The organism is Psychromonas algicola (assembly GCF_004378355.1).
GTDB lineage: Bacteria > Pseudomonadota > Gammaproteobacteria > Enterobacterales > Psychromonadaceae > Psychromonas.
Window position 1 is genome coordinate 1 of record NZ_SNUB01000030.1, and the last position, 42,089, is coordinate 42,089.

Sequence of the window (42,089 nt, forward strand, 5' to 3'; positions counted from 1 at the left end):
TGATGTGCGAGCGAGTGCTTCTGAAAGTTCCATAAAAAAATCCCATGACCTTTTGAGTCATAGGATTTTGATCTTCTTACGTTAAAAATCAACTAATTTTTCTTAACTGATCGGCATTACCATTATAGGTGATATATTACTCACACCACCTTTTACTCGCTTGGTGTTCTATCTTTAAATGATCCATGACACGTGCCACCATAAAGTCATGTAATTCATCGATACTCGTTGGTTTATGATAAAAACCAGGGGCCAATGGCATAACAGTGGCACCCAGTTCGGATAAGGTCAGCATATTCTTTAAATGTAATGTAGAAAATGGTGTCTCTCTTGGCATTACGATTAATTGCCCTCTTTCTTTAAAAACGACATCAGCAGCACGCTCAATTAAATTATTAGATAAACCTTGAGCAATTGAAGCTAACGTTCCACAACTACATGGACATACAACCATTTTTTTAGGAGCAGAAGATCCTGAAGCAACAGGCGAAAACCAATCTTTAGCTGTTAAGGCAATGACTTGATCTTTTTTAGTATTAAAGCGAGAGACTAAAAATTCATTTAATGCGTTAATTTCTGTTGGCCAATCTTCGTCAACTTCCGTTTTAAGCACTATTTGTGCAGCCTCTGATAAAATTAAATAAACTTTAACGTTCGCATTTACCATGCTTTGCAATAAACGTAAAAAATATCCACTACCAGATGCGCCGGTTACGCCTAATGTTACTGTATCGTTAAATTGCATTTACACTCTCTAATTTATTTAGTAATTTTTGGTGGATATTTCCAAAGCCACCGTTGCTCATAATAAGAATATGATCATTAGGTTTTGCTTGTTTTACCAGTTTATCGACTAAATCATCGATCTGGGTTTCAACATTCACACTCTTACCTTGTTCGCTAAATAACTCTTTCATCGACCATTGAATATTTTCATCTTCGAAACAATAAACGATATCAGCAGCAGATAATGAATTCACCAATGCTTCTTTATGAACGCCTAATTTCATGGTGTTGGAACGAGGCTCTAAAACAGCAATAATTTTTTCATTACCAACCTTCGCACGTAAACCCGCTAATGTCGTTTTCACTGCCGTTGGATGGTGAGCAAAATCATCATAAACAGTAATATTGTTAATTTTCCCTTTTACTTCCATGCGACGCTTAATACTCTTAAATTCAGCTAACGCTTCGATCGCGATTTCAGGGGTGACGCCAACATGTCTTGCTGCGGCAATAGCGGCTAATGCATTATCGACATTATGATCTCCCATTAATTGCCACGCCACTTGCCCTTGATGTTTCCCATTGAGTGACACATCAAACACGGTACCATCTTCTTTAATTTTATTGCTCGACCAATCTTGCCCTAGATATTCTACTTCACTCCAGCACCCCATATGCTTAACAGACATTAATGCTTCATCTTTATTAGGAATTAAAACTCGTCCAGTACTAGGTACAGTACGCATCAAATGATGAAATTGTTTTTTGATCGCATTTAAATCTTCAAAAATATCGGCATGATCAAATTCCAAGTTATTTAAAACGAGTGTTCTTGGATGGTAATGAACAAACTTAGAACGCTTATCAAAAAAGGCACTATCGTATTCATCAGCTTCTATTACAAAAAATGGTGTTTCACCTAAGCGAGCTGATAAACCAAAGTTTTCAGGTACACCACCAATTAAAAATCCTGGCTCCATTTTTGCGTATTCTAATACCCAAGCAAGCATACTAGATGTTGATGTTTTTCCATGCGTCCCCGCAACCGCTAGCACCCAACGATCTTTTAAAACATGCTCTAATAACCATTGTGGCCCAGAAATATAAGGTATTTGCTTATCTAAAACGGCTTCTACACATGGATTCCCACGACTCATTGCATTCCCAATTACAACTAGGTCAGGCTGACTATCTAATTGGCTTGGATCAAAACCTTGGATAAGCTCAATTCCTTGCTCTTCAAGTTGTGTGCTCATTGGCGGATAAACATTTTTGTCCGACCCCGTAACTTTATAACCTAATGATTTAGCAAGAATTGCAACACCGCCCATAAACGTGCCGCAAATACCAAGTATGTGAATATGCATGGAACCTCAATACAGATAAAAATAGAAAGTTAAGTTATACCGAAAATAGTTAAAGCATGCCAATAAAAAAGGCAAGACTCATAACGAGACTCGCCTTTTATTTGCAGTAATCAATTACGTTTACGATTAAAAGTAATACGCTAAATAATGATTAACCTTCGAACGCAGCTTGTAAGAATGGAATAATTTGTTTTTTACGACTTACCACTCCTGGTAACTCAAACATAGAATCATTGACTGTGCTATTTAATGATTTAGCCACTTTATCCGCATCTTTAGAAACGATTAATGCCGTTGTATCTAATTTATTAATATCAGTTAATAAAACGATTGTTGAATGAAAACCTTTCGCTGCTTGCAGTTTTTTCATTTCAGCCAGCATTGCTTCTTTTTTAGAAAATGCAGTTTCTAACGAAGTTAATTCAAGTTGACCAATTGCTAGCTTTTCGCCCGCCATTTCGAATACTTTTTGATCTCGTAGTATTAATTCTTCTGCTGAAACTAATTTAATATCAGATTTTGCATCAAATTGTGCTTTGGCAAATGCCTGAATATCTTCAACGCCTGCAATTTCAGCTAATTCGTTAGCTGCAACAATATCGATATCTGTTGTTGTAGGGCCTTGGAAGTTAACAGTATCTGAGATGATGGCACCCATCATCATTTTAGCAACTGGAGCATCTGGGACTTGGTTATTAAATTTATACATGTTGTAAACAATCGTTGCACTACAACCAACAGGCCAAATCCAACATTCAAGCGGTGTAGATGTCGTAATATCACCTAGTTTATGATGATCAACAATCCCTAAAATAGTTGCTTTCTTCATATCAGCCGTACCTTGGCCCCAATCAGAGTAATCAACAATAAAGATTTCTTCGCCAGCAACTTCAGTGCGAATTTCTGGTTGTGGTAAACCAGATTGCTCTAATAAAAATAATGCTTCAGGATTTGGCTCACCTTGTAAGGCAGGCGTTGCAGTTTTACCCATTTTGTTAAATAAGCTAGCAAGGCCGATAGCGCTACATAAACTATCGCAATCTGGGTTTTGGTGTCCTAATACAATCATTGAAATATCCACTGTGTTGTTAAATTAATTTGCTGAAGAATACCTGATTCCACTAAATATTTTAAGTGTAAATTTAATCTTATTTAACTTCTGATTTACATTTTGATTCAAGCTCAAGCTTAGTATAAAAACAAAAAACATTTATCTTCTCTCAAATAAGTTGTTTATAACCAAAATAAACAGGCACTTAAAATTGTCGCTGAAATCATACTCTGACATAACATGGTACAGTAAATCATTTGCTTACATCATATATAAAAGTAAACTTTGACATAAAATACAACCATACACTGACAAATTAAAAAAATTAATATTCAAGCCATTTTCAATATGTAATTAAATTACAAATAATTATTCAACTATTTAGGTATATAAAGACCCTATACTCTCTTTATATAAAACTGCCTGTTCGGCAGAAATTGTTTAACATATACATCAAAGCGATTTTTTTTATTATCAGCTGCCTATTCGGCAGGACACCCATCTTTCATCCATGCTTCAATTTTATTTTCATTCTCAGCTGCCTGTTCGGCAGGACACTATTAAAAATCAAACCATTCATTTTATAAATCAAAACGTTAGAGTCTGAACCTCATTTTAACCAAAATTTAAGTTAAAAAAAAGAATGGTATTAAATCAACAAGTTAGTTTAGCATTAAAAATAAAGGTTATAATTTCATTACTAAATGAGATAAATCGGGGACACTCCCATCAAACTTTTCATTAGAAGAAAAACCATAGTTACTAAATGTAGACCCAACTTTAGTCCCCCCCTTCTGCTTTTGGATATGAAGTATGTAGTCATTTTGATTACTATTGCTACTTATGGCAATGCGATGAAACACATCAAACTCCCTTGAAACTACACATTTTTGTGGATTAAAGGTTTCGCCTCTAGATAATGCCCTTTTCTCTAAACGTTTTAAACGTCTTCTACTTTCACCTGTAAATATTTTTGCAATTGCTTGGTTACGTTTAAAATAAACTTCTTCACAATTATCAGGCACTGCAGTAACAGAAGTTAGTTCAAAAAAACCACAGTTCTGCATATCTTCAAAATAAGACTGCTCTTTCAGCATTTGCAAAACTTTCTTGTCGGAATGGACAAAAGCAATGACATTACCAATTGATAAATCAGACCAAGCAGGCAATGTTACACCTACACCTTGAATATCTCGCTTTAAAATAAAACCATGCATGATAGAAATACAACGACCTGTCAATAAAGCTAGATTTGCTTCTTTAGGCAAAAAATGAATCATAAAATAATATCTTTTCATAAATTATCCTTTTTTACTTTCTGCTTTTTTTTGGAACATTCCACCTTTAATTAATACAGAAAAAAGATAATAGATATTTGGATTAACGACCTCACCGTTATTAGCATTAAATTTATTCAGTTCGCTCAAATACCTTTCAGCGCTTTTTAATATATGATAAAAATTATGTTCAGAATGAGGAGGGCGACGAGTCGTTCCTATTTCTTTATCTACACCAAACTCATGTACTCGTAGTCGTTTACTTGCCCCATCATCCCACCAATCATCAATAGATTGTAAGGCAGCACCTATTTTTACTGAATTAAAGCTAACGGCATAACGCCCATCACTAAATTTGGATTTTACAAATTGCTTTGAAGCTTCACTTTGTGAAACTTTATCGGTAAGTATTTGGCTAGGGTAAACCTCCTGACAAAATACACTTTCTATTTTTGCAGTTATATCAGCGCTCCAAAATACATTAGGGTCGATCAGCGCATTTTGAATTTCATTACTTAAATCTTCTAACGTTTTTAACTCTTCATCAGACCATTTACTTTCCCATGCAACTTTACGAGTATTATTGATTAAATAGTCATTGCCAGAGCTGGTTTTAATTTTAATTTCCGTATTACCTGTATTTTGATTACGCCATAACCATGTGCCCAATAAAATATTGCGGCAATACCGAACGGCCAACTCTTTATAACCTCCACGCTCTTTGAATACCTCTGCAAACTCTTTAAGTAAGGAGAATACTTCAGGATCACTACAACCAGAAGGAGCTAGTGAATTAGCTTGTACTCGTAAAGAAAAACGACAATATAGATGATCAACATTCGGAGGCACGTAACATTCTTCCAATGTTAATATATTATTATGTGTTAAATCTTGAGTGGATAGATTTTTGGGTAAAAATTGCGGTGTAAATGCCTCAGTGAAACCAGACTTAGGCCCTCGAATACGGCATATATCTGCTTCAAGAGGAACAAAGTCGGAATCATCTGTTTTATAAAAAAACACAGCCTTACTAGGATAAAGGGAGCGATCATATTTTAATATATTACATAGTTCCATAAAGCACCTTCTGTTTAAATTTTTTTCATTAGCATAAACTTTTCTTGTGCATCTAACATCCAAAAAGCCTTATGGAAGTAATTTCTTTTACCTTTTAACCTAATATTAATTGCCGGTGAGTATTCAACGACCCCAATAACAGGTTCTGCATAGCAATGCATTTTTTCTAGTGATCCAGGTCTAGGCTCTGGCTTATTTAATAACATATAACCCATCATGGAAGGACTCAATTTTGAATCATTATTTAAAATTGCAAATAATGATTCGAAGTCATGTACCTTGTATTCAGTAGGTATCACCCAGCAACCAGATAATGGTAATCGTCGAATTTTTTCAAATAGAAATTTTTCCTTATGATATAAACGACACCAATCAATATTGGAATCTAATTCAGGTTGATGCATCACACCACCCGCAAAGTTTGATGGAAAGTGAGCTTTCAACAATTCAGGCTCATCATCCAATTTCAATAATTCATCCTGATAACCATCAATATGAACCACTAAATCAAATGTTAAATCACAATATTGATTGTCTATAATTCCAGGTCGCTTTACATCGTTCGGTTTAGTGCCATGTAAATTTATTTCAGGAAGTTTTTTTCCCGGAATCAAAGAGTAATCCCTAATAAACCATGAAAAAGAAGTAAAGCGAACACCAAGACCAAGGGCCTGATTAAGCTCCCTCTGATAATGATGCAACATCCCCCAAACAGCGGTTAACGATGGTATACCCGAGCAATAAGGATTCGATAGAGCTTGCGCATCAAAGACCCGAACACCACTTAAGTGTAAATACCTAAAAGGCAAGTCATCGTCTTTTATGGCAACATCACTTTCATTCCCGATGTTACTTAGCAGCCATTTTAAAGCAAACTTCAAAGGCTCCATTAACTTAGGGTGAAAAGCATATTTTTGCATCATCGGTATATTAGCAAGCATACTATTTAGCGAACCAAATAAGGGAATAACCAATGACGGTAATTTATCGTCAGAAGTTGATACTAATTTATATTCTAATTGATCATTAATACTTTCAAAGTCAATTAGGTTAACTCTGTTTTCAATGATATCTAAACGCCACTCTAGAATAGGTGCGAACCATTCTGAAAGTGTATTTCTTAATTCTTTAATACTTTTAACTCTTAACTGCCGACGTTGCTTTAGTGCTAGTGCACTATGGTTAAAGATTATCCCTTCTAGTGCTCCGATAAACTGCGGCTTTAATAACACGTTTCCATTAAATATTTGCTTTCCATTTTGTATTTGAAACAATCGAGACTGACTTAAACCATGATGGCTTATACCTACGTCAGGAGGATAACTCAATGCATTAACAAACCCGCCGATAGAAGCTACTAGCTCACTAACCGCAGCTGTACGCGTAAATTCGACTTTAGTAAATGAACCTTTCTTTTGAATTGCAGCTTGTTGTATTTTAGATTGTATAGAATGACTAATGACAGGTGTAATGGCAGTGTAACCATCGTGATAAGGCATTCTAATTTGACGACAATAACGATCTACAAAACTTGGAATAACCTCTTCCGGCAAAACACTTGAAACTCTGCCACATAAATTTAAAAGCACCTTAACTTTCATTCCCAATGAAGTGAATGCAGCTTTCCAATCATCAGGCAGAGATACTAGAATTTGTGCAAGACAATAGCTATCATCTTGCCATTTAAAATAGCTAAGAAATAACTTAACCACATTTACTTTGGCTGAATCATGTGACCAACCAAAGATTTTATCATAATTAGCACTACTCAAAACATGAGGATGTAATGGAGGTGGATTTACTGCTAACGTTTGTTTACTTACTCTAATATCGGGATATTTCAAATTATGAGTATGAAACCATTCGACTTCATTAATACATTTACCAATGTAATCCTCATTATTTAGCGTTTTTTTTGCTAATACCTTATCAAGTAAGTCCTCCACTTGGTTTCTACGATAAGTTAAATTTAATAGAATAATAAGCGCAAACTCTTCACAGCCGGTTATATCAATGGTTTCAGTATAAGCGCTAAAAGCACGCCTCAATAGTTTATTTCGCTCAGTAATATCTTGAATTTCTAGTAACTCTTTTAAATGCATACTATTCACCATGCCGATACGTACATTCTATTTTTATCATTTCCAAAACTTGCTTTGTACTCTATGACTTGCCTTAAAAAGAATACGCCTTTATTAGGATTAATTCGCTGATTCAGCTTAAGTCTGAATGCAGTTTGAAAAATACCATCTTGATATAATCTATAAACTTGATCTATGGATGTACCAAGCAGCAAAGCAGTTTCTGAAACACTCACCAATAAATCGCCGATATTCGCTTTCTTTGATTTAGGGTTTTCTTCTATTAATGCCGCTAAATAATCTAATAAGGTAATAAGAATAAAATGAGGCTTCTCTAATATTTGAGTGTTAGGAGAGGATAAGATCAGATCTTCAAAAATAAACCTAAACTCAGTCTTATTGAACAAATCAATGAGTTTCATTTCTGCATTATTAGTTAAGCCATTTAGCTCTTTATAAAAACTTGCTGGCCACTCACTAAAATATTCTACGGCTTCATCTAAGCAAAACACATTTTTATGGGAATACCTTTTATGAAACCAGAGAAGAGCTGCAAAACGGTCACTTGAAGTCGTAAAATTAAACAAAGGATTACTACCAGAGCATATATTTGAATCCAACAATGCATGTAAATATTTAATACTTTTTTCTTTTACCGGCAGACTATCTGCAGAGGCTAATTCAAAGCCGCATGAACAATGAGTAATAGACTCATTTTCGATATAATTAATTGGTAAATTACATTCAGGACAATTATGAATGAGAGTACATTGATGTTTAACACAGATATTTACCCATTCGATGTGCCAACTTTGCTTTATATAAGCTTCCTCTCGTAAGCAATGCGGACAAATAGGAATAGAATAGGCTTTCCTATTACCTTGATAACGAATAAATTTCTGAGGAATATCTACCCCATTTCTGTATAAAGCAGCCGAAGAATTAAAGGTTACATCTGATTTTAGTAAAGCAATTTTTTGCAGTTCAAAGCGAGGAAGATCTAACAGGGCTTCGAGTAAACCTAGCGCCCTTATTCTGAAATGACTATTATGTTTCGCGTGATAAACATTCAATCTTTTTAAGTCGATAGGAAAAGCCCCATGAGCTTCAAAATCAAGTTCATGTAACTCCTCTCTAATTGCGAGGCTAAGCTCTTCATAAGAATCAAAGAAATTTTCAGAAACAATACGTAATAAGTAACTCTCTAATGATTCATCAGAAAATGGAGTTGCCTTTGGAGAAAATAAAAAAGCCATAAAGACCTCTGAACTTAGGAATACTAAGCCAAAAGATAAAGTATCTAATTTAAATTACAAGAGATAATGTTCGAAATATAGCGAATGAATTAAAAGTTGAGAACCATGGGCCTTCACGCTCAGGAAAATTTCGTATGATCTTACTTCACATATACTAGGCCTTTATTCATCAATATAAGATAAGACTACATTTATTTAGACTCTTTATAAATGCTTTTTGACAAAACTATCTTAAATCAAAAAAACAAAAGACATAGCGACTGTCCAATGATTTTTGTATACATTCCGAACAAATAAGTCCTCCTCCTGCGACACTAATTTTAAAAGATCTTTATCACTTATTTTCATATCAAAAAACACCAATAAAAACGCTCCATTAAAATACTGCAAAAAACAGCTTGATATTTGGTTGTAAACGCGCCACTATAATCAACATTAAATAAAGCAAAGATATTCAACAATAAGAGTATCTATATTACAAATAGTCATATGACTAAGGTTGTAAAACTCATGAATAACAAAGTTTGTAATATGCCTAACGACATAAAACTTTACGATATTGCAGATATCCATTCAGGCCACCCATTTAGGGGCAGCATAGAGCCAGATATAAATGGTGATGTGCATGTTGTGCAGGTGCGAAACACAAAAGCCACTGGAGAGATAGTTCAGGATGAAGTAATCACAACCACGCTAACAAGTAAAAAACAGCCCGACTGGTTAAAGTCGGGAGATATACTCTTTGTGGCAAAAGGAGCCAAACATTATTCCGCATTGGTTGAAAATTTACCAAAGCAAACGGTGTGCTCACCACATTTCTTTTTAGTACGAATAAAACCAGCATTTAAAGAGTTGGTAACGCCAGAATTTGTATGCTGGCAATTAAATCAATTACCTGCACAGCGCTATTTTCAAACAACGGCAGAAGGTTCCCTTTATTTAAGTGTGCGTAGGCAAATATTAGAATATGTACCCATTACAATGCTGCCGATAGAAAAACAGAAACAATTAACGGCAATGCACCACTGCGCAGTAAAAGAACAAAAAATATTACAACAACTCATTGAAAACAGACAACAACAACTTGATGCGATTGCACATAAAGCATTAACAACGTAATGAATCAGCAAGTTGATAAAAATAATCTACTAAATAAACGAATTAACAGAAAAACAAGGAATAAAACAAATGCCAAACAGCCAAATCAATCAGGACGATATCAACAAAGCCGTATGGGCGGCTTGCGACACCTTTAGAGGGGTTATCAACGCAGATACCTACAAAGACTTCGTGTTGACCATGCTGTTCTTAAAATACATCTCAGATGTATATAAAGACGACTACAAGAAGCTCGTTGAACAACATGGTGATAATCCACAATTAATCACTGCCATGATGTCAAAGCAGCGTTTTGTATTACCTGAAGGTGCTAGCTTTTGGGATTTATACGAACAACGTCACCAAGCAGGTAACGGGCAACGTATTGACCAAGCGCTACACGCATTAGAAGAAGCCAACGGCACTAAGCTTAAAAATGTATTCCAAGACATCAGCTTTAATACCGACAAACTAGGCCAAGAAAAACAAAAAAACGATTTACTGCGCCACTTATTAGAAGATTTTGGTAAAGACATTCTTAACCTAAGTTCAGAGCGTGTTGGTAGTTTAGATGTTATTGGTAATGCCTACGAATTCCTCATTAAACACTTTGCCGCAGGCAGCGGTGCCACCGCAGGTGAATACTATACTCCGCCAGAAGTTTCCGACTTACTCGCCACCATTTTAGAGCCAGTTGAAGGTGACCAAATATGTGATCCTGCCTGTGGTTCTGGCTCGTTGTTACTTAAATGTGGCGCCATGGTACGTAAAAATTCTGGCTCAAAAAAATATGCTTTATTCGGTCAAGAAGCCATTGGTGCAACGTGGGCACTCGCCAAAATGAACATGTTCCTACACGGTGAAGACAACCACCGCATTGAATGGGGTGACACGATTCGTAATCCCCTTTTATTGGAAAAAGAAGGAACAGGCTTATTACACTTTGACATCGTCACAGCCAATCCACCGTTCAGTCTAGATAAGTGGGGGCATGAAGATGCTAGCAGCGACCCATATGGTCGCTTTAGACGAGGCGTTCCACCGAAAACTAAAGGTGATTATGCGTTCATCAGTCACATGATTGAAACCCTTAAGCCAGAAACAGGTCGCATGGGTGTTGTTGTGCCTCATGGCGTATTATTTAGAGCATCTTCAGAGGGTAAAATTCGTCAACAGTTAATAGAAGAAAACCTACTTGATACTGTTATTGGCTTACCCGAAAAACTATTCTTTGGTACAGGTATCCCCGCCGCCATTTTGCTATTTAAAAAACAAAAAACGGATAAAAACGTGCTGTTTATTGATGCCAGCCGAGAGTTTAAGTCAGGCAAAAATCAGAACCAATTAACACCAGAGAATATTCAAAAAATAATCGATACCTACAAAGCCCGCGAGAGTGTTGATAAATACGCTTATCTAGCAACATTTGATGAGATTAAAGAAAACGACTTTAACCTTAACATTCCTCGTTATGTTGACACCTTTGAGGAAGAAGCTGAGATTGACTTAGTTGTAGTGCGCACTGAACGTGTTCAATTACAAAAGCAATTACAGACTTTGGAAATACAAATGGAAGGCTACCTAAAGGAATTAGGTTATGGAAAATAATAATTTCATCAAACATCTACATCTAGGGAACATCCCCTCTGATTGGGAAGTTGTTGATGCAATAAGTGTATGTACAAAAATTACAGATGGAACGCATGACACTCCTGCTACAACCATAAACGGTATGCCATATATCAAATCTGTTCATATTAAAAAAGGTACTATAACTTTTGACAAGTGCTTATTCTTGCGCAAAGACGATCATAATATTATTTACAAGCGTTGCAACCCTGAAAAGGGAGACTTATTGATAGTTAATATTGGAGCAGGCAACATCGGTGATTGTGCTTATGTAAATGTTGATTTCGAATTTAGTATGAAAAATATAGCCTTGCTAAAGCCAGATCCAAAATTATTGGATGGTATGTTCCTCTATCAATATTATAAGTCTAGACAGCAAAAAATCACCCAGAGTGCTAAATCAGGAGGAGCACAACCGTTTCTATCTATAAGTAATCTAAAGAAGCTTAAAGTAGTTATGCCTCCTCTTTTAGAACAGCAAAAAATCGCCAAAATCCTAACCAGATGGGATAAAGCGATTAGCACCACCGAGCGCCTAATCGACAACAGCAAGCAACAGAAAAAAGCCCTAATGCAACAACTGCTGACAGGTAAAAAACGACTGCTCGATAATTCAGGTAAACCGTTTGGTGGTGAGTGGCACACTCAAAAACTATCAGATCTATTTACATTTTCTACTTCATCATCAAAAACAAAATTTATTGATAATGATGGTGACAGTTACATCCTTGATATGGGATCTGTTTCAAGAGCAGGCAAGTTAATTCCGACTAAAAAGACAAAAATATCTAAAGATTACCTGTTTAAAGGACAACTTGTGATGCCGAAAGATGATATTGGTGGAGGTCAAATTATTGGTCGAGTTGGTTATGTAGATCAATCTGAGATGTATATTCTCTCTGACCACGTTTATTGTTTAACTCCTAAGTCTGATTGTTCATTGTTTTTAAGCTATCTGATAAATCACCACAAAGTAAATAAAGAGCTAAGACGCAAAGTTAATGGCACGGCACAGCTTGGATTAGGGAAGAAAGATGCTGAAAAACAGCCTGTAAGTATTCCGAAAGATATAGTCGAACAACAAAAAATAGCTACCGTACTTACAAATTCAGACAAAGAAATCGAGCTATTAGAACAACAACTTGCGGATTTAAAAAAAGAGAAAAAAGCGTTAATGCAGCAGTTGTTAACCGGTAAGCGCAGAGTCAAAGTTTAAGGAGAAACATCGTGGCAAGTGAAGTTACTAGATACATCAAAGAAAAAGTAAAAACCGCATTATGGGGAAAATCTGCTGGGCGATGCCAATTTAATGGCTGTAATCGCCCACTTTACCAATCTCCTATAACTTTGGAGGCGGTTAATATTGCAGAGGCGGCACATATTTACTCTTTTTCGAAAGACGGCCCTAGAGGATGGGGGCCATTTGTAGCTAATAAAGCTAAGCTAAATGAAGTCAGCAATCTCATGTTGATGTGCCACGACTGCCATAAAACAATTGATCAAGATACAACAGGCAAGAAATACTCTGCTGATTTATTGCAAAAGTGGAAAAAAGATCACGAGTACCGCGTTTGGACAGTGGCAGGGATTTCACTTTCAAATAAATCTCATGTTGTATTTTATGGCGCAAATATTGGTGAACAGAAATCTCCATTACAATACGACCAAGCTGTAACCGCAATGTTTCCTACTAAATATCCAGTTAGTTCGGTGCCTATTGAATTGTCGATGAAAAGTAGCTTAACGGATAAAGATACAGAATATTGGGCTGCTGAATCAAAACAATTAGAAACCGTTTTTACGCAGCAAATTACTCCTTTGATAAGTTCTGAGCAACAATCACATTTTTCATTGTTCTCATTAGCTCCAATGCCTTTATTAATTAAATTAGGTTGTTTATTCACTGATAAAACTGAAGTAGATACCTATCAGCCTATTCGAGAGCCCAAAACGTGGAGCTGGCAGGTTATGCCAGACAACTTTGACTTTATTGTGGTTGAACCACAATCCAAACAACGCTCCCCTGTTCTTATTTTATCTTTAAGCGCACATATCGATAATAAGCGGATTCATGAAGTTTTAGGGGCTGATGTAGATATTTGGGAAATAAAAACATCACAAGAATTTCAGCACAACGACTTTATTAGATCGCGCGAGCAATTGTCTTTATTTAGGCAAACGATAAGAAAAGTCATCGAGCGCATCTCCATGCATCATGGTTTGGATACTGTATTAAATATATTTCCAGCTATTCCCGTGTCATGTGCTATTGAATTGGGAAGAATTCGTATGCCAAAAGCATCTATGCCATGGTGTATATTCGACCAAAACTATCAAACTAAAGCATTTAGCGAAACAATAACAATACATGGAGGTAAGTAATGGTAAATATAGTTAGTCGTGAGGACGCGCTTCAAGAAGCTGCATCAAAATTAGATATCAGTCCATCAAAATACAAACAAGCAATTGATCGCTTCAATACAATGAAGTCATTTTTGTTAGATGGTGAATACGAGGGAACGATTTCTCCTACTGACGTTTACCTTCAAGGGTCTTTTAAACTGGGCACTGAAATAAGGCCATTTATAGATAGTAAAGACTCAGACTATGATATTGATTTAGTTTGCCGTTTAGGACATATAAAACAGTATAGCCAAGCGAGTAGTATCAAGAAGCAAGTCGGTGACAGATTAAAATCAAACGGTACGTATTCGAGAATGCTTGATGATGAAGGAAAACGCTGCTGGACATTAATTTATGCTGAGGAAGATAAAGTAGGATTCCATATGGATGTGCTTCCTGCTGTAAATGAACAAAGTGGAGTTGGTCAAATACACTCAATTTCAGCTACTAATAAACATCAAGATGGAAGTTATACTTGGACTACAAGTAACCCTAAAGGATTCGCTGAGTGGTTTTATCAGCGTAATGGTGAAGCGTTTCAGCTTGCGAAACTATCGCAGAAACAGCAAATATTTAATAATCAACGTCAGTTATTTAATTCAGTCGATGACGTGCCAAACATTCATGTAAAAACACCGCTACAAAGAACGATACAAATATTAAAAAGACATCGTGATATTAGATTTTCTCAATCTGATATTGAATTATGTAAGCCTATTTCTATGATTATTACTGTATTAGCAGGCTCCTGTTACAGAAACGAAAGTACAATTTTTGATACCTTGAATAATTTAATAACTTTGATGGATCAACAAGCAGCGCAGTTAAATACAGACTTTGTATTTAATGAGAACTTTTCTCGTGCAACATATAACCTTATTACACGTAAAGCTGACGGAAGTTGGCTTATTCTAAATCCAGCTAATCTAGAAGAAAATTTCGCGGACCGTTGGCATGAAGATGATCACGCAAGGGCAAAAGCATTCTTCCAATGGGTTTCTTGGTTGAAAGAAGATTTCATTAATATTAATTCATTCGTTGAAAGAGATCGATTCACTAAAGCTCTAGTTGATGTATACCGTCCATCTAACTTACCCGCTTTGCATTTTAATGTTCAACATAAACAACATGGTGGCTGGCCTTTATCATTAAATCAACAATACAGTGTTGAAATAAAAGGTAGCTATAAAACTAATGTATTTTGGAAAAAATTTGAATCAGGGCAACCTCTATTAAAAGGTAAGGATCTTAAGTTTAAAGTAGATACAAATATTCCTAAGCCATTCGATATTTACTGGCAAGTTGTGAATACAGGACAGGAAGCCGCAAACGCAGGTCAACTCAGAGGTGAAATTTCAGAGCACACAAATACAACTTCTTCCGATATATATAGAACAGAATCAACTTCTTATACTGGTGATCACTGGGTGGAATGTTATGTTATTAAAAATGGAAATTGTGTAGCAAAAAGTGGTGAGTTTATCGTTAGCATAAGGGATAGGTTTTAAGATATGTCTGTAGCCAACTTCACTGAAGAATTCAGCGCTAAGATCCCTGCGCTTACCTTGCTTACTAATTTAGGTTATCAGTTCATTCCGCCTAGTGAGTGTGAAGCCTTACGTGGCAATACACCACTTACGATAAAGAGCGCGGTAGATAAAAAAAGCACCCATCAAGTGGTGTTAATGCCAATCATGCGTGAGTTTTTAGCTAAACAAACCTTTCCCTTTGCAGGTAAGCAACACAAGCTCACTGATGCTACGATTGATAAAGTGATGCATGAGTTAAACCCTGCAATGAACTTAGGACTTAAAGCCGCTAATGAAAAGCTCTATAACGCTATGATGTATGGCGTGAGTGTTACTGAGTTTGTTGATGGTAAAAAAGCCTCACCAACTATTCAGCTCATTGATTGGCATAATATTAAGAATAACCAATTTCATTTTACCGAAGAACTAGTGGTACAAAATACTGAAGGTACAGGTAATCGTATTCCTGATATTGTCTGTTTTGTAAATGGCCTGCCTTTAGTGGTGATTGAGGCAAAACGCCCTGATTCGAATAAAGAAGGTAAATCGACCAATGCGGAAGCAATTTCTCAGCAAATTCGCAACCAGGGCCAGTTAGAAATTCCACACTTATTTGCTTATAGCCAACTGCTTTTATCGGTAAATGGACACGAAGGTTTATATGCTACATGCGGCACACCTGAAAAATTCTGGGCAAAATGGAAAGAAGAGTTAATACCTGAAGCTGAGTTTGCTCGCCTAAAAAATCGCAGCCTTAATGATAAACAGCTTAATAGTTTGTTCAATCATCGCCCCGCTTACGCTAAAGATGACTACTTATCGTTAATTTCCGCAGGTGATTTAACCGTTACCGACCAAGATAGGCTGATCATCAGTTTATTACGCCCTGAGCGTTTACTTGAGATTACCCGCTTGTTTACTTTGTTCGATAAAAAAGCAGGCAAGATTGTCGCCCGTTATCAGCAAGTATTTGGCATTAAAGCGTTAGTGGAACGCATTAATACCTTTGACGCAGCAGGTGCTCGTGAAGGCGGTGTTATTTGGCATACAACGGGTAGTGGTAAGTCTTTTACTATGGTGTTTTTATCCAAAGCCCTTGTTTGGTTGGAAGAACTATCACAAGTTCGTGTGATCATCGTAACTGACCGAGTTGATTTAGAAGATCAGCTTAGCCGTACTTTTGCCTCTGGTGGTGTACTGACTGACCGAGATAAAAAAGACGCGATGGCAACATCTGGCAAACGTTTAGCAGAGCAAATTGGTAAAGGTAATGAACGTGTTATTTTTTCAATTATTAATAAGTTTGGTTCAGCCATTAAGCAAAAGGAATGTTTTAACGATAGTCCCAATATTATTGTATTAGTGGATGAAGGCCATCGTAGCCAAAACGGTGAAAACAATATTCGAATGCAACAAACACTGCCCAAAGCTGCTTTTATTGCGTTCACAGGTACGCCACTATTAAAAGATGATAAGACCGAAAATAAGTTCGGTAAAATTATTCACTCTTACACCATGCAACAAGCCGTTGAAGATAAAACCGTAACACCCTTGTTATACGAAGAGCGCATTCCTGAGCTGAACGTAAATGACAAAGCCATTGATGCTTGGTTTGAGCGCAGCACCAGTAAACTTAGCGAAAAACAACGAACTGATTTAAAGAAAAAGTTTTCACAAAAAGGTCAAATTTACCAAGCTGAAGGTCGAATTGATCTGATTGCTTATGATATTTCTGATCACTTTCAAAACTTTAAACAACAAGGCTTAAAAGGTCAATTAGCCTGTGACTCTAAAGCTTCTGCCATTCGCTATAAGAATGCACTAGATAAAATAGGCTCTGTGACTTCTGTTATCGCCATGTCACCGCCTGATACCCGTGAAGGCCATGATGTTGTTGATCAAGACAGCAAAGACGTCGTTCAAAACTGGTGGAAAGATAACGTAGCGCAAACCTACGGGGGCGATGAAAAAGCTTACACAAAAGCCATTATAGAAGACTTTAGCCGTGACGATGGCCCCGACATCATGATAGTGGTCGATAAGCTACTAACGGGCTTTGACGAGCCAAAAAACACGATACTTTATATCGATAAGCCGCTTAAAGAGCACAACTTGATACAAGCTATTGCTCGCGTAAACCGTTTACATAGTAAAAAGCAGTTTGGTTACTTAATTGATTACCGTGGCATTTTAAAAGAACTTGATACCACCATTGAAAAATACCAAGACTTGGCTGAACGCACCCAAGGTGGCTTTGATATAGACGATCTTAAAGGTTTATATAACCGCATGGATACGGAATATAAAAAGTTACCAGGCTTACATAGTGAGCTGTGGGATATTTTTGCCAATGTTAAAAATAAGCAAGATGGCCCTGCATTAAGGCAAGCATTAGCCCCTAAAGTACAGGATGTAGATGGCAAACTGGTTGATACTAATCTTAAAAAACGTGATGACTTTTACTCTGCCCTTACTGTTTTTTCTAACTGTATTAAGGTCGCTTTACAATCTGCTAGCTACTTTGAAGATAAGTCTTTCGATAGCAAACGTGACTTGTATAAACGTGACTTAAAAGCCTTTGTAGATTTGCGAAAACAAGTACGTGAAGATGCCAACGAAACCGTCAATTACGATGAGTACGCGGAAGATATCCGTAGCTTATTAGATAAACATATTGCAGGTATTGAAGTAAAAGAACCTGATGGTGCTTACTTGGTTGGTAATCTGGGTAAAAATGTCAAGCCGCAAGATTTGAGTGATGATGAAGCACGAAACCAAACGGACAAGATCACGGGCCGCATCACTAAAATGATTGAAGATGACCTTGCTGATGATCCTTATGCACAAGAGTATTTTTCTAATCTGTTAAAAAAAGCGATTGAGAAAACCAAAGAAATGTTTGATGCGCCAGTTAAGCAATACATATTATTTGCTGACTTTGAACAAGAAGTAAAAGATCGTAAAGTTGCCGATATACCAAATGACTTTACCGATGATTCAGGCAAATTAAATAAACATGCTCAAGCCTATTTTGGCTTGTTTAAGCATGTGTTTGGTGCTGACTACTTAATTGAACAATCATTAGATAATGAGAAGTTAGTAGTGCTTGCCTTTAATATTGATGAAGTGGTTAACAATGCAGTAGCAGAATACTCTATCAACCCTGCTGAAATTGAAAACGCTATCAGTATGAAGCTATTACCGATGTTATTTAGCGATATTGGTATTGATAACGCTGAAAAGCTCATTGAGGCAGTGCTTAAAATTACCCGACTTGGCTTATCAAGGGGTTAACGGACATGGTAAATTCATTAACCAACAAGAACTCTCCAATGGCTAATAAAACAAGTCACGAGTATAAGCGGTCCATGTCTGACAATGGTGCTCTTTATTATGGAGATGGCATAATTCATTATGATGTCATCCGTCAAGTGAATAGTACTAATGCTGCATCGCGTAAAATTGTGATAAAAGTTCATCCAGATCAACGAGTAGTGGCTACAGTGCCTCATGATACAACTGATGAAGTTATTCAAGAGGCGATGATTAAGCGGGCCAGATGGATTTGGCAAAATATTGAAGAGTTTGCAAAGCAACAAGATTATGTTTTGCCTAAACGTTATGTTAGCGGAGAAACTCAATTTTATTTAGGTAAACGTTATGTACTCAAGGTTATTATAGACCCTGAGATAACAGCAGATGTTAAGTTATATAGAGGTAAATTAACCGTCACTTTTAAAAAAGATTGTGATGATCGAGCGGTTAAAATTAAAACACTTTTAGATAAATGGTATCAACACAAAGCAAAACTTATTTTTAGAGAACGTTTAGCTAAAATGCTACCTAAAGCTGACTGGGTAACTGATATTCCTTCATTTAGAATTATGTCAATGACAAAGCAATGGGGAAGCTGCTCAACTAAAGGCAACTTAATGCTAAACCCACACCTAATTAAAGCACCTAAAGAATGTATAGATTACGTGATATTACATGAGCTTTGCCATATTGAAGAACATAACCATAGTGAAAAATTTTGGCGTTTGTTAACCCAAGTAATGCCTAATTGGGAAGAAGTTAAATCCAAGCTAGATGGTATGGCGGAAATGTATTTAAATGAGTGATTACGAGTAAGTTAAATATCTAATCTTTTAAACAAAAAGAGCTTACTTGAATCATCACTAAGTTTAACAATCGTGACAATTCCAACTAAACAACGTTTTTTAGTCGCTATTACTAATTACTTAGCTTGGAGTAATTGAATAAGCTTGCGTTTACCATTTTCATCAAGCTTGTCGATTAAGCAGGCTAAAGTTGCGCTTTCTTCTGACTCACAGAAAAAATAGTTAACTGGTACATTGAGCTCTGTTGCCATTTTTTTTAATATCGCAATGTCAGGCATGTGTCGCCCTGTCTCATAATGATTCATTCGACCACTTGCAGAACCAGGATCTATTCCAATCTTAATGCCTAAATCTTTTTGGCTGATTTTCATACTCTGGCGAGCCTGTTTAAGACGCTCTGTAAAAAAAGATTTAACTTGCACTGGTATTTCATCTCAATAACTCTCACATAAAATAGATTGTCTAGTTTTTACATTGATCTGTATACTTAGGAATACTAAGTTTATGTTTATTTACGAGGCAGTGCAATGAGTAAAAAAGTAGATATGAATGTATTTTTACATTTCCTTTTAGTTATCAAACAGATGAATAACTTCACAGTGACAGAAGCTAAAAATACTTTATTGCATGAACAGCCTGAATTTACTGATGAAATTGAAACGAGGAAATTTATTTATCGACAATTGACTCGTAGTGTTGATAAAGGACTACTAAAACGCACTAATAAGTTAGATGGCGGAGTTAAAAAAGTCATTTACTCAAAAACAAATTTATTTTTTACAGTTCAAGTTATTCCTGTAACTAGAGGCCGAAAAGTAAAAGTTACTAAAGAGCATAGTAAAGAAACAGAAAATATTGATTATCAAAAAGAGTTAAAAAAAGAACTACTGGCATATGAAATAGATTTAAATACGCTACTTGAAGAAGCCAAAGAATATAAGCGTCTAATTGCACGCTTCCCTAAGCTTGAAAATAGATTACAACAGCATCATACGCAAGCAAAAGAAAATTCTATAAAATTACTTGGGAAGGTTCGCGCCTTACAAAATTTACTCAGTAATGAAATAACGGATCAATAATCATGTTAAGAAATTGGCAAAAAAAATGTTTACTAGCTGTCGAACAGTATTATGGACAGCAATATAAACACTTTTTTTGCTTAGCGACACCTGGCGCAGGAAAAACAGTATTGGCAGCAGAGGTAGCAGCTTACTTATTTGAATCTAAACAAATAGACTTTGTAATATGCTTTTCACCTTCTACTGAAGTAGCCAATAATATTAAAAAGGCTTTTTCTAAACGATTGAACTGTAATTTTGACGGTGTCATTGGTTCTGTCGGTTGTTCTTATACATATCAAAATATGCGTTTCTTTAATGATGATTACTGGAAGTTATTAAGGAATAATCGAGTATTCGTAGTATTTGATGAAATACATCATTGTGCAGGTTCAACAATAGATGATGCCAATATTTGGGGGCAGGATATTGTTAAAAATATTCAAGAACAAGCCGCATTTACTCTAGCATTAACAGGTACACCTTGGCGATCTGATCTGCTTCCTATTGCATTAGCTACCTATAGTGATCCTGATAATAAAATTCAATGTAACTATACTTACTCACTGCAGCAAGCCGTAAATGATCGTGTTTGTCGTAATCCCAAAATAGTGTTGATTGATAACGAAGAAATTTCAGTTACCACTGAAAAAAAAGAGAGGAAAACCTATAATTCATTAATGGCTCTGCTTAAATCTCCCTCTATTTCATACCATGAATTAATTAAACATGAGATGGTGATAAATTATATTCTTACTCAAGGTGTTAATAAATTAACAGAGATAAGGCATTCAAATCCTGATGCTGCAGGACTGATTGTTGCTTCATCTGTAGAGCATGCAGAGCAAATAAAAATTATATTGCATAAGTATTTTCATCAATCAGCCACACTCGTTACTTACAAAGAAAATAACGCTTCTGAAAAAATTAATCAGTTCAGGTTTAATAATACACAGTGGATAGTAACAGTAGGTATGGTATCCGAAGGAACCGATATTCCAAGGTTACAGGTATGTTGTCATCTAAGCAGAGTAAAAACAGAACTGTATTTCAGACAAGTTTTAGGACGTATCTTAAGAGTAAATCGGTCGCCAAATCAAGAAGCTTGGTTATTCACCTTAGCGGAAGAAAAGTTGAGTAGTTTTGCTAATCGAATTGATAAAGAACTCCCTGATCTGGATATTTTAAATAGAACTAATTTAGCAGCAAATTATTTCACTGATCAACTATTAAAAAATAATAATACAAGTACCCCATTTAATCCTTCACTATATCCAGAAATGGAATTAACAGAAAATGACAAATCGCAAAGAAGTACAAAAACTTCACCGCTCTCGACTCTTCATTCACTGGAATTTTGCAATAACTTTAGGGAAAAATTAATTGAAGTTTTTGTTTAAGTAACAATGAATATGATTCACTTACAAATTTGTTTTATTCAGTTCAATAATTTGAGAGTCTTCAAAAACATTAATGTATGTTTTATCTTATAATCTGGAAAATAATTAAAGCTGAATTCAAGTAAAAACTATTAACTTAATTTACATTTAAGCTGGAGGTCACTTGAGCGTATTTTCTCTTATACCATTTGGTTTCAGAGTATCAGACCAAAAACTCGTTGACGTATCCGAAGTTAAACGAGGAAAGAGATGTGGCTGTATCTGCCCATCATGCAAAACAGAGTTAATAGCAAGACAAGGTGCTATAAATGAATGGTGCTTTGCTCATGTATCTAAAGGCGGTGCTGATAGCGTTAAAAATGAATGTGCGTTTTCATTTTGGGTATCAGTTGTCTTGATGGCAAAACAGATTATTTTGAACGCCAAATCTATTAGAGTCCCTGAATTAAAACTTTATACAAATCAAGCTGAATCCATTCCAATTACATCAGAAAAGACACTATCATTTGATAATGTTGAAGTAGAACAACGACTATTATCGATACACTTTGATGTAATTATAAAACTTGAAAACTATTCAATTGCAATTATTTTCTCTACGCCAGAACGGCAAGCAGATCTGAGCGATTTTAATATATTTAAAAGTAGCACTATTGGCATACTTGAAATTCCTCTATCCAAAACTGACTCGTTATTATCCCAGAGAAATATTGCTGGTAAATATTCTGAAATTTTAAGCGAATATATATTAGGAAATGCTGCTAACAAAAAATGGCTTTATCACCCTCGAAAGTCATTAATAGAAAAAAAGAAAGGTTTACAGTTATTTCTTGAACGACCATATTTTATGGTCTCAGAGCCTACTCCTATTATTGAACAGCCTAAAAGGCAGATATACAATAAACCAAAAGAACCTATCATAAGAGATAGACGTACAATTTATAAAACAACCTATATGCCAAACGCACTACCTGAAATTCAACATTCTGATTATAAAGATGCGGATAATTATAAGTGTATAAAATGTGGTTCAATGTGGTTCGGACCCCATGTTTGCAAGACATGTAATTCACATTTTTATTCTGTCACTTATTCTAAACGTTGAAATATTTTAAGGCACTTTCGCCCCCAAAGCGAGTTAAATAAATTACTACATTAAGTTAATTGCTTTCTACAAAATGATGCAATGGGATCCCAAGTTTAGTTTAAGCACTTTACCCCTTCAATATTACTTTACGTCATCTAGATCAAACTATTGACCTTTCCCTAGGAGCAAGGTTTAGGATAATGATTAATGTTTTAAAATACATTGCTCTGTATTTCACACACAGGTTTAAAATATTAAAATCAAAACACTAAAGTTAATTTTATTAGGGGAGATGATCATGGGATGCTGCAATAAACCACCAAAAGGTGGAAGTGATAATATTGGATTAATGCTCAAAGTATTTTTAGTACTTTTTGCTGTTGTTTTTTTATTCGTGTTTCTATTTGGATAAATAAAATAATCAATTTAATATTTTTCTGAATTAAAAGAGCACTCTTAAGTGCTCCTTATTTAAGCTAAAGTCGCTGGCCCTAAAACATATGAAAGCGTTGCGGTAATAATTAAAATCGTCACTGCAATACACATTTCATTTCTAATTGATTTACCTAGTTTCTGAGAAACTATTTCTCCTTGCTCTACAAGGTGAAATTTATGGTAAGCAGCTAACAGTAAAATAGTCGCTACAAATGTAAGTTTTAATAACATCGCTTGGCCATATTGTGTGGTTAATAACTCAAGTGGGTCAGCAAAAAACAAAAACAGTAATCCAATGCCGCAAGCGATTAACAAGCCAACCATCAACATAGCAACTCTGCCCCATAAACGCATTAACTTAGATAAAGGAAGTGGTTGTAATAACTTACAACTAAACCATAAAGGATATAACGCGCCGATCCACCAAGCCATGGTTACTACATGAAAAGCTACGAGCCATTTTGCGATCCCACCTATATCTGAACTGTGGCCAATAAAAGTAAATGAATATGCAAAGCTAAAGATCGCACATAAATATGAGAGTACAAATGTTACATGTTTCAAAGAAAACTGTTCAGACCTTGCATTAATATCACCCCAACATAATGCAAAAACTAAAAAAACAAACCCGAGTAAACGCCAAAAAACAGAATCGCCAACTGTACTTTCCCAAAGAAAACTAACCATTTCGATATCAAACATCCCTCCAAAACCATCTTCAGATAAAGCACCAACCTGAATAAAAAAGTTTCCGATGACTGCGATTAAACCTACACCACTACTTATAAAAATATAGTTAATAATCGGTTTTCTATTAACTAAAGGGTCTATTAAAGCGACAACAAAGGGGCCACCAATCGCTGCCGCCACTCCGATATATATCAATAATTTAGATATTATATTACTATAATCCCAAAGAGTAAGTTCAATCATAGTCGCCTCAATTAATTATTATTAACATCACTATCAGTTGACGGTTTTTCATCACCAGAGGAAGCTAACGTAAATGTAAAGTCTCCTTTCATCTTATGAGCATCCTTGCCCATTACGACCCATTTAACTTTATAACTACCGCTTTCAAGCATAGGCAATGGAACACTATACGTAAGAGCAAATTTTTTACTTGGTTTAGGTATAAGTTTAATCGTATTTTTAGAGGCCTGTATTAGTTGCAATTTAACCAGTTTGACTGGCATAGAGAATGTTAATGTTACATTTTCAGGAAGTTTATTTAATGTGGAACCATTTTCAGGAACTGAATTTGTTAGTCCAGAATGAGCGTTAGCGAGCGTACTGACTATGAGCAAGCTTAATATCGTTATAATTTTAAATAATTTCATTTTTAACCTTATGTATCTTTGATTAAAACCAGCTAGATACTCTAAACTAGTTGTGTAGTAGGCTTTCCACTTCTGCATATTTACAAATGAGCGAGTAGGTAGAAAACCCCTTTAAAATATTTATTCGGACAGTATTAGTATTCTTTATACAATCCCAATCCATCTTTAGAGAAAGAAATCACTTTGAAGTTTTTGTATTCTTCTCCGACTCTTGCCATACCGGGAGAGTATTTTGGCATGCCTGGTGCCGCAAGCCCCGATATATTGGTAGGACGTTCTTTCAGTAAGCGCGCGATGTCTTCTTCAGGAACATGTCCTTCAATTAAATAACCATCGATTACCGCACTATGACAAGACTGCAACTGCATAGGCATAGCAAACTCTTTTTTGATATCAGACCAATTATTCTGATGGTGAATATTTACTGTATAACCCTTTTCTTTCATTATCGCAGCCCACTCTTTGCAACAGCCACAAGTTGGTGATTTATATAATTCAATATTAGCTTTCGCAAATACAGAAAAACTCGCCATAGTTAACGTCAATGCCAATATTTGGTTTGTTAGTTTCATAATAAAGTTCCTAATTTATATCAATAATAAAATGTTCATTTTCAGCATAAAACGAATAGCGTCCTACTTTTGAAACCCATGTAATTGCTTTTGTGTCATATGCTTCTATTTGATAATCTTTCAGAGAATCAATAGCAGACAAATCAAAACTCAGCGTCTTGAAAGTACTATTAAAGAGTACCAATTGAATGCGTTTACCAGCCTTTGCATTCATTACCGTAGTCGTAGCCGATTCTCCGATGCGCCATTCTAATAACTGCATTTCTGAAAGTGTTGCTAAATAGTCAACCAGACTATTACGTTTATTTTCATCCAATATTTTTGCTAGTAATAGCATTGTAGGTTCGGTTTCAAGCGCATTATCAAGTTGATCCCGAGTTGCACCTCGTATATTACCTCCCACAGAACCACCGCCATGAGCATATTTACCATGGCAAGCGGAACACCCATAACCTCCAGCAGTATTGTAAATTTGTTCAGGAAATGATGGATTTCCTAATACAAAAGTAGGTATAAAAATTAATGATGAACCCAACACTTTTTTATAGTTCATATGCACAACCTTTGAGTTGATAACTAGCAACATGAAGCCAATGCTAGTTATCTATTCTGTCTGATTAACGAAATAACTCGTACTTTTGGATATGCTCTTTGACATCTTCAAGAATGACTTTGATCTCAGCTTTATTTTGTGTTTTAGCAAGCTGTTTGAATGATGCCTGAAGTTTTTCTGTACCTTGCATATAGAGTATGTGCTGATGATGTTGTGCTGAACTCATACCTTCCATGTTTGGCATTGCAGACATATCATGATCAGTGCTCCCCATATTCATTTGCGAATGGTCCATTGCAGACATATCTTTCATATCCATTTTTGAATGGTCCATTGCAGACATATCTTTCATGTCCATTTTTGAATGGTCCATTTCCGGCATATCTTTCATGTTCATTTTTGAATGGTCCATTTTACTTGCATCATGCATCGCATTTATTTTCGCAGGAACTTCCTTAGAAGCTTTGTCTGTGAGTTGTAATAATTTATTAATATGTTGTTGCATCATTGCCGAGTCATCGGCTTTAACACTTTCTACATAGCTGCGTAGTTCATTTTTTATAGATGTCATCGTATCTATCTGCTGCACTTCTTTTGCTTCATGGTGATTTTCATCGGCAAATACACTTGATAGCGGCACTGATAAAAACAGTAAACTACCTAACGCTAATGTGATTTTACTTTTTTTAATATTCATTTTTTTTCCTTTTAGGCTTTAATTAAATTGTTGTTTAATGAAATTTTTAAACAAGGACCAATTGAACAATTCAAAGGATCCTTTTATTTATTACTTCGTATGAAATTGCTTACGCAGGCTGATTTTTTTCCATTGAAAGTAAACTGCAGGTAATATCAATAAAGTTAAAATGACCGCACTAACCATTCCGCCAATCATCGGAGTTGCAATACGTTGCATTACCTCTGACCCTGTCCCATTACCATACATAATAGGAACTAACCCCATCACTACGACGGCTACCGTCATCATTACTGGTCGAACGCGTAGTCCCGCTCCTTCTACAACAGCATCTCTCAAATGATTAATATTAAAGTTTTCAGCGTATTCTATTTTTTTCGCTTCTAGTGACTGGTTTAAATACAACAACATAATCACACCAATCTCAATAGATACGCCTCCTAAGGCAATAAAACCAACCCCGACCGCAACCGAGAAGTGAAAACCAAGCAAGAACATTAACCAGATCCCGCCCATTAGGGCAAAGGGTAAGGTTGCCAAAATCAGCAATACTTCACCCACACGACGAAATGCTAAATAGAGCAGAATGACAATAATCATCAAGGTTACTGGGATCACTTTTGCTAAACGCGCATTGGCTTTCTCCATATATTCATATTGCCCAGACCAGACTAATGAATATCCGCCAGGTAACATTAATTGTTCATTAACGATTTGCTGCGCATTTTTGACGTATGAACCCAAATCAACGTTTTCGATATCCACATAAATCCAGCCATTGAGACGTGCATTTTCTGTTTTTATCATTGGAGCACCGGCTTCGATGTAAACATTAGCAACATCACTTAAACTGATATTCATTTTGCTTGGTGTAACAATCGGTAAGCTTTTAAGGGCTGCAATTGAATCACGATAATCGTTTGGATAACGCAAATTAACAGGATAACGCTCTAACCCTTCAATAGTTTCAGTGATATTTTTACCGCCAATTGCTACTGCGACTAACTCTTGAATTTCCGCAATATTAAGTCCGTAACGGCCTGCTTTTTCACGATTGATATCCACTTTTACATAACGACCGCCAGTGACTCGTTCTGCGTAAACCGAGGTAGTACCTTCGACATTTTTTAGGATCGTTTCAATCTGCTTGCCGATTTTTTCAATTTCACCTAAATCTGCACCCGCTATTTTGATGCCGATTGGGGTTTTAATACCCGTTGCTAACATATCGATACGCGTTTTAATCGGCATTACCCAAGCATTAGTGACTCCTGGAAACTGAATCAGACTATCCAGTTCGTCGGTAAGCATTTTTTTAGTCATTCCTTCACGCCATTGATCTTTAGGTATAAATTGGATAGTTGTTTCAATCATGGTTAGAGGCGCTGGATCAGTTGCCGTTTCGGCGCGGCCAATTTTCCCCCAAACGCTTTTTACTTCTGGTACCGTTTTTATGAGTTTATTAGTCTGTTGCAATAACTCACGCGCTTTACCAATCGATATCCCTGGATAAGTCGTTGGCATATACATCAAATCGCCTTCATCAAGCGGTGGAATAAACTCACTGCCAATTTTACTCACTGGATAAAAACCAACGACTAAAACAACAAATGCAAAGCTGATCACTAATTTTGGGAAACGTAGACTAAAATCTAATACAGGTTGGTATAGCGCCACCAAAAAACGATTTAATGGATTTTTATGCTCAGGTAACACTTTACCTCGAATAAAGTACCCCATTAATACGGGGATTAAAGTGATAGCTAAACCAGCAGAAGCTGCCATTGCATAGGTTTTAGTAAACGCTAAAGGTGAGAACATTTTGCCTGACTGTCCCTCTAAGGCAAAAACAGGTAAAAAGCTAAAAGTAATGATCAACAGTGAGAAAAATAGTGCTGGCCCTACTTCAAGCGTCGCCTTACTAATCACTTGCCAACGGTTTTCATCCGTCAACTCCGTTTTTTCCATGTGCTTATGGACGTTTTCTATCATCACAATCGCACCATCAACCATGGCGCCAATCGCAATCGCAATACCGCCGAGCGACATGATATTGGCATTAATGCCCTGCCAAGACATAATAATAAACGCGACAAATATTCCCACTGGTAGGCTTAATAGCACCACTAATGATGAACGGAAATGGAACAGGAAAGCAGCACAAACCAACACCACCACAATAAACTCTTCAAGCAGTTTGAGGTAAAGGTTTTCTACTGCACTATTAATAAGCTCCGAGCGGTCGTAAGTAGGCACAATTTCGACACCATCAGGCAAGCTTTTCTGCAGCGCATTAAGTTTATCTTTAACCGCAGCAATCACACCTTGTGCATTCTCACCAAAGCGCATTACTATCACGCCACTGACTACTTCACCTTCACCGTTAAGCTCAGTAATACCGCGACGCATTTGTGGTCCTAAATTTATTTCTGCCACATCTCCTAACAACAGCGGTGTACCTTGTGCATTGACATGAAGTGGAATCGCTTTCAAATCTGCAATCGAAGAAATATAACCTGAAGTACGCACCATATATTCAGCTTCGCCCATCTCAATTACGCTAGCGCCTCGTTCTTGATTGGCGTTTTGAATTGCTTTGCTAATTTGATTAAGTGGGACGTTGTAAGCTCGTAGTTTATTAGGATCAACACGCACCTGATACTGCTTAACCATACCGCCAACGGTAGCGACTTCAGAAACCCCAGCAACCGTTTGCAACTCAAACTTCAAAAACCAATCTTGTAAACTACGCAATTCACTTAGATCATGATTGCCACTTTTATCAACTAGCGCATAGCTGAAAATCCATCCCACACCGGTAGCATCTGGTCCTAAAGCAGATCGAGCCTCTTTGGGAAGATCTGGTGCGACTTGTGACAAATACTCCAGAACGCGTGAACGCGCCCAATACATATCGGTATTATCATCAAAGATAATATAGACATAGGAATCACCAAAAAATGAATAACCGCGAACGGTTTTAGCACCTGGAACCGATAACATAGCGGTAGTTAACGGATAAGTAACTTGGTCTTCAACCACTTGAGGAGCCTGTCCTGGATAGCTAGTTTTTACAATGACTTGTACGTCACTAAGATCAGGGATCGCATCTATCGGTGTTTTTTGTAGAGAGAATGTTCCATAAGCAACAATGGCGACAGTGATCAATAAAACCATGATGCGATTTTTAATTGACCAATTAATAATCTTAGCAATCATAATTGCACCTCTTGAAGATTAGACATGAGCGAGGAATAAGTCACTGGTGCAGAGGTAGGTAAAGCGCCTAAATCGAGCCAATCCAAATCATCATTTGATTGGCTATGCTCTTGCTCTGGTATTTTTTGTTGCTCAATCACTTTCATTCGTTCGAAATCAGCGCTAATACTTGATTCGGAATCTAATAAAAATTGTGCAGAGGTAACAATTTTTTGCCCTTCGCTTAAACCCGATAAAACTTCAACTGACTCTTTATTTTCTAAACCTAAATTAACCACAACAGATTTAAATTTACCTTCTCCTAATGCTAATACCACACGATTCATATTACCGGCATAGATCACCGCTTCACGAGGTATTTGCAGGGTTTTACTGTTCATTTCTGGTGTTAAAGCAACATTAGCAAACATGTTTGGTTTAAGATCTGCATTAGCATTAGCAAATTGTAAACGGACGCGAAGTGTGCGATTCATAGGGTTCATTTCTGGATAGATAAAATCAACCTGTCCAATCCATTGTCGACCAGGGAAGTAATCAAGAGTCATACTTGCTTTGTCACCCATTTCAACCACTGAAGCTTGTTTAGCAAAAACCTCAATATCAACCCAAACAGTATCTAAATTTACTGCTTTAATCACTTGAGTTGCAGGTGAAATAAATGCACCTTCCGTTAATTTTAACTCAGTGATAGTGCCTTTTTTCGGGGCATAAATAGTGATATTTTGAGATACTTTTTGACGTTTTATGATTGTTTCAATCTGCTCTTTACTCACCCCCAATACTAGTAAGCGTGCTTTGGACGAATTAATTAACGCCTTTCTATTTAGCGTCAACGCATTAAAAAGTGATTCCTGTGCTTTAATCAACTCTGGAGAGTAAAGATCAAATAATGGCTGTCCTTTTTTTACTTCAATGCCCACAGATTTAACATATAGTTTTTCAATCCAGCCAGATACTCGACTATTTATTTGCCACAGTGCATCTCCATTGGGTTCAATGGTACCTAGTGTATTGATAGCTATATTGAATTCTTGATTAACAACAATTCCCGTACGTACTCCAAGATTATTTTCTACTGCTGGCGAGATCTTAACTAGACCTGCTTCTGATTCAGCACCATTTTCTTCATAAACTGGAACCAAATCCATTCCCATAGGAGACTTACCTGGTTTATCACGACGATAATTGGCATCCATAGGGGCAACCCAATAAGATATCTTAGGCTCTGCTTCTTCAGCTTGAGCAAAAACCGGCACTAAGTCCATCCCCATCGGCGATTTACCTGCTTTATCGCGACGATAATTGGCATCCATTGGGGCAACCCAATACAAAACCTCTGGCTCAGCCATTTTGGCTGTCGATCCAAATAAATGATTAATTTTATCATTCGTTGCAATAAAGAAACCAAGGAGTAAACCGAGTGTTAGAACTAATAAATAACGCATAATAATTTCCTTTTAAATAGCTTGAAAGTAGCGAATTTTGGAAAGACTTTTCAAGCCATCAAAATATAATTGTTGAGATTCCAGTGAGAGGTTTTGCTGATGTATGTATGCATCAATGACTGACTTAAAGGAGCGAGTATTAGATTGGTAACTTTGCTCTAACAACTTAACATGTAATTTAGCTTGCTTTAGTAAGCTCTCTTTATAGCGTATTTGACGTGTTTTAAGTTGTTGATAATTGCTAATTTCAGCATTCAATTCAGCATTAAGTCGACGTAATAACAAATGATGCTCAGCTTGTTTTTGCCCTTTAAACTGCTGTGCTGAAATAAGCTTTTGATCCTGACGCTTATCAGTAAAAAGAGGAATATCCATAGATATAAAAGCACTCAACAAGTCTGTTCTTGAACTCCCTGCATCGTCTTCGCTCGATCGAAAGCCATAAGCGACATCCACTTTAAAACTCGGTTTATAATCTTGCTCTGCAAGTTCAATTGAGTTGTCAGCAACTGCAATTTTCTGCGCCAACATAGCCACTTTAGGGTGTTTACTTAGCAGCATATAATTGTCGTTATTTGTCGAATTAATATAGGACTTTGTTTTTGGCCAGCTAGGTATCTCTGTTTGCAGATTATTATAGGCTTTCGATCCAACCCACTCACTTAACAGGTTACGATAATTAAGTGATTGCTGTCTAAGACCTGCAAGCTTTTCATCAAACCTATTAAGCTCAATTTCAGCCGCAATTAGATCCTCGTTATCAACCATTCCTAATGAAAACTTAGCTTCTAAATCACTATAAAAACTAGTAAAAAGCAGCTTGTTTTGTTTTATTATTAATGAGGATTTCTCAACGAATAAAATGCTAAACCATAACTGTTGAATTTCTTTTTTAACCAACAGCTCACGATCTAATCCTTGAAGAACAGCAAGTTCAGATTGTTGATTGAACCCTTTTTGAGTCAACTCTCGTTTGTTGCCACGACTAAATTGCTGAGACAATCCAATAGACAATTGTGTCATCGGCTCTTCATCTAATTTAAAACTATCTACAGGCAGATTTGCTACGCCTAGTTTTATCATCGGGTCTGCAAGTGTTGCTCCCGCTTTACCTTCAGCAATCAACGCATTTTGTTGAGCTTGGTATATTTGTTGCGCAGGATCAGATTGAATAGCAATCTGCTCAGCATTGTTCAGACTAAGTTCTTCGGCCCAAAGGTTAAAACTAGACAAAAGTATTAACGCACATGAGCTTTTAAGCAGACTGCTTTGAGTAATATTCTTATTTAAAAAAGAATAAATGGTGATCTTCATAATCACTTTCCTTGATTACTCCTTCCATTTGTAGTCAGTTATTTTTACAAAAAATGCTGAAACATAAGGATTAAGTAACATTAAATTAATCTGTTATTTGATAAATGAATTTTAAAATTCAATGAATCAAATGGTTTTCAGTTAAAAACTGAATAAAATAACAGTTAACTTATAAAAGGCGGGCGATATAAAGGGTCAGAAAAATAATAAGGAGAAGCGGAACTGATGGTTTGGTAGGTAAGTAATGAAGCTAATTGAGTAACAACATGATCATGTTCAATATAATGAATGACTGAAACTACCGACATAAAATCACAATCATTTTGACAATTCATAGAATGAGATGTTTCATTGCTATCACATTCAGACATGTCCATGTTATTTGCACTCATTGACATTGAACAGTTAACCATTAAAACAGATTCATTTCCTAATAAAGATCCAGACGCCACTGCTTTCTGAGTGAAAGTAATCAGTGTCGTAAACATTAATATTAATGTAATAAATCGTTTCATATGTAATTCAGTGAAATAAACAATATTGCAATAGTAAACTTTAACCTAGGGGGAAGGTCAAGATTTAAATTGAAGCTTTACTGTTAAATCACAATATTAAATAAAACGACATATTCTATAAATCTAAAATATAAATTACTGGAGCCTTACTAATTGTTTACGCATTCTTTAATTTATTAGTGCGAAGATCATTCGAATGACTTATGAGCTAATACGAAAATTAACTTTATCACTGAATCTAATATATAACTTATTATAGACATAAAGTGATAGGAGAATGTTATGAAATCTTGGAATAAAGGGTATTGCAATATAGGAAGAACTTGAAAGTGGACTCCCTGAAATAAATTTAACCAAAACAATTGGTAATGAAAGTTCAATTAATTTTTTTTTGGAAGGACCTTCGTAGCACTACTAAGGCTAAAATATTTTACAATGGAGTTTCACTAGTTTTGGTCATTATTTCAATTTCATTGATTTGCTTCACAGGCAACTCAAAAGTTTAATGAAAAAGATATATTAGTTACACCGCCAGCCTTAACTTAACCGTCAACTAGCAACTTACGTTTGTATGTAATGATAACTGTTGTGGCTTAGCTATTTTGGCCAAAAATATAGAGTAAAATAAGAGCATTTCCTAAGGCGCAATGTGCCCCATAACGCCTTAGAAAGCTCATAACGTATAAGCTTAAAATATGACTTAATCCCATAACGATACCTGTTAAAGGCTCTAGGAATACAATATCATTAAAAAATAAGAGTTTTTATACATTGCTTCACATTGAAAATATCATGCTATTAATGAAAATTCTCTGCCTGTTAATGCGTCTTCTGGATCAATTGCATTAGGGTTATATGATGAGTTTTTACTAACTTCATAGATTTTAATATCTTTAATATCTTGCTTGAAAGGGTTTTTAATCGTTAATTTTTGTTGACTGAATGAACTCGTATCAGAGAGGTAAAGTTTATCAAAAGCAAAAACAAAGTGTTTATTTTCAAGATGTTCATTACAACTTAGCGCTTGTTTTAAAGCTTCAGTCAGTAGATGCTTTAGCGCTCTATTTTCTCCTTTACAAGCAGAAAAAATAGCTAATGTAGTATGTTTTACTTTAAGTTTTGGAGGTTCGTCAAACGGCATTTTCTTAGCTAACCCCATTAAATATTGACGAAAGTATTTACTGTTATTTTTTAGACTAAAATATTCAAGCTGTCTTTTTCTTATTAACCTAGAAGCCCACTGTGGCTCTTCAGCTATTCTTTCTGCCCATGGCATTCCCACCAACACAATAGGCACTTTAGCCTCTTCACTAATAAACTTTAACCCATTAGCAATTAGTTGGCGTTCTTGTACACTTTTAAACTCTATTAACTCTTGAAATTCATTAATAATGAGCAACTCTACCTGAGCTTTTATTAAGTTTTCCACTAATTTTTTGGTTAAGTCTATCTTGTACCCTCTTTTCTTTATTTGGCTGCTACCAAATAACTCAAGATCAGCCAGCATTTGAATTAAAGTTGCTTCGAGTCCCTTACCTCTTGATATGCGACTGACTAATACTGGTATGGTACCTCTACTATAATTTTGAGTAGCCAATACTCTTTTTTTATAATGATTAATAAGGTGACTTTTCCCTACTCCAGTATCCCCAATTAAAAGCATGCACTGTTGGTCTGATTGAAACTTACGATTAAATCTTAACTCATCGAAGTCATCAAAAATTATTTTTATTTGAGGGTGTACAACAATACAGTCACTAAAATCTCGTAACTGTTGAATCTGTAGCTCAGTTAAGTCATTCAAAGGCCTCTACCTCATCTTCCCAATCATCTAATACGTCGCTAATATTACTTCTTTTCGGTTGTATGGATTCAATTTCTGGAACTTTGATACTTCCTTTGCCAGTATTACTTACATCTGCAATCTGAGCTTGTTTTTTAACTGCTGTTAACTTTGCTTTAGTTTTTGACTTAATAAATACTTCTTGCTCTTGCTTTATTCGTTCATGAATCGCCATTCTCGCTTTAGCTAACCCTAAGCTATCTTTTGATTCACGTATTATTTCTCGGTTAATTTTTTTAATTGTTTTGTGCTCATAAAGACTCAATCCATCACTGTAACCAGTAGTTTCTGTACATGGAACTTCGAGGTAACTCTCCAATTCTTCTAAATAGACATGGATTTTTGAAATATCATCAGGATCAACTTTAATAATTTTTTTTACGCTTTCTTTTGTTTGCGGATAATGTTTACGATAATCAGCTAAAGCAGTTGAGTCATACATTAACTCTTCAAATTTAAAACCATTTCTGGTTAACGTTCTTGTATCTGATACTCGCATTAATATAGAAAATCGAGCATCCTCTTCATCATTCATTTTTAAAGGTGGATATACATCAAAACCTTGTTGCCATCTTTTAATAGGTACACGAGTCTCGCGAGAGTTACTATCTTGATGATATACATCAACGATCCAACGATGAAACTCTTCAACAAAAGTAGAGAATCGCATAATTGCATCTTTTTCAGGTTTATATTCTTCTTTTTCTAGTATATTTGAAAAAGTTTTCCCTGGGATTTCTGATAAAAAACATTGATTTATCATACCAAAAAAACGTTCTACAAATGGTTTCAGCCACGGTTTACGCACTGGATTATACTGAATATTTATTCCAGTCGCGTGACATGCATGCTCTAAGCTTTTAGACCAAAACTCTGCTCCATTATCAACCACTAAATTCTCAATTTTCCCATAACAAGGCCAATCATTCTGTAATGCAATACTAAGATGCTCAAGTGATTTGGGTTTGATAGCATGACTAATCGCTTTAGCAGCAGATACATAAGAAGGAGATTTATAACTTAGGTGAAAACCAAGAATACAACCGCTAAAGACATCTACAAGTAATGTTAAATAAGGTCTGCCTATGGGAATAAGTAACTCATCATCCAGTAAAATTAAATCAAGTGGAGTATGATCAATCTCTACACGTTCTAGGATTCTAGTAGGTGGGATATGAGAACCGCAATAAGCAAACCACTGATCAGCTTTAAATTTACCATGCCTTGCTATTGCTGTTGGATAAGGGGGTAACGATTTAATTCTCTTATTAAATGCCGAATATGATATTACAGGAATTTCACCTTCAACAACATTTTCATTCGCAATCATAATAAGATCTTTATAATACTGGTATGCAGTGGTGACTTTAGGTCTTTTAGCATCTAAAAAGCGTTCTAAAGCTTTATCAAAAAAAAATTCATCGCCGTCTATTCGCTTAGTTCTATTACCCATTTTATGCTGCTTAACAACAAGAGAAGAAAGATCTCCATTACTGTCTATATATGCTTTTCGCCAACGAACAACAGTACGCCAATTTGGTTTTTTTGCATTATTTTCTTCAAATAGGTTTTCAAGAATCGGATCGATATTTTTTTGAGTCCAGCCACCTGAAATTTCCTTTTCAATTATGCTAATCAGTTTGTACTTATCAAATGCCTTATCTTTTAAAAAATCAGGGAAAGTATCAAGATCACGTTTAATTAAGGTAGCATCTTCCAATTTAACGTATTGATCGGGAGTTTCTGGTTTGATCGGCACAATTGAGTTATCAAATTCATTAATAAAGTCACTCATTATACTGCCCGTAAAGTAGGATTATTGCTTAAGTCTTCTTTTCCTAGATCAGCTTTCAAAAAACCTTTATGTATTAAGCCATAAATAAAAGATCGAGTTTCACCTATCGAAAGATTACATTGAGAACTCACATCATTTAATTTTATTGTTTCTGAATACCGAATAATTTTCAGTAATTCAACTTGAACTTTACTCACCCCATACACACCAGAATATCGATGAAGTAACTTTAAATTGTTTAAAATGGGATTAACTCGAATTTGCCTATCAGTCACTAAAATAAGATCAATCCCCATCGTTAATGAAGTCTGTCTCTTTGCTTCAAATTTATCTCTAAATAATGTAGATGAAATTTTACTGTAAGGTTTATATTCATGGTATTTATGAACACCATTTTTATATAAAATTAATGCATCAGGAGTATAAGGTAAAACCTTCCCATTAAATTCATATTTAAAACCTTGTGGTTGACTACCGTAGCTTTCAATTTCGTCGTTATATTCATGATGAAAACAAGCGTCAAATTCTAATGTACTTTCACACAAAATAACTTCACCCATTTTTGTGCTAGCGAATTTGAATACATTTTTATTAGGAGAAGGCTTTCTTAAATTGCGTATATACATAGAGTAATCCAGTTAATTTTATCTCTACTGAGTATAAACTAAACAACTAAATTACACAATTTGTCAGAGTATGCGCTAATAAAATCATAAGCAACTGATTAAAAAGAAAAATAAAAGTGTAATAAAATTACAGTTTTATATTTTATGTCAGAGTATGCTTTAATTTTGTCAAAGTATGGTTATATTATGTCAATGTATGGTTTCAGCGACAAAAATTAAAATAGATCGATATCTTTACTCTTCTTTTTTAGTTGGAATTGCTTGTTTCACATAAACATCAAAACGATTTTTTTTTGTTTTAATGCTCATCGATGGTTTTTTATCGTTTAAGAAAGGTGCATAGTCAGGTCGCTTAACAACCACTCTATACTTCGCAGCAGTTAATGCAACCTCCAACAAATCATCGGCGTCTAAGTCCGCACCAACAACACCTTGAAAAACTCGCATTTCTTTTTTAACAAGTGCTGATTTTTTTTTGTGAGGAAACATAGGATCAAGATATACAACGTCTGCTTTATGTTGTTGCAAGTAGTCATAGCCGCTTGCATGCGTTAAACGCATACGCTCTTGTATCCAACCTCCAATTTCAGCATCCAATGCTGCACGCTCTAAACCATCTTCTAATAAGGCAGCAGCAACCGGTGAACGTTCAACCATATCTACATGACAACCTAATGAAGCTAATACAAAGGCATCGCGACCTAAACCAGCTGTTGCATCGATTACATGTAGTTGCACACCAGATTTTAAGCCAACAGCTTTAGCAATAGATTGCCCTTTACCTCCGCCAAATTTTCTACGGTGAGCAACGGCACCTGAAGCAAAATCAACAAAAACAAGACCTTGTTTTAGGTCATCTAATTGTTCGAGAGCGAGGTACTCTGGTAATAAACGTAATTGAAAGTGTTCGCTTTTAGGGCTTAAAAAGCCCCATTTTTCACGTAATTTTTTAGCCTTAGGGACAAGAATATTTTCATTACAAACTAGTGAAATATCCATTAAAGATCCTCTCCCTGTGAGTCTTCTCCATATAAGGATTCAGATAGTAAGGCCATCATATCAATAGGGATCGGTCTTCCTAAATGATATCCCTGAGCAAAATCAACACCGATTTCTTTTAGTTTATCTATAATATCTTCACTCTCAACGTATTCTGCAATTGTCTTTTTACCAAACAAATGGCTCAATTCATGAATTGTTTTAACAATACCAAAATCTTGCTCATCATTTGCCATGTCTTTAACAAACACGCCATCAATTTTTAAGTAATCAACATTCAAACGTTTCAAATATCCGAATGAAGAAAGCCCTGTTCCAAAATCATCTAATGCTAAATGACAACCTAATTTTTTAAGGGTGTTAATCAATTTAGAAGCGTTACTAAAGTTACCGATAGCAACTGTTTCTGTAATTTCAAAACATAACTTTTCCAATGGTAAAGACGACCTAACTAACAAATCAACAAGATTATCGATAAATTGAGGATCACCTAGCGATTGACCAGAAAGGTTAATCGAACACATATTAAGTTTTAATACGTGTTCGGGATGGTTTTTTAGCCAATCGAGTGTTTTAGTAATAATGATCATATCGATCTTATCAGCTAAATTGTAACTTTCTGCAACAGGAATAAATTTTTCAGGAGGCGCAAGTTCTCCATTTTCATCGATCATTCTTGTTAGAATTTCATAATGTAAATAATGTTCATCACCATCGACAGGCTTAATAAGCTGAGCATATAAGCAAAATCGCGATTCATCACGTAATGCATCTTGTACTTTATTAACCCATACCACTTCTTCTCGTCGTAATTCTTCTTGTTTATCTTCTTCGTAAATATGAATACGATTTCGCCCAGATTGTTTAGCACTATAACAAGCGCTATCAACACAACTTAGCGCATGAACACCACCACGCCAAAAATCAGTCACTTCCGCAAGACCGATACTGATCCCTAAGGTAAAGTTATGTCCTTCCCATAAGAAGTAATGTTTGCCGATAGCGGTAATAATACACTGAGCATATTGCTCCGCCTCAGCGAGTCCATTATCAGGAAGAATAATAGCGAATTCATCTCCACCTAATCTTGCTACCATTGATGTTGCAGGTACGCTGTCAGTTAAAATGGTCGCGATTTGGCGCAACACTTCATCACCAGCATGGTGTCCACAGGTATCATTGATTATTTTGAATTTATCCATATCCAAATACATTAAACAGCAAGGTGTTTTGCTTTTTTCAATTTCTTTTAATGTTTTGTCTAATTGGCTTTCAAAAAATAAACGGTTTTTAAGGCCGGTTAAATAGTCGTGAGATGCACGATAGTTTAACTCTTTAGAAAGTTCGTATCGTTCAGTAATGTTTTCACACACAAGGAAATATTGGTCGTGCTCTTCAATTTTACGAACTCGCTCATTGATCCAGACTTTACGTCCATTCTTCGTCGAGTAAGAAATTTCACGCGTCTGTAACATTTCTTCACTATTTACACAGTTTTCTAGATAAGCTTTCAAATCTTCAACTTCAAAAGTACGCGAATAAAGGGTGACTAAATTCCTGCCTATCAGCTCACCATCCATATAACCTAGCAAGTTAGATCCAAATTTGTTACACGAAACAATAAGCCCTTGGGAATTTAACATTAACAGCATGGAAGGACTTTCATCCAATAAAAGATTAGAGCGTTTACTTGCTTTTTCAGCCTCTTCTTCGATAGCTTTTATGCCTGATATATCACGAGCTTCTACAATAATAGAAGTAATTTCATTACTTTCATCAATCCCGTTACCTTTAACAGACTGAATAAAAACATCGAAGGCATAACTTTCTTGGTTTTTATCAATTAAACGACACTCAAAGCGAGCTGTTTTTCCAACTCTTGCTTGCCCCATTGCTGACTTTAACTTTTTCTTACTAACTTCATCGTTTTCCCACCAAGGCGTTTCCCAGAGAATTTCACCTTCAACATCTTCACTTGATACTCCTACAAACTCCAATGCCGTTCGATTTGCTTTTTTTATTTCTCCAACAAGATCTAGAATAAAAATAAAATCATAAGAAACATTAAAGATATTTTCGACTCGTTGATGCTGTATTTTAAGTACAGATTGACTCTGATTTAATTTGTAATATTTGTACCATAACCAGGTCACGACCGAAATAAAGGTGAGTATAATGAGCAATACTGTAATTAAGCTGAAATCTTCTTTATTCTTTTCAACAGGACGATTAATGATGTTAGTCCCAATAGGTAGCGAATCCTCTTTAAGCTCCCAGCGTAATAATTCCGAATACTGTACAACAGACTCATTGGTAAGATTCATTTCAACAGGCAATGATTCTATTGCTGTTCCACTTAATAACTGCAATACCTTATTCGCCGCTGCTTCACCTTGTGAAAAACCGCTAGTTAACACGCCCCCTACAATACCTTCTATTAAATCATGTTTATGAATAACAAAAACAGGGATCCTTGCAACCGAAACCAGCGACTTCAACATCGATGTATGGTTAACTGGTAAACCGTTTTTATCAACATCAAAACGATTAAAAATTAATACCGCATTATTAGGTACTGCACTAATCATAGCCTTTAGCGATTTAACACTTTCATTGCTAATAATATTAACTCGCTGCTTAAGCTGCTCAGATAACATCTTAATTTTTTCATTCACTAAGTTAGAATTTACTGTGTTGTCAGTAATAATGTAAATATCAAGAATACTTGGGAAGAGGTTGACGGAGAGTTTCACTGTATCAAACAGGTTTTCAGATTCGACCACTCCTGATACTTTATGAGTAAAACCCGCAATTGAACTATCGTCTAATTTAATACCAGTATAGATAATAGGAGAATTTGTGAATAAACGATTGGGATAACGTTGAACTAATTTTAACGCGTTTTTACCTGTGATAATTACAGCATCAAAGTATTTATTTTCAAACTTCTGAGATAAAAATTCGGCATAAGCAAGTGACTCTTTATCACTCATATCTTGATGTCCACTATCAAGATATGACACATATAACGACATTTCTAAATTATTAAAAGTATTTTCAATACCGCGTTGAATCTCATGCGTCTGCTGATCGCTTTGAAAACCAGAGTGCAGCACTAATATTTCAGTTGAAAAAGCCTGAGTAGAATAAGCGAATGATGAGATCAAACTGAATATAAGTACGATTTTTTGAAAAATAAACATTAACGGTTTTAACAAAATAACTTCCACTTTAGGTACATTTTATTTTTAATATCGACAACTAAAGATCGAAACAGGCAACTAATTAAATATTTACCTTATTATAAGATAAACCTGCTCCTTCGTATTGAGATGAATAGAAACTAACTTCTAAAGCGTAATATGTTTCTTTACGCGATAACAATCCTTTATTTATAAACTTCAGTATAAGCATAATACGCTTTATTTTAAACATAAAAAAAGCCAGTCAATCGACTAATGCCGTTCACTTAAGGTGAACGGCATATTTACTTTTCGCCACTGGATATCGATTTTTAGACGCTTTTAAACACCTCGGATAACTTCGCTCACGTTTTCCCTCCAACTTAAATTGTGC

The 42,089-nt window shown here is 35.7% G+C and carries 32 protein-coding genes; 10 read left to right on the forward strand and 22 right to left on the reverse strand.

Going from position 1 to position 42,089, the window contains the following annotated elements; genetic code table 11:
• Window positions 1-136 precede the first annotated feature (136 nt).
• The 7 genes from E2R67_RS13290 to E2R67_RS13320 all read right to left on the reverse strand — a co-directional run bounded on the left by E2R67_RS13290 (window position 137) and on the right by E2R67_RS13320 (window position 8,835).
• Window positions 137-745: a flavin prenyltransferase UbiX gene (locus E2R67_RS13290; protein ID WP_134291448.1), complete on the reverse strand. Its 609-nt coding sequence runs from the start codon at window positions 743-745 to the stop codon at window positions 137-139.
• Entirely contained in the window at window positions 735-2,093 is a 1,359-nt protein-coding gene (gene mpl, locus E2R67_RS13295; RefSeq protein ID WP_134291449.1) for a UDP-N-acetylmuramate:L-alanyl-gamma-D-glutamyl-meso-diaminopimelate ligase, read from the reverse strand. Before mpl ends, E2R67_RS13290 begins: the two co-directional genes overlap by 11 nt.
• 151 nt (window positions 2,094-2,244) lie before the next feature.
• Window positions 2,245-3,162: a manganese-dependent inorganic pyrophosphatase gene (locus E2R67_RS13300; protein WP_134291450.1), complete on the reverse strand. Its 918-nt coding sequence runs from the start codon at window positions 3,160-3,162 to the stop codon at window positions 2,245-2,247.
• Between the two features lie 668 nt (window positions 3,163-3,830).
• On the reverse strand, window positions 3,831-4,442 hold the full coding sequence (cas6f, locus tag E2R67_RS13305; protein ID WP_134291451.1) for a type I-F CRISPR-associated endoribonuclease Cas6/Csy4: 612 nt from the start codon (window positions 4,440-4,442) through the stop codon (window positions 3,831-3,833).
• 3 nt (window positions 4,443-4,445) lie between these two features.
• Window positions 4,446-5,498, reverse strand: coding sequence for a type I-F CRISPR-associated protein Csy3 (csy3, locus tag E2R67_RS13310; protein WP_134291452.1), 1,053 nt, complete (start codon window positions 5,496-5,498; stop codon window positions 4,446-4,448).
• Between the two features lie 14 nt (window positions 5,499-5,512).
• The gene (locus tag E2R67_RS13315) at window positions 5,513-7,600 is read right to left on the reverse strand and encodes a type I-F CRISPR-associated protein Csy2 (protein WP_243837026.1); all 2,088 of its coding nucleotides are present in this window, start codon (window positions 7,598-7,600) and stop codon (window positions 5,513-5,515) included.
• A 5-nt stretch (window positions 7,601-7,605) separates the two neighbouring features.
• A complete protein-coding gene (locus E2R67_RS13320) occupies window positions 7,606-8,835 on the reverse strand; it encodes a TniQ family protein (RefSeq protein ID WP_134291454.1) in 1,230 nt (409 codons plus the stop codon).
• Between the two features lie 510 nt (window positions 8,836-9,345).
• Here E2R67_RS13320 and E2R67_RS13325 point away from each other — a divergent pair.
• The 7 genes from E2R67_RS13325 (at window position 9,346) to E2R67_RS13355 (ending at window position 19,615) form a co-directional block, all read left to right on the forward strand.
• Complete coding sequence (locus E2R67_RS13325; RefSeq protein ID WP_134291455.1) at window positions 9,346-9,954, forward strand: restriction endonuclease subunit S domain-containing protein; 609 nt, start codon at window positions 9,346-9,348, stop codon at window positions 9,952-9,954.
• 69 nt (window positions 9,955-10,023) lie between these two features.
• Window positions 10,024-11,541, forward strand: a complete 1,518-nt coding sequence (locus E2R67_RS13330; RefSeq protein WP_134291456.1) for a type I restriction-modification system subunit M — start codon at window positions 10,024-10,026, stop codon at window positions 11,539-11,541.
• Complete coding sequence (locus E2R67_RS13335; protein WP_134291457.1) at window positions 11,531-12,778, forward strand: restriction endonuclease subunit S; 1,248 nt, start codon at window positions 11,531-11,533, stop codon at window positions 12,776-12,778. The genes E2R67_RS13330 and E2R67_RS13335 overlap by 11 nt, the downstream gene beginning before the upstream one ends.
• An 11-nt stretch (window positions 12,779-12,789) precedes the next feature.
• The gene (locus E2R67_RS13340) at window positions 12,790-13,944 is read left to right on the forward strand and encodes an SAVED domain-containing protein (RefSeq protein WP_134291458.1); all 1,155 of its coding nucleotides are present in this window, start codon (window positions 12,790-12,792) and stop codon (window positions 13,942-13,944) included.
• Window positions 13,944-15,473, forward strand: a complete 1,530-nt coding sequence (locus E2R67_RS13345) for a nucleotidyltransferase (protein WP_134291459.1) — start codon at window positions 13,944-13,946, stop codon at window positions 15,471-15,473. The genes E2R67_RS13340 and E2R67_RS13345 overlap by 1 nt, the downstream gene beginning before the upstream one ends.
• A gap of 3 nt (window positions 15,474-15,476) precedes the next feature.
• The gene (locus E2R67_RS13350) at window positions 15,477-18,788 is read left to right on the forward strand and encodes a type I restriction endonuclease subunit R (protein WP_134291460.1); all 3,312 of its coding nucleotides are present in this window, start codon (window positions 15,477-15,479) and stop codon (window positions 18,786-18,788) included.
• Window positions 18,789-18,793: 5 nt separating this feature from the next.
• On the forward strand, window positions 18,794-19,615 hold the full coding sequence (locus E2R67_RS13355) for a M48 family metallopeptidase (protein ID WP_243837027.1): 822 nt from the start codon (window positions 18,794-18,796) through the stop codon (window positions 19,613-19,615).
• Between the two features lie 116 nt (window positions 19,616-19,731).
• On the opposite strand, the gene E2R67_RS13360 is transcribed toward E2R67_RS13355, so the two are convergent.
• Entirely contained in the window at window positions 19,732-19,986 is a 255-nt protein-coding gene (locus E2R67_RS13360) for a helix-turn-helix domain-containing protein (protein WP_208379533.1), read from the reverse strand.
• Between the two features lie 156 nt (window positions 19,987-20,142).
• Between E2R67_RS13360 and E2R67_RS13365 the strand changes: the two genes are divergently transcribed.
• The 3 genes from E2R67_RS13365 (at window position 20,143) to E2R67_RS13375 (ending at window position 23,178) form a co-directional block, all read left to right on the forward strand.
• Window positions 20,143-20,694 carry a VspR family transcription factor gene (locus tag E2R67_RS13365; RefSeq protein ID WP_134291462.1) on the forward strand — a complete coding sequence of 184 codons (552 nt, stop codon included), beginning with the start codon at window positions 20,143-20,145 and terminating at the stop codon, window positions 20,692-20,694.
• A 2-nt stretch (window positions 20,695-20,696) separates the two neighbouring features.
• The gene (locus E2R67_RS13370) at window positions 20,697-22,073 is read left to right on the forward strand and encodes a DEAD/DEAH box helicase (RefSeq protein WP_243837028.1); all 1,377 of its coding nucleotides are present in this window, start codon (window positions 20,697-20,699) and stop codon (window positions 22,071-22,073) included.
• Between the two features lie 163 nt (window positions 22,074-22,236).
• Window positions 22,237-23,178, forward strand: coding sequence for a competence protein CoiA family protein (locus tag E2R67_RS13375; protein WP_134291463.1), 942 nt, complete (start codon window positions 22,237-22,239; stop codon window positions 23,176-23,178).
• A 453-nt stretch (window positions 23,179-23,631) separates the two neighbouring features.
• On the opposite strand, the gene E2R67_RS13380 is transcribed toward E2R67_RS13375, so the two are convergent.
• From E2R67_RS13380 to E2R67_RS13445, 14 genes are all read right to left on the reverse strand, one after another.
• On the reverse strand, window positions 23,632-24,528 hold the full coding sequence (locus E2R67_RS13380) for a CopD family protein (RefSeq protein ID WP_134291464.1): 897 nt from the start codon (window positions 24,526-24,528) through the stop codon (window positions 23,632-23,634).
• A gap of 11 nt (window positions 24,529-24,539) precedes the next feature.
• A complete protein-coding gene (locus tag E2R67_RS13385) occupies window positions 24,540-24,935 on the reverse strand; it encodes a copper resistance CopC family protein (RefSeq protein WP_166739393.1) in 396 nt (131 codons plus the stop codon).
• Between the two features lie 134 nt (window positions 24,936-25,069).
• A complete protein-coding gene (locus E2R67_RS13390) occupies window positions 25,070-25,507 on the reverse strand; it encodes a DUF411 domain-containing protein (RefSeq protein WP_134291466.1) in 438 nt (145 codons plus the stop codon).
• 10 nt (window positions 25,508-25,517) lie between these two features.
• On the reverse strand, window positions 25,518-26,060 hold the full coding sequence (locus E2R67_RS13395) for a c-type cytochrome (RefSeq protein ID WP_134291467.1): 543 nt from the start codon (window positions 26,058-26,060) through the stop codon (window positions 25,518-25,520).
• Between the two features lie 64 nt (window positions 26,061-26,124).
• Window positions 26,125-26,757, reverse strand: coding sequence for a copper resistance protein CopA (locus tag E2R67_RS13400; RefSeq protein WP_134291468.1), 633 nt, complete (start codon window positions 26,755-26,757; stop codon window positions 26,125-26,127).
• Between the two features lie 90 nt (window positions 26,758-26,847).
• Window positions 26,848-29,976, reverse strand: a complete 3,129-nt coding sequence (locus E2R67_RS13405; protein WP_134291469.1) for an efflux RND transporter permease subunit — start codon at window positions 29,974-29,976, stop codon at window positions 26,848-26,850.
• Window positions 29,973-31,421 carry an efflux RND transporter periplasmic adaptor subunit gene (locus E2R67_RS13410; RefSeq protein WP_134291470.1) on the reverse strand — a complete coding sequence of 483 codons (1,449 nt, stop codon included), beginning with the start codon at window positions 31,419-31,421 and terminating at the stop codon, window positions 29,973-29,975. The genes E2R67_RS13405 and E2R67_RS13410 overlap by 4 nt, the downstream gene beginning before the upstream one ends.
• A 12-nt stretch (window positions 31,422-31,433) precedes the next feature.
• Window positions 31,434-32,735, reverse strand: coding sequence for a TolC family protein (locus tag E2R67_RS13415; protein WP_134291471.1), 1,302 nt, complete (start codon window positions 32,733-32,735; stop codon window positions 31,434-31,436).
• Window positions 32,736-32,899: 164 nt separating this feature from the next.
• Complete coding sequence (locus E2R67_RS13420) at window positions 32,900-33,250, reverse strand: hypothetical protein (RefSeq protein WP_134291472.1); 351 nt, start codon at window positions 33,248-33,250, stop codon at window positions 32,900-32,902.
• Window positions 33,251-34,040: 790 nt separating this feature from the next.
• The gene (locus tag E2R67_RS13425) at window positions 34,041-35,054 is read right to left on the reverse strand and encodes a TniB family NTP-binding protein (protein ID WP_134291473.1); all 1,014 of its coding nucleotides are present in this window, start codon (window positions 35,052-35,054) and stop codon (window positions 34,041-34,043) included.
• On the reverse strand, window positions 35,047-36,888 hold the full coding sequence (locus tag E2R67_RS13430) for a TnsB C-terminal domain-containing protein (protein WP_134291474.1): 1,842 nt from the start codon (window positions 36,886-36,888) through the stop codon (window positions 35,047-35,049). Before E2R67_RS13430 ends, E2R67_RS13425 begins: the two co-directional genes overlap by 8 nt.
• The gene (locus E2R67_RS13435) at window positions 36,888-37,514 is read right to left on the reverse strand and encodes a TnsA endonuclease N-terminal domain-containing protein (protein ID WP_134291475.1); all 627 of its coding nucleotides are present in this window, start codon (window positions 37,512-37,514) and stop codon (window positions 36,888-36,890) included. Before E2R67_RS13435 ends, E2R67_RS13430 begins: the two co-directional genes overlap by 1 nt.
• Before the next feature lie 234 nt (window positions 37,515-37,748).
• Window positions 37,749-38,513 carry a class I SAM-dependent methyltransferase gene (locus tag E2R67_RS13440; RefSeq protein WP_134291476.1) on the reverse strand — a complete coding sequence of 255 codons (765 nt, stop codon included), beginning with the start codon at window positions 38,511-38,513 and terminating at the stop codon, window positions 37,749-37,751.
• Entirely contained in the window at window positions 38,513-41,731 is a 3,219-nt protein-coding gene (locus E2R67_RS13445) for an ABC transporter substrate binding protein (protein WP_134291477.1), read from the reverse strand. Before E2R67_RS13445 ends, E2R67_RS13440 begins: the two co-directional genes overlap by 1 nt.
• Window positions 41,732-42,089: the final 358 nt, after the last annotated feature.

What these genes read in the sequence shown, in the direction of transcription:
- E2R67_RS13320 (WP_134291454.1), bottom strand. Translation starts at nt 8,835, where the DNA reads ATGGCTTTTTTATTTTCTCCAAAGGCAACTCCATTTTCTGATGAATCA.
- E2R67_RS13430 (WP_134291474.1), bottom strand. Translation starts at nt 36,888, where the DNA reads ATGAGTGACTTTATTAATGAATTTGATAACTCAATTGTGCCGATCAAA.
- E2R67_RS13355 (WP_243837027.1), top strand. Translation starts at nt 18,794, where the DNA reads ATGGTAAATTCATTAACCAACAAGAACTCTCCAATGGCTAATAAAACA.
- E2R67_RS13385 (WP_166739393.1), bottom strand. Translation starts at nt 24,935, where the DNA reads ATGAAATTATTTAAAATTATAACGATATTAAGCTTGCTCATAGTCAGT.
- E2R67_RS13300 (WP_134291450.1), bottom strand. Translation starts at nt 3,162, where the DNA reads ATGATTGTATTAGGACACCAAAACCCAGATTGCGATAGTTTATGTAGC.
- E2R67_RS13415 (WP_134291471.1), bottom strand. Translation starts at nt 32,735, where the DNA reads ATGAAGATCACCATTTATTCTTTTTTAAATAAGAATATTACTCAAAGC.
- E2R67_RS13345 (WP_134291459.1), top strand. Translation starts at nt 13,944, where the DNA reads ATGGTAAATATAGTTAGTCGTGAGGACGCGCTTCAAGAAGCTGCATCA.
- E2R67_RS13290 (WP_134291448.1), bottom strand. Translation starts at nt 745, where the DNA reads ATGCAATTTAACGATACAGTAACATTAGGCGTAACCGGCGCATCTGGT.
- E2R67_RS13435 (WP_134291475.1), bottom strand. Translation starts at nt 37,514, where the DNA reads ATGTATATACGCAATTTAAGAAAGCCTTCTCCTAATAAAAATGTATTC.
- E2R67_RS13400 (WP_134291468.1), bottom strand. Translation starts at nt 26,757, where the DNA reads ATGAATATTAAAAAAAGTAAAATCACATTAGCGTTAGGTAGTTTACTG.
- E2R67_RS13335 (WP_134291457.1), top strand. Translation starts at nt 11,531, where the DNA reads ATGGAAAATAATAATTTCATCAAACATCTACATCTAGGGAACATCCCC.
- E2R67_RS13360 (WP_208379533.1), bottom strand. Translation starts at nt 19,986, where the DNA reads ATGAAAATCAGCCAAAAAGATTTAGGCATTAAGATTGGAATAGATCCT.
- mpl (WP_134291449.1), bottom strand. Translation starts at nt 2,093, where the DNA reads ATGCATATTCACATACTTGGTATTTGCGGCACGTTTATGGGCGGTGTT.
- E2R67_RS13380 (WP_134291464.1), bottom strand. Translation starts at nt 24,528, where the DNA reads ATGATTGAACTTACTCTTTGGGATTATAGTAATATAATATCTAAATTA.
- csy3 (WP_134291452.1), bottom strand. Translation starts at nt 5,498, where the DNA reads ATGGAACTATGTAATATATTAAAATATGATCGCTCCCTTTATCCTAGT.
- E2R67_RS13440 (WP_134291476.1), bottom strand. Translation starts at nt 38,513, where the DNA reads ATGGATATTTCACTAGTTTGTAATGAAAATATTCTTGTCCCTAAGGCT.
- E2R67_RS13365 (WP_134291462.1), top strand. Translation starts at nt 20,143, where the DNA reads ATGAGTAAAAAAGTAGATATGAATGTATTTTTACATTTCCTTTTAGTT.
- E2R67_RS13370 (WP_243837028.1), top strand. Translation starts at nt 20,697, where the DNA reads ATGTTAAGAAATTGGCAAAAAAAATGTTTACTAGCTGTCGAACAGTAT.
- E2R67_RS13420 (WP_134291472.1), bottom strand. Translation starts at nt 33,250, where the DNA reads ATGAAACGATTTATTACATTAATATTAATGTTTACGACACTGATTACT.
- E2R67_RS13325 (WP_134291455.1), top strand. Translation starts at nt 9,346, where the DNA reads ATGAATAACAAAGTTTGTAATATGCCTAACGACATAAAACTTTACGAT.
- E2R67_RS13395 (WP_134291467.1), bottom strand. Translation starts at nt 26,060, where the DNA reads ATGAACTATAAAAAAGTGTTGGGTTCATCATTAATTTTTATACCTACT.
- E2R67_RS13405 (WP_134291469.1), bottom strand. Translation starts at nt 29,976, where the DNA reads ATGATTGCTAAGATTATTAATTGGTCAATTAAAAATCGCATCATGGTT.
- E2R67_RS13315 (WP_243837026.1), bottom strand. Translation starts at nt 7,600, where the DNA reads ATGCATTTAAAAGAGTTACTAGAAATTCAAGATATTACTGAGCGAAAT.
- E2R67_RS13350 (WP_134291460.1), top strand. Translation starts at nt 15,477, where the DNA reads ATGTCTGTAGCCAACTTCACTGAAGAATTCAGCGCTAAGATCCCTGCG.
- E2R67_RS13390 (WP_134291466.1), bottom strand. Translation starts at nt 25,507, where the DNA reads ATGAAACTAACAAACCAAATATTGGCATTGACGTTAACTATGGCGAGT.
- cas6f (WP_134291451.1), bottom strand. Translation starts at nt 4,442, where the DNA reads ATGAAAAGATATTATTTTATGATTCATTTTTTGCCTAAAGAAGCAAAT.
- E2R67_RS13330 (WP_134291456.1), top strand. Translation starts at nt 10,024, where the DNA reads ATGCCAAACAGCCAAATCAATCAGGACGATATCAACAAAGCCGTATGG.
- E2R67_RS13410 (WP_134291470.1), bottom strand. Translation starts at nt 31,421, where the DNA reads ATGCGTTATTTATTAGTTCTAACACTCGGTTTACTCCTTGGTTTCTTT.